General features: G+C 68.5%; 50 protein-coding genes and 3 tRNA genes (2 of these 53 running past the window's edge). 23 read left to right on the top strand and 30 right to left on the bottom strand.

Going from position 1 to position 57,309, the window contains the following annotated elements; translation table 11 throughout:
• The 3 genes from SS2_RS02040 to SS2_RS02030 all read left to right on the top strand — a co-directional run.
• Positions 1–12, top strand: partial view of an LLM class flavin-dependent oxidoreductase gene (locus SS2_RS02040; RefSeq protein ID WP_066460711.1) — the 3' end only. 1,083 nt of this gene lie to the left of the window's left edge; 12 of the gene's 1,095 nt are visible here — the last part of the coding sequence; its start codon lies off the left edge, out of view; it ends in the stop codon at positions 10–12.
• A 110-nt stretch (positions 13–122) separates the two neighbouring features.
• Positions 123–836, top strand: a complete 714-nt coding sequence (locus SS2_RS02035; RefSeq protein WP_066460710.1) for a LytR/AlgR family response regulator transcription factor — start codon at positions 123–125, stop codon at positions 834–836.
• Positions 833–2,212, top strand: coding sequence for a sensor histidine kinase (locus SS2_RS02030; protein WP_066460709.1), 1,380 nt, complete (start codon positions 833–835; stop codon positions 2,210–2,212). The genes SS2_RS02035 and SS2_RS02030 overlap by 4 nt, the downstream gene beginning before the upstream one ends.
• Here the strand turns inward: SS2_RS02030 and glf are convergent.
• From glf to SS2_RS18095, 10 genes are all read right to left on the bottom strand, one after another.
• Complete coding sequence (gene glf, locus SS2_RS02025; RefSeq protein WP_066460806.1) at positions 2,189–3,340, bottom strand: UDP-galactopyranose mutase; 1,152 nt, start codon at positions 3,338–3,340, stop codon at positions 2,189–2,191. The genes SS2_RS02030 and glf overlap by 24 nt on opposite strands.
• A 115-nt stretch (positions 3,341–3,455) precedes the next feature.
• Entirely contained in the window at positions 3,456–4,076 is a 621-nt protein-coding gene (locus tag SS2_RS02020; RefSeq protein WP_066460708.1) for a hypothetical protein, read from the bottom strand.
• Positions 4,077–4,286: 210 nt separating this feature from the next.
• Positions 4,287–5,528 carry an MFS transporter gene (locus SS2_RS02015; RefSeq protein ID WP_066460707.1) on the bottom strand — a complete coding sequence of 414 codons (1,242 nt, stop codon included), beginning with the start codon at positions 5,526–5,528 and terminating at the stop codon, positions 4,287–4,289.
• A gap of 118 nt (positions 5,529–5,646) precedes the next feature.
• On the bottom strand, positions 5,647–8,658 hold the full coding sequence (locus tag SS2_RS02010; protein WP_066460706.1) for a glycoside hydrolase family 3 protein: 3,012 nt from the start codon (positions 8,656–8,658) through the stop codon (positions 5,647–5,649).
• 72 nt (positions 8,659–8,730) lie between these two features.
• The gene (locus tag SS2_RS02005; RefSeq protein WP_066460705.1) at positions 8,731–9,153 is read right to left on the bottom strand and encodes a hypothetical protein; all 423 of its coding nucleotides are present in this window, start codon (positions 9,151–9,153) and stop codon (positions 8,731–8,733) included.
• Positions 9,154–9,296: 143 nt separating this feature from the next.
• The gene (locus SS2_RS02000) at positions 9,297–11,672 is read right to left on the bottom strand and encodes a glycoside hydrolase family 3 N-terminal domain-containing protein (RefSeq protein ID WP_066460704.1); all 2,376 of its coding nucleotides are present in this window, start codon (positions 11,670–11,672) and stop codon (positions 9,297–9,299) included.
• 355 nt (positions 11,673–12,027) lie between these two features.
• Positions 12,028–13,065, bottom strand: coding sequence for a glycosyltransferase family 2 protein (locus tag SS2_RS01995; protein WP_066460703.1), 1,038 nt, complete (start codon positions 13,063–13,065; stop codon positions 12,028–12,030).
• Between the two features lie 4 nt (positions 13,066–13,069).
• Positions 13,070–13,702, bottom strand: coding sequence for a GtrA domain-containing protein (locus SS2_RS01990; protein ID WP_066460702.1), 633 nt, complete (start codon positions 13,700–13,702; stop codon positions 13,070–13,072).
• 74 nt (positions 13,703–13,776) lie between these two features.
• Entirely contained in the window at positions 13,777–16,179 is a 2,403-nt protein-coding gene (locus SS2_RS01985; RefSeq protein WP_066460701.1) for a glycoside hydrolase family 3 C-terminal domain-containing protein, read from the bottom strand.
• Positions 16,180–16,210: 31 nt separating this feature from the next.
• On the bottom strand, positions 16,211–16,339 hold the full coding sequence (locus SS2_RS18095; protein ID WP_281178650.1) for a hypothetical protein: 129 nt from the start codon (positions 16,337–16,339) through the stop codon (positions 16,211–16,213).
• A gap of 324 nt (positions 16,340–16,663) precedes the next feature.
• On the opposite strand from SS2_RS18095, the gene SS2_RS01980 reads away from it, so the two are divergent.
• On the top strand, positions 16,664–17,812 hold the full coding sequence (locus SS2_RS01980) for a glycerol dehydrogenase (RefSeq protein WP_066460700.1): 1,149 nt from the start codon (positions 16,664–16,666) through the stop codon (positions 17,810–17,812).
• Positions 17,813–18,105: 293 nt separating this feature from the next.
• On the opposite strand, the gene SS2_RS01975 is transcribed toward SS2_RS01980, so the two are convergent.
• A tRNA-Leu gene (locus SS2_RS01975) sits at positions 18,106–18,188 on the bottom strand.
• Positions 18,189–18,370: 182 nt separating this feature from the next.
• Here SS2_RS01975 and SS2_RS01970 point away from each other — a divergent pair.
• The 7 genes from SS2_RS01970 to pknB are packed head-to-tail and all read left to right on the top strand — an operon-like array spanning position 18,371 to position 27,876.
• Positions 18,371–19,087, top strand: coding sequence for an FHA domain-containing protein (locus SS2_RS01970; RefSeq protein ID WP_066460699.1), 717 nt, complete (start codon positions 18,371–18,373; stop codon positions 19,085–19,087).
• A gap of 10 nt (positions 19,088–19,097) precedes the next feature.
• The gene (locus SS2_RS01965; RefSeq protein ID WP_066460698.1) at positions 19,098–19,616 is read left to right on the top strand and encodes an FHA domain-containing protein FhaB/FipA; all 519 of its coding nucleotides are present in this window, start codon (positions 19,098–19,100) and stop codon (positions 19,614–19,616) included.
• 2 nt (positions 19,617–19,618) lie between these two features.
• On the top strand, positions 19,619–21,028 hold the full coding sequence (locus SS2_RS01960; RefSeq protein ID WP_083941541.1) for a PP2C family protein-serine/threonine phosphatase: 1,410 nt from the start codon (positions 19,619–19,621) through the stop codon (positions 21,026–21,028).
• Positions 21,028–22,515: an FtsW/RodA/SpoVE family cell cycle protein gene (locus SS2_RS01955; RefSeq protein WP_083941539.1), complete on the top strand. Its 1,488-nt coding sequence runs from the start codon at positions 21,028–21,030 to the stop codon at positions 22,513–22,515. The genes SS2_RS01960 and SS2_RS01955 overlap by 1 nt, the downstream gene beginning before the upstream one ends.
• Positions 22,512–23,981 (top strand): peptidoglycan D,D-transpeptidase FtsI family protein, encoded by a 1,470-nt coding sequence (locus tag SS2_RS01950; protein ID WP_066460697.1) that lies wholly within the window; start codon positions 22,512–22,514, stop codon positions 23,979–23,981. Before SS2_RS01955 ends, SS2_RS01950 begins: the two co-directional genes overlap by 4 nt.
• The gene (locus SS2_RS17850) at positions 23,978–25,798 is read left to right on the top strand and encodes a serine/threonine-protein kinase (protein ID WP_083941537.1); all 1,821 of its coding nucleotides are present in this window, start codon (positions 23,978–23,980) and stop codon (positions 25,796–25,798) included. The genes SS2_RS01950 and SS2_RS17850 overlap by 4 nt, the downstream gene beginning before the upstream one ends.
• Positions 25,798–27,876, top strand: a complete 2,079-nt coding sequence (pknB, locus tag SS2_RS01940) for a Stk1 family PASTA domain-containing Ser/Thr kinase (protein WP_066460696.1) — start codon at positions 25,798–25,800, stop codon at positions 27,874–27,876. The genes SS2_RS17850 and pknB overlap by 1 nt, the downstream gene beginning before the upstream one ends.
• A 98-nt stretch (positions 27,877–27,974) precedes the next feature.
• On the opposite strand, the gene SS2_RS01935 is transcribed toward pknB, so the two are convergent.
• From SS2_RS01935 to SS2_RS01925, 4 genes are read right to left on the bottom strand one after another with little or no spacing between them, the layout of a single operon-like run.
• On the bottom strand, positions 27,975–28,610 hold the full coding sequence (locus SS2_RS01935) for an aminodeoxychorismate/anthranilate synthase component II (RefSeq protein WP_066460695.1): 636 nt from the start codon (positions 28,608–28,610) through the stop codon (positions 27,975–27,977).
• A gap of 5 nt (positions 28,611–28,615) precedes the next feature.
• Positions 28,616–28,771 (bottom strand): hypothetical protein, encoded by a 156-nt coding sequence (locus SS2_RS17565; protein WP_169796244.1) that lies wholly within the window; start codon positions 28,769–28,771, stop codon positions 28,616–28,618.
• The gene (locus tag SS2_RS01930) at positions 28,771–29,466 is read right to left on the bottom strand and encodes a class E sortase (RefSeq protein WP_245643284.1); all 696 of its coding nucleotides are present in this window, start codon (positions 29,464–29,466) and stop codon (positions 28,771–28,773) included. Before SS2_RS01930 ends, SS2_RS17565 begins: the two co-directional genes overlap by 1 nt.
• 53 nt (positions 29,467–29,519) lie before the next feature.
• A complete protein-coding gene (locus tag SS2_RS01925) occupies positions 29,520–30,272 on the bottom strand; it encodes a DUF881 domain-containing protein (protein WP_066460693.1) in 753 nt (250 codons plus the stop codon).
• A gap of 92 nt (positions 30,273–30,364) precedes the next feature.
• Here SS2_RS01925 and SS2_RS01920 point away from each other — a divergent pair, with 92 nt between their 5' ends.
• Positions 30,365–30,634 carry a cell division protein CrgA gene (locus SS2_RS01920; protein ID WP_066460692.1) on the top strand — a complete coding sequence of 90 codons (270 nt, stop codon included), beginning with the start codon at positions 30,365–30,367 and terminating at the stop codon, positions 30,632–30,634.
• A gap of 157 nt (positions 30,635–30,791) precedes the next feature.
• On the opposite strand, the gene SS2_RS01915 is transcribed toward SS2_RS01920, so the two are convergent.
• Together SS2_RS01915 and SS2_RS01910 are read right to left on the bottom strand one after the other, a co-directional pair.
• Complete coding sequence (locus tag SS2_RS01915) at positions 30,792–31,496, bottom strand: rhomboid family intramembrane serine protease (RefSeq protein WP_245643282.1); 705 nt, start codon at positions 31,494–31,496, stop codon at positions 30,792–30,794.
• 187 nt (positions 31,497–31,683) lie between these two features.
• Positions 31,684–32,223: a peptidylprolyl isomerase gene (locus SS2_RS01910; RefSeq protein WP_066460690.1), complete on the bottom strand. Its 540-nt coding sequence runs from the start codon at positions 32,221–32,223 to the stop codon at positions 31,684–31,686.
• Positions 32,224–32,376: 153 nt separating this feature from the next.
• Between SS2_RS01910 and SS2_RS01905 the strand changes: the two genes are divergently transcribed.
• Together SS2_RS01905 and SS2_RS01900 are read left to right on the top strand one after the other, a co-directional pair.
• Positions 32,377–33,384 carry a hypothetical protein gene (locus SS2_RS01905; protein WP_174523181.1) on the top strand — a complete coding sequence of 336 codons (1,008 nt, stop codon included), beginning with the start codon at positions 32,377–32,379 and terminating at the stop codon, positions 33,382–33,384.
• A gap of 203 nt (positions 33,385–33,587) precedes the next feature.
• Positions 33,588–34,571, top strand: coding sequence for a diaminopimelate dehydrogenase (locus SS2_RS01900; protein WP_157607153.1), 984 nt, complete (start codon positions 33,588–33,590; stop codon positions 34,569–34,571).
• A 1,137-nt stretch (positions 34,572–35,708) separates the two neighbouring features.
• On the opposite strand, the gene SS2_RS01895 is transcribed toward SS2_RS01900, so the two are convergent.
• The 11 genes from SS2_RS01895 to dnaA all read right to left on the bottom strand — a co-directional run bounded on the left by SS2_RS01895 (position 35,709) and on the right by dnaA (position 48,454).
• Positions 35,709–35,784, bottom strand: a tRNA-Ala gene (locus SS2_RS01895).
• A 37-nt stretch (positions 35,785–35,821) separates the two neighbouring features.
• Positions 35,822–35,941, bottom strand: a complete 120-nt coding sequence (locus SS2_RS17720; protein ID WP_217995556.1) for a DLW-39 family protein — start codon at positions 35,939–35,941, stop codon at positions 35,822–35,824.
• Positions 35,942–35,969: 28 nt separating this feature from the next.
• Positions 35,970–36,043 (bottom strand) — tRNA-Ile (locus SS2_RS01890).
• 126 nt (positions 36,044–36,169) lie between these two features.
• Positions 36,170–37,048 carry a DUF3566 domain-containing protein gene (locus SS2_RS17690; RefSeq protein ID WP_245643281.1) on the bottom strand — a complete coding sequence of 293 codons (879 nt, stop codon included), beginning with the start codon at positions 37,046–37,048 and terminating at the stop codon, positions 36,170–36,172.
• The gene (gyrA, locus tag SS2_RS01880) at positions 37,045–39,663 is read right to left on the bottom strand and encodes a DNA gyrase subunit A (RefSeq protein ID WP_066460804.1); all 2,619 of its coding nucleotides are present in this window, start codon (positions 39,661–39,663) and stop codon (positions 37,045–37,047) included. Before gyrA ends, SS2_RS17690 begins: the two co-directional genes overlap by 4 nt.
• Before the next feature lie 133 nt (positions 39,664–39,796).
• Entirely contained in the window at positions 39,797–41,854 is a 2,058-nt protein-coding gene (gene gyrB / locus SS2_RS01875) for a DNA topoisomerase (ATP-hydrolyzing) subunit B (RefSeq protein WP_066460687.1), read from the bottom strand.
• Positions 41,855–42,107: 253 nt separating this feature from the next.
• Positions 42,108–42,740 (bottom strand): DciA family protein, encoded by a 633-nt coding sequence (locus SS2_RS01870; protein WP_245643280.1) that lies wholly within the window; start codon positions 42,738–42,740, stop codon positions 42,108–42,110.
• Positions 42,741–42,849: 109 nt separating this feature from the next.
• A complete protein-coding gene (gene recF / locus SS2_RS01865; RefSeq protein ID WP_066460686.1) occupies positions 42,850–44,163 on the bottom strand; it encodes a DNA replication/repair protein RecF in 1,314 nt (437 codons plus the stop codon).
• A gap of 107 nt (positions 44,164–44,270) precedes the next feature.
• Entirely contained in the window at positions 44,271–45,179 is a 909-nt protein-coding gene (gene gnd, locus SS2_RS01860; RefSeq protein ID WP_066460685.1) for a phosphogluconate dehydrogenase (NAD(+)-dependent, decarboxylating), read from the bottom strand.
• Between the two features lie 55 nt (positions 45,180–45,234).
• A complete protein-coding gene (gene dnaN, locus SS2_RS01855) occupies positions 45,235–46,365 on the bottom strand; it encodes a DNA polymerase III subunit beta (protein ID WP_066460684.1) in 1,131 nt (376 codons plus the stop codon).
• Between the two features lie 622 nt (positions 46,366–46,987).
• Positions 46,988–48,454, bottom strand: a complete 1,467-nt coding sequence (gene dnaA, locus SS2_RS01850; RefSeq protein ID WP_066460683.1) for a chromosomal replication initiator protein DnaA — start codon at positions 48,452–48,454, stop codon at positions 46,988–46,990.
• Between the two features lie 477 nt (positions 48,455–48,931).
• Here dnaA and rpmH point away from each other — a divergent pair, with 477 nt between their 5' ends.
• The 6 genes from rpmH to rsmG all read left to right on the top strand — a co-directional run bounded on the left by rpmH (position 48,932) and on the right by rsmG (position 52,253).
• Positions 48,932–49,069 carry a 50S ribosomal protein L34 gene (gene rpmH, locus SS2_RS01845; protein WP_066460802.1) on the top strand — a complete coding sequence of 46 codons (138 nt, stop codon included), beginning with the start codon at positions 48,932–48,934 and terminating at the stop codon, positions 49,067–49,069.
• Positions 49,070–49,095: 26 nt separating this feature from the next.
• Complete coding sequence (rnpA, locus tag SS2_RS01840) at positions 49,096–49,434, top strand: ribonuclease P protein component (RefSeq protein WP_439646285.1); 339 nt, start codon at positions 49,096–49,098, stop codon at positions 49,432–49,434.
• A complete protein-coding gene (gene yidD / locus SS2_RS01835) occupies positions 49,431–49,718 on the top strand; it encodes a membrane protein insertion efficiency factor YidD (RefSeq protein WP_066460681.1) in 288 nt (95 codons plus the stop codon). Before rnpA ends, yidD begins: the two co-directional genes overlap by 4 nt.
• A 79-nt stretch (positions 49,719–49,797) precedes the next feature.
• Complete coding sequence (gene yidC / locus SS2_RS01830; protein ID WP_066460680.1) at positions 49,798–50,907, top strand: membrane protein insertase YidC; 1,110 nt, start codon at positions 49,798–49,800, stop codon at positions 50,905–50,907.
• Positions 50,908–50,947: 40 nt separating this feature from the next.
• A complete protein-coding gene (locus tag SS2_RS01825) occupies positions 50,948–51,493 on the top strand; it encodes a Jag family protein (protein WP_066460679.1) in 546 nt (181 codons plus the stop codon).
• A 130-nt stretch (positions 51,494–51,623) separates the two neighbouring features.
• The gene (gene rsmG, locus SS2_RS01820) at positions 51,624–52,253 is read left to right on the top strand and encodes a 16S rRNA (guanine(527)-N(7))-methyltransferase RsmG (protein ID WP_066460678.1); all 630 of its coding nucleotides are present in this window, start codon (positions 51,624–51,626) and stop codon (positions 52,251–52,253) included.
• Positions 52,254–52,337: 84 nt separating this feature from the next.
• Here rsmG and SS2_RS01815 read toward each other — a convergent pair whose 3' ends face one another.
• Positions 52,338–53,291 (bottom strand): GlxA family transcriptional regulator, encoded by a 954-nt coding sequence (locus SS2_RS01815; RefSeq protein ID WP_066460677.1) that lies wholly within the window; start codon positions 53,289–53,291, stop codon positions 52,338–52,340.
• 169 nt (positions 53,292–53,460) lie between these two features.
• On the opposite strand from SS2_RS01815, the gene SS2_RS01810 reads away from it, so the two are divergent.
• Positions 53,461–54,093 carry an isochorismatase family protein gene (locus SS2_RS01810; protein WP_066460676.1) on the top strand — a complete coding sequence of 211 codons (633 nt, stop codon included), beginning with the start codon at positions 53,461–53,463 and terminating at the stop codon, positions 54,091–54,093.
• A gap of 205 nt (positions 54,094–54,298) precedes the next feature.
• On the opposite strand, the gene SS2_RS01805 is transcribed toward SS2_RS01810, so the two are convergent.
• Complete coding sequence (locus tag SS2_RS01805) at positions 54,299–55,501, bottom strand: MFS transporter (protein ID WP_083941533.1); 1,203 nt, start codon at positions 55,499–55,501, stop codon at positions 54,299–54,301.
• A 408-nt stretch (positions 55,502–55,909) separates the two neighbouring features.
• Between SS2_RS01805 and SS2_RS01800 the strand changes: the two genes are divergently transcribed.
• Together SS2_RS01800 and SS2_RS01795 are read left to right on the top strand one after the other, a co-directional pair.
• A complete protein-coding gene (locus SS2_RS01800; RefSeq protein ID WP_083941531.1) occupies positions 55,910–56,929 on the top strand; it encodes a ParA family protein in 1,020 nt (339 codons plus the stop codon).
• Between the two features lie 110 nt (positions 56,930–57,039).
• Positions 57,040–57,309 carry the 5' portion of a ParB/RepB/Spo0J family partition protein gene (locus SS2_RS01795; protein ID WP_066460674.1) on the top strand. It continues 1,095 nt past the right edge of the window, so only the first 270 of its 1,365 coding nucleotides appear in the window; its start codon is at positions 57,040–57,042; its stop codon lies off the right edge, out of view.

Raw genomic sequence — 57,309 nt, 5'->3', positions numbered from 1 at the left:
CTGCTCGGCTGACCACCGGTCGCCCGGCCACGGGGGCGCCGCCTGCGTTATCTGGCGGCGCCCCCTTGGTATCCTGCAGTGCCGGTACGCGCCCGGTGACGATGAGGTGACAGGAGTGAGTGATGATCCGGATCGGCGTCGTCGACGACGAGAAGATCAGCCAGGACCTCATCACCGACTACCTCGGGCGCTACGAGGCTGAGCACGGTGTCACCTTCTCGGTCACCACCTTCAGCGACGGCAGCGAGATCACCGCGGACTACCGCCCCGAGTTCGACATCATCTTCCTCGACGTCCAGATGGCCGTCCTCGACGGGCTGGAGACGGCCCGCAAGATCCGCCTGCTCGACGCCGACGTCGTCCTCGTCTTCATCACGAACATGGCCCAGTACGCGATCCGCGGCTACGAGGTCGACGCCCTGAGCTACCTCGTCAAGCCGGTGCCGTACTTCGCCTTCGCCCAGGAGCTGCGGCGCAGCATCGCCCGCGTGCGCCGGGCGGACAACGACGCCGTGATGCTCCCGGTCTCCGGGGGGATGGCCCGGGTCAACCTCGCCAACATCGTCTACGTGGAGAGCATCAAGCACCGCATCGTGGTGCACGCCGTGGACCGCACCTACGCCCTCAACGGCACGCTCAAGGCCCTGGAGTCCGAGCTCGCCGGCAAGGACTTCTACCGCAGCAACAACTGCTACCTCGTCAACCTCAAGTACGTGACGGGCATCAGCCAGAACAGCTGCACCATGCTCGGTGGGGACGAGCTCCTGGTGAGCCGCCCCCGGCGTCGGGCCTTCCTGGACGCGTTGACCAACCACGTCGGTGGCCGCCTGCCATGACCCCCGAGCTGATCCCGGACATCCCCCGGGCCTACACGGCACTCGCCGAGTGGTCAGCGTGCCTCGTCTACATCCTGCTCATGCCCAAGCGGCTGAGCCGCCCGATGCTCGTGACCGTCCTCGGGATCGGCCTGGTCGCCCTCTTCGGGGTCCAGACCTTCGCCGGTGAGCTGCCGATCGAGCTGTGGACCTTCGGGATGCTGCTCGCGGTGGCGGTCATGTTCGCCCTGCTCTTCGTGTGCACCACCTCGACGCCGCGAGGCACCCTCTACGTCACGGCCCGCGCCTTCGTGCTCGCCGAGCTCATGGCCTCCTTGCACTGGCAGTTCGAGTTCTACTTCGGCGCCGCGCGCGACGCCGGCTCCCACCCGGTGCGCAAGGCTCTGCTCCTGGCGGTGGTCTACGGGCTCGCCTTCGGCCTCGCCTACCTGCTGGAACGCCGGCGCACCGCGAGCGAGCGGACCTGGGAGGCCGGGTCGCGCGACGCCGTCATCGCCCTGGCGATCGCTGCCGTGACCTTCTTCATGTCCAACATGAGCTTCGTGGACGCCAACACCCCGTTCAGCGGGCAGCAGGGCCTGGAGATCTTCTACATCCGCACCCTCGTGGACCTCTCCGGCTTCGTGGCGCTCTACGCCCAGCACGGGCAGCGCCTGGAGCTGCAGCGCGCGCGGGAGGTCGAGGCCATGTCCCGGCTGCTGGCCACCCAGCACTCCCAGTACCTGGCGTCCAAGCAGAACATCGACGTGGTCAACCGCAAGTATCACGACCTCAAGCACTACATCACCGCGATCCGCACCGAGCGCGACCCCGAGGCGAAGGCCGCCTACCTCGCCGAGCTCGAGGAGTCCATCACCGGGTACGGCCACCAGCTGGACACCGGGAACACCGTCCTGGACACGATCCTGACGACCAAGAGCGCCGAGTGCGCCTCCCGCGGCATCACGCTGACCTGCGTGGCCGACGGCACGAGCCTGGGTTTCATGGACCCGATGTCGCTGGCCGCGCTGGTCGGCAACGCCCTGGACAACGCCATCGAGAGCGTGCTGACCCTGCCCGACGACGAGCGGCGCCTCATCCAGGTCGCCGTGTACGCCAAGGACTCCTTCGCGGTCATGCGCTTCGAGAACTACTTCGAGGGCACCCTGGAGTTCACCGACCGCCTCCCCCGCACCACCAAGGGCGACACGCTGCACCACGGCTACGGGCTGGTGAGCATGCGGCAGGTGGCCCAGGAGCACGGCGGCTCCCTCACCGTCCAGGCCCAGGACAACTGGTTCGTCCTCAGCGTGCTCATCCCCGTCCCGGCTGGCCCGACGGGCTCCGGACCGGCTGCGGCTACGGCTGGTCGGTCAGAGGCTCAGCACGCGCGCTAGGTCGTTGTCGACCATGGACAGCGCCGAGCCGATGGCCATGTGCATGTCGAGGTACTGGTAGGTGCCCAGTCGGCCACCGAACAGCACGTCCTTCTCCCCCGCCGCGAGGTCGCGGTAGGCGCGCAAGCGCACGCGGTCCGCCGCGGTGTTGACCGGGTAGTACGGCTCGTCTGCGGCGCCTGCGGAGCGGGAGAACTCGCGCATGATGACGGTCTTGTCCGTGGGGTAGTCCCGCTCGGGGTGGAAGTGACGGAACTCGTGGATGCGGGTGTACGGCACGTCTGCGTCGGGGTAGTTCATCACCGGGGTGCCCTGGTAGTCGCCGACGCTCAGGACCTCCTGCTCGAAGTCCAGCGTGCGCCAGGACAGCTTGCCTTCCACGTGGTCGAAGTACCGGTCCACCGGGCCGGTGTAGACGACGGGGACGTTGCCCACCACATCGGCCTTGTTGACCGGCTGGCTGGTGTCGAAGAAGTCGGTGCCCAGGCGGACCTCGATGTTGGGGTGGTCGGCCATCCGCTCGATCCACCGGGTGTACCCGCCGGTGGGCAGACCCTCGTAGGTGTCGTTGAAGTAGCGGTTGTCGTAGGTGTAGCGCACCGGGAGCCGGGAGATGATGCTGGCCGGCAGGTCCGTGGGGTCGGTCTGCCACTGCTTGGCCGTGTAGTTGCGGACGAACGCCTCGTACAAGGGCCGGCCGATGAGGGAGATGCCCTGCTCGTCGAGGTTCTCCGGAGTCTTGCCACCCAGCTCGCCGGCCTGCTCGCGCAACAGGTCGCGGGCAGCCTGGGGCCCCAGCGCCGAGCGGAAGAACTGGTTGATCGTGCCGAGGTTGATCGGCATCGGGAAGACCTCACCGCGGTGGGTGGTGTACACCCGGTGCACGTAGCTCGTGAACGACGTGAAGTGGTTGACGTAGTCCCAGACCCGCTCGTTGGAGGTGTGGAACAGGTGGGCGCCGTAGCGGTGCACCTCGATGCCCGTCTCCGGCTCCTCCTCGGAGTAGGCGTTGCCGCCGATGTGGTTGCGCCGGTCGATGACCAGGACCTTGCGGCCACGCTGCGCCACCCGCTCCGCGACGGTCAGGCCGAAGAAGCCCGACCCGACGACCACGAGGTCGGTCTCCATCTCCACACCACTCTCCTTGACGTGCCCAGCATATTCGAGAGGGACCGGCGCCTCGGCGCCGGTCCCTCTCCTGCTCACCTGTGCGCAGGCCGGCTGACCGGACCTGCGGGGCGGCTCACTTCGCCGTGACCACCTCGGCGCCTGCGACCTCAGGCTCCCGCTTGAAGATGATCTTGAAGATCGGGAAGAAGACCCAGAAGGACAGGGCGCTGTTGATGATCATCGTGACGACGTCGGCGATGGTCTCCCCGGTGCCGCCCAGGCCCCAGGTGTCGATGAGGAGCTCGTAGATGGGCGCCTTGTAGAAGCCCTGCAACGCCGCTGCCACGAAGGTGATGATGATGTAGGCCAGCACGTACCAGGCAGCGGCCCGCCAGATGTTCGTGTTGGACTTGAAGGTCACGTTCCGCTGGGCGAAGAAGTTGATGATCTGCGCGATCGCCAGCGTGATCTGGACCGCGAGGAAGTACGCGAGCCCGCCGCCGCCGGCCGGCAGCGCACCTGCGGCGTAGTTGAAGATGTAGAACGGCGAGCCGTCGACGTTCGAGCCGATCTGCAGCACCTGGAAGGTCGTCTCGACGAGCGAGGTGTGGCTGAAGATCCACCGAAAGAACGGCATGAGGGCCAGCTGCAGCACGGTGATGCCGTTGCTCAGCATGAAGAACACGAGGAACTGGGCGGTCCCCGGTCGGCGTTCGGCGAAGCTCGCCCACGCATCGCGGATGCGACGGAACATCTGGATCTCCTTGTCAGCGCCGTCGGCACGAGGACCGTCGGCAGGGTGTGCGCTCGGTCGACCTGGCCGCGGGCGAAGGAGAGAGCATGGCTGCGCCGAGCCGGGCACCTCTCCGTCGAAGTCGGTGGTCGATGCCCTATTCGACCCGACCAGCCGCCGCCCGACGGCCCCGTGCGCACAACCTGCGCGCTGACGCGCACAACCTGTCTGTCAGCCGGCGGAGGGTGCACCTGCCGCCGTGCGCCGTGCCGCGAGCAGCGGCGCGAGGACGATCCCCAGCGCACCGGCTGCCACGCCCACCCCGAAGGCCAGGCGCAACCCTGCGCCGTCGGCGATGAGGCCGATGACGGGCGGACCGGCGAAGCAGCCGAACCGCATGAACCAGCTGACGAAGGCGACGCCGGTGCCCGGGGCGAGCCCGGGGATCTCGTCCGCCGTCGTCGTCGCCAGCGGGATCATCACGGCGGCCCCGAGGCCTGCAAGGGCGAAGCCCACGTAGGTCATCGTCAGGGTGGGCCAGGCCATCGTCGCACCGATCCCCACGACCACCAGGACCGATCCGGCGGCGACCACGGAGCGGGGGCCGAACCGGTCGACCGCCCGGTCGGCGACGAAGCGGCCGACCAGCAGCGCGCTCATCATCGCCAGGAACGCGCTGCCGGCCAGGGCCGTGGGCGCACCGAGCTCGTCGACGAGGTAGACCGCACCCCACGAGTTGCCCAGATCCTCGACCATGGCGCCGATCGTCGCGATCGCACCGAGCCCGACGAGGCGCCCGAGGACCCGTGGGCGTCGCCGCGGGCCGGGCGCACCACCGGTGAGCGCGGCGCCGACCAGCTCCGGGGCCTCGGTCTCGCTGCGGTCCAGTCCGGGGAGCATGAGGGGAGCCACGAGCACGACGGTGACCAGCACCCCCGCGGCGACCAGCGGCAGATGGACGGTCAGCGGCAGGGCCACCGCGGCCGCGAGGGACCCCGTGAGCCCACCGGCCACCGCACCCACGCACCACACCCCGTGCAGGGCGTTGATGATGGAGCGGCCATAGATCCGCTGGACCCGCAGCCCGTGGGCGTTGTCCCCCACGTCCACGAGGGCGTCGAAGATCCCGGTGCCGACCATGAGCGCGACGAGGACGGCCCACGAGCCGGCGAAGCCCACGCCGGCGAAGACCAGCGCCATGGCGACCGCCCCGGTGAGCGCGACCCGGCGTGATCCCCACCGGGCGACCGCCTGCCCGGCGACGAGCCCGCCCACCAGCGCGCCGAGCGGAGCACCGGCGATCGCGGTGCCCAGGCCGGCCTTGGTCAGCCCCAGGCTCGCCATGAGCTCGGGATAGCGAGGCAGCAGGTTGGCGTAGACGAAGCCGTTGAGCGCGAAGAGGACGGAGACGGCCAGCCGTGCCCGTCGGGCCTGCCGCGTCGGGGCGCGGTCGAGGACTGGACCTGGGAGCATGCCCCCACTCTAGATGCGATTCCATCGTTGTAAGGAGCGGAGCGGGGGAATGCAGAACTCCCCGCCGGGCAGGTGGTGGGGACCACCTCCTGCCCGACGGGGAGCTAGACGCTGCTGGTCAGGACTCGTCGCCCGGGCGACCAGCCCCGGCCCCGGCCCCGGCCAGAGCCGGTGCGGAGACGTCGGCCTCGTCCTTGCGGTGACGCAGCACGCGACGCGTCACCATGAGCCCGCCTGCCAGCACGAGCAGGCCGATCACCACGGTGGCGCCGATCTGGATGTACACCCAGGTGGGCGGCGTGTACGAGACCGTGGCCCCCGGCGCGATCCCGTTCATCGCGTTGGAGTTCGCGACCGTGAACAGGATGTTGTGGGTCGCGTTGCGGATGTCCGTCACGGCCTTGGCCGACGACGTGTCCCCGAAGGACTTCGACGGCTGGAAGGTCAGCGTGAGGTCCGTACCAGCGCTGATGCTCTGGTTCGGGTTCATGTACGGGTAGAGGTTGAAGTCCGAGATGGCGAAGCCCTCGAAGCCCCACTCATCACGGAGCACGGTCGTCATGAGCGCCTCGGAGCCGCCGGCCCAGACCGCACCGATCCGGTTGAAGGAGCTCATGATGCCGCCGGCGCCGATCGTCGTCTCCGAGATCGTGCCGTCCTCGTCAGAGATGTACCGGACGTCCATCGAGGTGTCCTTGACGACCATCTCGAAGGGCTTGAGGTAGACCTCACGGATCGTCTGCTCGGTGGCCCAGGTGGCGATGCCGTTGTTGACGCGGTTCGTCTCCTGCTCGTTGAGCGCGAAGTGCTTGAGCATCGTGTAGACACCCTTGTCCGCCGCACCGTTGGACACCGCGGTGGCCATGGCGCCGGAGAGGAAGGGGTCCTCGGAGTAGTACTCGAAGTTCCGGCCGCCGAAGGGCGAGCGGTGCAGGTTGACCGCGGGGGCGTACCAGCCGTTGAGGTCCTTCTGCAGCACCTCGTTGCCGATCATCGTGCCCATGGCGGTGCCCAGGTCCACGTCCCAGGTCTGGGCGATGAGGACCTGCGAGGGGTAGGCCACACCGTTGATCGAGGAGTTGATGAACGAGGACAGGCCAGCCGGTCCGTCAGGCTCGACGGTCTGCGGCTTGGCGATCGAACCGATCGCGGCCGTCTGGTAGGCGCCGTTGAGGAGCATGCCGGTCATGTCGTCGACCGAGATGGAGTCGAGCAGGTCCTCCCACTGGGGGTCGTCCTTGGGCAGTCCGCGCAGGTCGATCAGCGCGAGCTCGGAGCGCTCGCCCGTCGCCGGCTTCTCGCCCTCGAAGGCCTCGGCCTGTGCGTCGTAGTCCCAGGCGGCGAAGCCCTCGATGACAGCCTCGTCCGCGACGAACAGGTCCGGGGTCGGGGCCGTCGGGAAGGTGCCGGCGAAGTCCGCGCGGGACATCGACAGGACCTTGCCCTCGGTGGGCTCGGTGCTGAACTGCGCCGAGACGTCGTCGAACTGGTTGGTGACCTCGGTGAGGTCGGAGGAGCGGTGGTCGTCACCGGAGAACACGACGTCGGAGTCGACGGTGTAGGTGATCGGCTCGGTGCCCGGGGCGACCGTGTGGGAGTCGGTGCGCACGGAGATGGTGTAGTCACCGGCCTCCAGGACGTACGCCTCGGCGTCCAGGTGGTCGTAGGAGGCCATGTCCTCGACCGCGAGGTCGATCACGACGCTCTCGCTGGCACCGGGCTCGATGAGGTCCGTCTTGGCGAAGCCGCCCAGGACGACCTCGGACTTCTCGATGCCACCGGCGGTGTAGGGCGCGGTGTAGTAGAGCTCCACGACGTCCTTGCCCGCGGTGTCACCGGTGTTGGTGACGTTCACGGTCACCGAGACGGTGCCGTCCACGTCACCGGCCTCGGTGCTCGCGACCTCCCAGGTGAAGTCCGTGTAGCTGAGCCCGTAGCCGAAGGGGTAGACCACCGCGGCGTCGTAGTCGATGAAGCCCTCGGCCGCTGCGGTCTCGTAGTAGCGGTAGCCGAAGTAGATGCCCTCGGCGTAGTTGACGAACGGTGCCTCGGAGGTGACCGTCGCGTTGGAGGTCGCCGTCTCGATGGCGGAGACCGGGAAGGACGCCTCGACGTTGTCGTAGACGTAGCCGCCGAAGTTGACGAAGGTCGGGTCCGCTGTGAAGTCAGCCGCCCACAGGTCCGCGGTGCGGCCGGAGGGGTTGACCTCACCGGTCAGCACGCGACCGAGCGCGTTGAGACCGGTCGCGCCCGGCGACCCTGCCAGCAGGATCGCGTCGATCTCGGGGTCCGCCTGGAGGTCACCCATCTCGATCGTCGTCGAGGCGTTGACCACGACGACGACCGTCTCGAAGCTGGACTTCGCCAGCTCGATCAGGTCCCGCTCGTCCTTGTTCAGCTCGAGCTGGTGCTGACCGGCCTCGGCGTTGTCGTCCCAGTCGGTCATGTCCTGCGTGAGGTCGCCGCCCTCACCGCCCGGACGGCCGACGTAGACGACGGCGGCGTCGGAGTACTGCTCGAAGGAGGCTGACGTCGCCTGGTAGTCGGCGACCGGCATCTCACCGATGTAGTAGGTGGAGGCGCCGGGGTTGTCCATCTCGATGTAGCCGCGCGGGTTCTCTGCAGCGAACGCCTCGATCGTGGTGAAGACCTCGTCGTTCACCACGAGGCCCGCGTTCTCCAGGCCACCACGGGCGGTGACCGCGGAGTTGGTGTCCACGGAACCGGAACCGGACCCGCCGAACACCGGGTCCGCGGCCGCGCGGCCCAGCATCGTCACGCTCGAGCTGGGGGCCAGCGGCAGCGCACCGGCCTCGTTCTTGGCCAGGACGATGCCTGCGCCGGAGATCTCCTCGACGAGCGCCTTGGCGGCCTCGTCGACCGCGTCGATGTCGTCGAAGTCGGACGAGTAGTACTCGGTGTCCCAGGCGGCGGACTCCTCCGCGTTCGTGAACTCGTACGTACCGGATCCGAACTGGGATGCGACCCAGCCTCCGGCGACGTTGAGGCCCACGTTCGCCACGACGGTGATCACAGTCACCGTCGCGAGAGCGGGTGCCCAGATCCACAGGTACTTCTTGTTCGACATCGGCTTCTTCTCGCGATCGGCGTTCTTTGCCTTGGCGTTCACTGCAGTTCTCCTCGAGTGCGATCAGTGATCAGATCATGGGGGTGACCCATGACCGGACGGTGTTCCGAGCTGTTACTTCGACGCTTCGGTGATCGTGCCGTCCTGGTCGATCTGCCACGTCTGGCCGGAGGCGGCCGAGTCGGCTTCGATCGTGTACGCGCCGTCGGTGATCGTGACGGTGCCCTGCACGCGCGAGGCGGCGTCGGAGGGGGTGTAGGGCACGACGAGCATGCCGTACTTCACGGTGGGCGCCTTGACGTCGCTGGCCAGCATGATCTGACCCCACGAGTCGTCCTCGGCGAGCGCGTCGGCGATGGCCGTCCGGGCGTTCTCCAGGTCGTCTGCGACGTCGACGTCGACCGAGGCGCTCTCGGAGGAGGAGCCGGACGGGGTCTCCGCACCGCTCTCGTCGCTGCCGCACGCGGCGAGCCCGAGCACACCGGTCACGGTGATCAGCAGGCCGAGGCCGGTGGTCAGCATCTTCTTGCGCTTCATGTCTGCTCCTTCATGAGATCTGACCACGGGCCCACCCCGCAGTCGGTCGTGCGTGCCGGTGTCGGTGGGAGTGGTGCTGCCCGCCGATCCGGAGACTGGGTGGCCGGCAGCTGGTGCCGCCGGCCACCCAGTGGTCGCGTCGATCAGTTCGAGATCGGTCCCGCGTAGTTCAGGCCGAAGCCGTAGTCGTAGACGTTGCCGACGGAGTCGGTGAACGGCGTGACGTCCTTCGCGACGTCTTCGAACTGCGCCTCGACGGTGTTCATGTCGGCGGGGAACTGGATCGGCAGGCGTCCCTTGGGCTCGTGCAGGCCGAGGGCGACCTCGATGAGAGCCTTGTCGTTCGTGCCGAACCCGACGACGATCGCGTCGGAGCGGGACTCGAACTCGGTCGGGATGACCGGGTTGGCCGCCTTGAGGACGGTGATCACCGGGATGTCCTTGCCGGTGGCCTCGATGGCCGTGATCGCACGCTCGAAGGCGTCGAGGTCAGCCTCGTTGAGGATGTGCGAGGTCTTGCCGAAGTACGACCGGTTCTGCTGCGTCCCGTCGGGGAGGATGTCGCCCGAGATCGAGACCTGGCGCACGTTCTCGCCGTCAGCGGTGTACGGACGGTACTGCAGCGACAGCGGGTAGAAGTCGCCCGTCTCGGCGTCCCGGCCGGCGTTGGTGAAGGTGCCACCGTTGTCCGGGCTGTCCATCCCGACGAGGACGAGGTCCACGTCGGACAGGTCGGGGGCCGTCTGGGAGACGACGTTGCCGTCCGCGTCGAGCTCGACGGTGTCGGTCAGGACGGTGCCGAAGATCTCCTCGGCGGCCTCGATCGCCAGGCTCGGGTACTCGGTGAGCGTGGCGGGGCCGAAGGCGCCGGCCAGGCCGAGGTTGAAGGTGTGCGGGATGTAGACCGTCTTGTCGGACCAGTCAGCGGTCTCGCTCGCGGTGATGGTCTCACCGTCGTTCTTGAGCATGACCACCGAGTCGAGCTGGGCCTCGTAGCCCGCGGCGACCTTGTCGTCGCTGGCGAGGATCGCCTTCGACTCCTCGATGTCGAGGAAGGCGCTCTCGTACAGACCGGGGTTGAAGAACATCGTCAGGATGCGCGCGCCGGACTCCTGGAAGCGCGCCTCGGCGTCCTCGTCCAGCTCGCCAGCCTCGAACTTCTCCTGCCACAGCTCAGCAGCCTCGAGCAGGTAGGTCGCGTCGTTGACGCCACCGAACATGTCGTGCCCGGTCTTGAGCACCTGCAGGTAGCGCTCGGCCGGGGTGAGCTCCTCGGCGCCCCAGGCCATCGCGATGAAGGCGTCGGCGTCGTCGGCGCCGGTCATGACGCCCCAGTCGGTGACCACGACGCCGTCGTAGCCGTGCTCCTCGCGCAGCAGCGCCATGCGGCCCTCGTCGTACGCGGTGCCGGTACGGTCACCCAGGAGCGGCTGTCCGTCGGCGTCGAGCGCGATCGAGTAGGCGGTCATGATGGCGGCAGCGTCCGGGGACCCCAGGAAGGCCTGGGTGTGCTCGTCGAAGTTGCCGCCCGGGTACACCCCGTACTTGCCGGCTTCGGTGTGGGACTCGCGTCCCCCTTCGCCGGGACCGTCGCCAGCCCAGTGCTTGATCATGGCGTTGACGGACTGGACGCCCCATCCGTCCTCGCCGGCAGAGCCCTGGAAGCCGTCGACGTAGGCGGCCGCGAGCTCGGTGTTCTGCTCCGCGTCCTCGCCGAAGGTGTCGCCGACACGCAGCCAGCGCGGCTCGGTCGCGAGGTCGATCTGCGGGCTCAGCGCCGTGGTGATGCCCAGGGCGCGGTACTCCGCGGAGGCCATCTCGGCGAAGGTCTGGGTGTGCTCGGCGTCGAAGGTCGCGGCCAGGCCCAGGCTGGAGGGCCAGCGCGAGATGTCCACGCCGCTGGAGTTGTAGCCGGCTGAGCCTGCGGAGGACCGAGGGTCAGAGCTGAAGTTCACCGGGATGTACGGGGTGTCCTCGGTGGCCAGCGTCTCCACGTAGGCCTGCATGGCGTTGACCCACGGCACGGTCGCCTCGACGTCGCTGGCTGCAGCGTTGAGGACGTTGCGCAGGTGAGACTCCGACAGGTACGTCTTCTGCGCGTCGGTCAGGCCGTCAGCAGGAGAGCGCTCGTGGGAGCTGAACAGCATGAGCCCGGCGACCTGCTCGACCGACATGGTCGCCGCGAGGTCCGCCGCACGGTCCTGGGCGCTCTCGCGCCAGTCTTCCCACACGTCGAGCGTGCCGTTGGCGTTCATGTCCTTGAACGCGAGCGTCTGTCCGTCGACCTCTTCGGTGAGCAGCTCGATCCCGCTGTCTGCACCGTAGGACAGGACCGGTCCGTCGCCCGGGTTGGTGACGACCACGAAGTCGGTCGTGCCGTCCGTGACCTCCCGCGTGGTGAAGGCGTTGCCGCCGGCGGGGGCGTCTCCCTCGTCGGAGGCTGAGCTGGAGCAACCAGCCAGAGCGAGCATGGCGATCCCTGTGACGAGCGCCGCTCCCTTGATGCCCTTCGCCTTCATGTGATGGCGTGTTGACGTAGTCGTCATCGACCTTCCCTTTCGTCGCACAAGCGTGTGTCCACGCGTGTCTCCTTTGACTGCCCTGCGGACCTGGTCGACGTCACAGTCGCCACATCCGGTCGGGCCTGCGCTACCTGTGGCACACGTGGTGTCCCTCACCGGAGCTCAGCGACCTCATCACAACCCGATTCCCACCTGCCGCCGCCTCGATCTGCACAACCTGTCGGGTTGTGCGCACAGACTGTCGAGCGAGCCCGCGAACACCTCCGGAAAGGGGGTCTCGCGCGGCTGCGATCGCGCACGACGCCGCGGCCGGACGTCCGTCATGACACCGTTCACAGTCGGGTCGAAGGTCCTAGTTGAAGCCGACGGCTCGCTGGGCCACGAGGTAGGCCAGGACCGACAGACCCCGCCCGGGCCGCCCGGGGAGGTTGGCGACCTGCCCCATGACCGAGCGCGAGCGCAGCCGGGAGTACAGCCACGGGTCCGTCTCGCGGACCTCGCGCCAGAAGCGGTCCCGCTCCTCCAGGGCAGCAGGGGTCCCCGCCCGCGCGAGCAGCACCGAGGACACCGCGGAGACGATCTTGGCGTAGTGCACGAGGTAGCGGACGAGCCCCTTGGACACGTCGTCGCGGCTGCGCACCTCCTGCAGGTGCGTCAGCATCATCCGGTTGACCCGCAGCTGCTGGTCCAGCCGCGAGATCATGACGCTCTCGTTGACGGACTGGTCGGCCCGGCCGATGTAGTACCGGTACAGATCGACGTCGTGGTAGTACATCGTCCGCACGTCCGCGAGCGGGACGTAGGCGTAGAGGTTGTCCACGTAGAAGGTGTGCTCGGGCAGCACCAGGCCGCACTCGACGAGCAGAGCCGTGCGGTAGACCAGGGAGTGCATGAGGATGTACTGCGACACCCCGAAGGCCTCGACGTCGTCCCAGTCGAAGACCTCCCCCACCGGCAGCACGTCGCGGTAGCGCACCGCGCGCTTGGTGCGTCGGCCGTCCTTCTCGTAGACGAAGTTGCTCACGACGACGTCGAGGTCGTCCTCGCCGCGCTCCGCCCGCTCCCGCAGCATGTCCAGCAACGACGCGTAGGCCCCGCGGTCCACCCAGTCGTCGGAGTCGACGACCTTGATGTAGCGCCCCTGGGCGACGGCCAGCCCGGCGTTGATCGCCGAGCCGTGACCGCCGTTGGGCTTGGAGACCACCCGCACGATGCCGGGGAACCGCTCGGCGTAGCCACGGGCGATCTGAGCGGTCGCGTCGCGGGAGCCGTCGTCCACGACGACGACCTCGGTGTCCGCCGGGCCTGGGACGAGGGAGTCCAGGCAGCGGTGCAGGTAGTCTGCCGAGTTGTAGCTCGGCACCACGACGGTGAGCAGCTTCGCGGTCATGGTGTCAGACCGCCGTTCGGGAGGTGGCCGGCGCGGGCTCGAGATGCAGCTCGGGCTCACGCTTGAAGATGACCTTGAAGATGGGGAAGAAGACCCAGAAGGACAGTGCGCTGTTGATGATCATCGTCACGACGTCGGCGACGGTGCCGCCCAACTCTCCCCAACCCCAGGTCGTCATCAGCAGGTCGTAGATCGGGGCCTTGTACAGGCCCTGCAACGCTGCTGCGGCAAAGGTGATGATGATATAGGCGAGCAGGTACCAGGCAGCGGCCCGCCAGATGCTCGAGTTGGACCGGAAGGTCACCCTGCGCTGGAGGAAGAAGTTGATGACCTGCGCGATGAGCAGCGTGATCTGCACCGCGAGGAAGTACGCCAGACCCCCTCCACCCTGGGGCAATGCCCCAGCGGCGTAGTCGAAGACGAAGAACTGCGACCCGTCGACGTTCGCCCCGATCGGCAAGACCTGGAAGGCGGTGCTCACCAGGGCGGTGTGACCGAAGGCACTCTTGAACACCGGCATGAGCGCCAGCTGCAGCGCGGTCACGCCGTTGCTCAGCACGAAGAACATGAGGAACTGCGCAGTTCCCGGGCGTCTCTGCTCAAGGCCCTTCCAGGCCTCGCCGATCCGTCGCAGCATGTCAGGTCTCTTTCTCGGTGGTCAGGGTCGGCGAGGGCTGTCGCAGGTCAGTGGCAGATCAGTGGCAGATCAGGTCAGCGCGGGTCGTGGCCGGCCGTGAGCGCCCGGCGCATGGTGCGCGTCGACCGGATGTTCTTCGCCGTGGCCCCCATGAGCGCGCCGATCCCGCGCAGGTGCTTGCCGTTGACGATCGTGAGGATCGCCTCGACCATCGGTGTGCTGACCGACCCGTTCGTCATCTTGGCGATGGCGCGCAGCGGCATGTTCTGCAGGAAGAACAGGTTGAGGTCAGGGTTCCCGCGACGCTCAGCGCGCTTCTCCAAGGACCGCAGCACCCAGGCGGCGAAGCGGGCCAGCGGGCTGCGGGCCCCGCGCATGGCGAGCAGCGGGTCGTTCAGGCCGAGCAGCGCGGCCTGCGCCGGAGCGGTGAGCGGCTTGCCGAGCAGTGCCTCGAACTCCGCGTCGGAGACGTCGGTGACGTCAGCTGCGGCGTAGTGCGGCAGCCGGGCCGCGTCGGAGACCGGCTCGACGCCGTCGACCTCGAGCGTCGCCTGCAGCGCGGTCTCGGCGACGTTGGAGCCCACGTGGACGGAGTAGGTGCCACGCTCGACGGCCCAGCCGCCGAGCTCGGTGCTGTAGTGGGCGAAGGCTCGCTCGTCGAGCGGCACGGTGACCGTGCGCGAGGCCCCCGGTGCCAGCTCGACCCGGGCGAATCCCTTGAGCTCGCGCGCCGGGCGGTGCACACCCTCGCTGTCACGGGCGACGTACACCTGGGCCACCTCGGCCCCGGTACGGGAACCGGTGTTGCGCACGGTGAACGTCGCGCCGCCTTCGGTGACGGAGAGGTCGGAGTACTCGAAGGTCGTGTAGCTGAGCCCGAATCCGAAGGGGAACAGCACCGGCACCCCGGCGGTGGAGTAGTACCGGTAGCCCACGAACAGCCCCTCGCGGTACTCCAGGACGTCGTCCGCCCCGTACCAGCGGTGGGCGGGGGTGTCCTCGAGCCGGACGGGGTACGTCTCGGCGAGGCGGCCTGACGGGTTGACCTGCCCGGTGAGCACGTCGACCGTGGCCTCCGCGCCGGCCTGCCCGCCGAGGAATCCGTGCAGCAGCGCCTGGGTGCAGCCCAGCCACGGCATCTCGACCGGAGACCCGGCAGCCAGGACGACGACGACCGTCGCACCGGCGGCGTCGAGGGCCTGCAGGAGCGCCACCTGGTTGTCCGGCAGGCGCAGGTGCGTGCGGTCGCGTCCCTCGGACTCCGAGACCTCGTCCAGCCCCAGGAACAGCAGCACGACGTCGGAGCCCTGCGCTGCGCGCACGGCCTCCTCGCGCAGCGCGTCGTCTGGCGCGCCGGAGCGCTGGAAGCCCTGCGCGGTGGCCACGACCTCGAGGCCGGAGGTGGCGAGCACCTCGGAGGGGACGGACAGACGCGTGGGGTTGACCAGGGAGGACCCGGCGCCCTGGTAGCGAGGGGTCGTCGCGAAGTCGCCGATCACGGCGACGCGGGTGCCCGGGGAGAGCGGGAGGACCTGGTCCTCGTTGCGGAGCAGGACGTGACCGGCCGCGGCGGCACGACGCGCCAGGGCGTGGTGGGCGTCGAGGTCCACCGGGCGTGCATCGCGGCGGTCTGCCCACTCACCCAGCGCCAGCATCTCCGCCACGCGGGGGTCCAGGTCGCTCTCGGTGATCCGTCCGTCCTCGATCGCGGCCAGCAGCTGGCGGACCGAGTCGAAGCCGGGTGACGGCATCTCCAGCGTGCCGCCGGCGAGCGCTGCGGCGACGGGGTCGTTGCCGCCGCCCCAGTCGGTCACGACTGCGCCGTCGAATCCCCACTCGTCGCGCAGGATGTCCTGGAGCAGGTGACGGCTCTCGCTCGCGTAGACGCCGTCCACGAGGTTGTAGCTGGACATGATTGTCCGCGGGGCGGCCTCACGGACGACCTTCTCGAAGCCGGTGAGGTAGATCTCCCGCAGCGTCCGCTCGTCGACCACGGAGTCCGACGTCATGCGCCGGTGCTCCTGGCTGTTGACGGCGAAGTGCTTGGGGCAGGCAGCCACGCCCTGGGACTGGATGCCCCGGACATAGCCGGTGGCGAGGGCGCCGGAGAGGAACGGGTCCTCGGAGAAGTACTCGAAGTTGCGTCCGCACAACGGGCTGCGCTTGATGTTCAGGCCCGGGCCGAGCAGCACGTCGACGCCGAGGTTCGCCGCCTCGGCTCCGAGGGCCTCGCCGACCTCCTGCGCCAGGGCCGGGTTCCACGTGCTGGCGATGGTCACCGCTGTGGGGAAGCAGGTGGCCGGGCTGGAGGCGTTGATCCCCAGGTGGTCGGAGGAACCCACCTGGCGACGGACACCGTGCGGGCCGTCAGCCAGGATGAGCGACCGGATCCCGGCGCGCGGGACCGCTCGGCTCTCCCAGACGGAGGCCCCGCTGAGCAGCGATGCCTTCTCGAATGCGGTGAGTTCTACAGACATGGGTGAGTCTCCTCGGGACGGGGTGGTCAGGTCAGGCACGGTTCGGACGGCGCAGGTCGAGGCCGAGAGGGACGACGGCGGTGCTCGCGCGGGTGCCCGCGCCCGGCCGGCGCTCGAGCCACCTGGGGCTCAGAGGCGGCTTCGCCACTGTCGTGGTCACGAAGGATGCTCCTTTGCATGTGCCGTCCGGCGTCTGCGGTCCGGTCGGCGTTACTGACGTGTCGGTGCATGGCGTGCGACCTGGTGCGTCGAGCGACGTCGTTCGACGGGTGCGGCGCACGCGGGTCTTGCCAGTAGACCAGCACCGCAGGGGCACTCTCGGGCCGCTCCGCACAACCTGTCGAACCCGCGACACAACCTGTCGCAGCGGGGCTGTCACAGGCGGTGACGCGCCCGGGATCAGCGCTCTCTCGGCGCTCCCTCAGCGCGCTGGAGCCACCGGACCTACTGTGGAAGGACCGCCCGTCAACCCCGAGGAGACCTCATGTCTACGCCCGTCCCCGTCCGTACCGTCATCAGCCCCGGACGCTATGTCCAGGGCAAGGACGCGATCACGCGCCTGGGAGAATTCACCACCGAGATCGGCTCGGCCCCGCTCGTCGTGGCCGACGACATCGTCTGGGAGCTGGTCAAGGACAAGGTGACCGCGTCCTTCGCATCAGCGGGGCTGGAGGTGCGGCGCGAGACGTCCCGCGGGCTCGCCACGAAGGTCGAGGTCGACCGCCTGGTCGAGGCGATCAAGGAGGCCAAGGCCGACGTCGTCATCGGCATCGGCGGCGGCAGCGCGATCGACGCGGTCAAGTCAGCGGGCTACCTCGCCGGCATCCGCTGGGTGTCGACGCCGACCGTCGCCTCGACGGACGCACCGACGTCCGCCCTGTCGGTCATCTACACCGAGGACGGCGCCTTCGAGGAGTACCGCTTCTTCCCCCGCAACCCCGACCTCGTCCTCGTGGACACCCAGCTCGTGGCGAACGCTCCGGTCCGCTTCCTGGTCGCCGGGGTCGGTGACGCCCTGGCCACCTGGCTCGAGGCCCGTGCCACCCAGCGCGCCCACGCCACGACCATGGCCGGGGGTCAGCAGACCGAGACCGCAGCGGCCCTCGCCCGCCTGTCCTGGGACCTCATCTGGGAGAACGCCCTGCCGGCCATCTCCGCTGTGCGCGACCACCTGGTGACACCTGCTGTGGAGAAGCTCGTGGAGGCCAACACGCTGCTCTCCGGTCTCGGCTTCGAGTCCGGCGGCCTGGCCGCCGCGCACGCGATCCACAACGGGCTCACCGCGGCCCCCCAGACCCACGGCCTCACCCACGGGCAGAAGGTCAACATCGGGTCGATCACCCAGCTCGTCCTGGAGGGTGCGCCCACCCAGGAGATCCGGGACTTCATCATCTTCACCACGCGCGTCGGCCTGCCCAACACCCTGACCGAGATCGGCCTGAAGGTCTCTGACGTCGCTGATCTGCAGCGGGTGGCCGAGGCCGCCACCGCTGAGGGCGAGACGATGTCGAACATGCCCTTCCCGGTGACGGCGGCGGACGTCGTCGACGCGCTGCGCTCGATCGAGGGCCTCTCCCGCCAGGTTCGTGCGGACGCCGGGCTCCCGGAGCCGGAGTTCTACACGGCCCACTGAGCCCTGCGGGCCGGTCTGGTCGCCGTCTGCGGCGTCCACACAAGATCCCGCGGGTGTTCACATCCGCCCCGGCTGCCGCAGCAGTCACAGAGCCCGCACAGAACCTACCCATCCGGTCCGCTCCCCCCGCCGGGAGCGGACCGGACGGGCGTCGGGACTGGCCGGGCACTGGCCGGGCGCCAGCCGCTGGCCCGCCCAGAAACCCTGATGATCAGCGGAAAACACGACAGGCCCCGACCGAGAAACTCGGTCGGGGCCTGTCGTCACACAACAACCCGCTCAGCGGGCTCTTGTGCGTGAGGGGGGACTTGAACCCCCACGCCCTTGCGGGCACTGGCACCTGAAGCCAGCGCGTCTGCCATTCCGCCACTCACGCGCAGCCTCGAACACTACCACGTCTGCACCGGACCTCTGTCATCTGCGCCACCGCACCCAAGAGGTCGATACGATGAAGCCAGAGATACCGCGAGTCGTAGCCCGTACTGCGAGGCGACAGCAGTAATCATAGGTCCGGTACGCGAATGCACAAACCACGCTGGTCAGACGGGAGGAGGTGCCATGGGAGTCCTTGATCGTTTCGAGAAGAGCGTCGAGCGCGCGGTGAACAACACCTTCGCCCGGGTGTTCCGCAGCGAGCTCAAGCCCGTCGAGATGGCCAGCGCGCTGCGCCGCGAGGTCGACGAGCGCGCAGCCGCCGTCGACCGCGACCGCACGGTCGCGCCCAACGAGTTCACCATCTCCCTGTCCGTCGACGACTTCGCCCAGGTCGAGGGATGGGGCGCGGAGACCCTCGCCGACGAGCTCGCGGCCAACGTCACGCAGCACGCGGCGACCCAGCACTACGCCTTCGTCGGCCCGGTCACGGTGACCTTCGAAGAGGTCGACGGCCTCGAGGTCGGGCGCTTCGAGGTCCACTCCTCGACCGTGCGCGGCGCGGTCGCCCCGGCCACCTCGGCCGCCCCCAGCTCACGCCACCCGCTCGTCGACATCGACGGCCAGCGCTACCTGCTCACCGGTCCGGTCACGGTCATCGGACGCGGCGCGGAGGCGGACATCGTCGTCGACGACCCCGGCGTCTCCCGCCGTCACCTCGAGATCCGGGTCACCCCCGACGGCGTCGTGGCGACCGACCTCGGCTCCACCAACGGCCTCTTCGTCGAAGGCCACCAGGTTCCCGCCGCGACCCTGCTGGACGGCAACTCCCTCACCATCGGACGGACCAGGATCATGTTCTGGACCGGCGTCGCAGACGACTCTGCGAACGGGGACTGGTGACTTCCCCGGCATGAGCGAGCTGACGATGACCCTGCTGCGGCTGGGCTACCTGGTGATGCTGTGGGTCTTCGTCTACTCCGTCGTGCGCGTGCTGCGCCGCGACCTGTACGGGACCCGCATCACCTCACGCAAGGGCACCGTGCGTGAGAAGCCCGCCGTAGCAGCCGCCGCGCCCCCGGCCAGCCCCGCCAGGGGCGGCGCGCCCACGGCGGCAGCCCCGCCGGCACCAGCCCGCTCCCGCGCGAGCCGGCTGGTCGTCTCGGAGGGACCGCTGCGCGGCACCACCCTCCCGTTGTCGAGCTCGGCCATCCTCATCGGCCGTGCGCCCAGCTGCACCCTCGTGCTCGACGACGACTACTCCTCCTCCCGCCATGCCAGGATCTTCCCGTCCGGCGACCAGTGGATCCTCGAGGATCTCGGGTCGACCAACGGCACGTTCATCGGAGCGCAACGAGTGACCACGCCCACCCCGCTCACTCCCGGAGTCCAGGTCCGCATCGGGCAGAGCGTCGTCGAGCTGCAGCGATAGACATGACCATCGCACTGCGCTACGCCGCCCGTTCCGACGTCGGGCTCGTCCGGGCCAACAACCAGGACTCCGCCTACGCCGGCCCGCACCTGCTGCTGGTGGCGGACGGGATGGGCGGCCACGCCGGCGGGGACATCGCCTCCTCGCTCGCGGTCGCCTCCCTGGCCCCCCTGGACGGCGAGGCCTTCGGGTCGGGTGAGATCCTGCAGCGCCTGGAGACGGCGATCGAGACCGCGCGCCTGGAGCTCGTGCGCCGGGCGCGCGAGGACGCCGACCTCAGCGGCATGGGCACCACCGTCACCGCCGTGCTGCGCTCGGGCAACAAGCTCGCCATGGCACACATGGGCGACTCACGCGCCTACGTGCTGCGCGGGGGCGTCCTGACGCAGGTGACCAAGGACCACACCTTCGTCCAGCACCTCGTAGACACGGGCAAGATCACCGCTGAGGAGGCCGAGCACCACCCGCAGCGGTCTGTTGTCATGCGCGTCCTGGGTGACTTCGACCTCGACCTCTACCCCGACCTCTCCGTCCGCGAGGCGCGCCCGGGCGACCGGTGGCTGCTCTGCTCCGACGGCCTGAGCGGCTTCGTCAGCCTGCCCACCCTCGAGCGCACCCTCTCCGAGGTCAGCGACGTGGACGCGTGCGCCGAGCGCCTGGTGCAGCTGGCCCTGCGCGCCGGCGGCTCGGACAACATCACGTGCATCGTGGCCGACATCCTCGACCTCGACGACATCCCCGACGGCGACGGCCCCTATTCCGGTGTGCAGGTCGTCGGGTCGGTCGCGATGAGCCGCGACGACCCCACGGTCGCCGCTGACGGCCCCGCCGCGCGCGCGGCCGCCCTGCTGGCGGAGGCCCGCGCCACCGTCGACGCCCTCGCCGACCCCACCTCTCGCACCACCCCGGTCCTCACCGAGGCCCCCGAACCGGTCGACGAACCCGCCGACGCCGACGCCGAGACGCCCACCCTCTCCCCGAGGCAGCGTCGTCGGGCAGACAAGGCTGAGCGCAAGCGCGAGCGTGCCGCGACCAAGGCTGCTGCGAAGGCGACGACGGACCCGAGCGGCGACGCCACCGACGACGCGCCCCGCCGTCGGCGGGTGTGGCCTCTGGTGGCCGTGCTTCTCCTGGTGAGCCTGATCGCCACCGCCGGGTACTTCGCCTACCGGTGGACCCAGACCCAGTACTACGTGGGCCTGGAGAACGGGCAGGTCGCCATCTTCCGCGGGATCGCCCAGAGCGTGGGTCCCGTCGAGCTGTCCTCGGTGGTCACCGTCACCGACCTGAGCGCCTCCGACCTGGACACCTTCGTGACCGGACAGCTCAACCGGACGATCCGTGCGACGTCCTTGGACGACGCCCAGACCAGGGTCGCGAACCTCGTCGCAGATGCTGGTGGCACCTCCTGATGGCGACGGTTGAGCCCGGCCGGGTTCGCAGCGGGCGAGCCAGTGAGCTCGGCCTCCTCGTCCTGGCCCTGGTCCTTGGCGTGGGCGCCTACGCCCTGGTCGGCCTGGCCACGGAGGGCCGTGTCCCGGGGAACTTCTACGTCCTGACCTTCGGCATGGCAGCCCTGGGGATCGGCCTGCACTTCGTCGTGCGCTGGCGCGCCCCGTACGCCGACCCGGTGATCGTGCCGATCGCCGTCGCCCTCAACGGCCTGGGGCTGGCCATGATCTACCGCCTGGACCTGGCGGAGGACCTCACCGGCAGCAGCGCCCTGTCCACCCGCCAGCTCGGGTGGACGGCCCTGGGCATGGTCGCGGCCGCGGTGGTGGTGTGGATCCTGCGCGACCACCGCACCTTGCGCCGGTACACCTACACCGCCATGGTCGTCGGTCTCGTCCTCGTCGTCCTCCCGCTCGTGCCGCCCCTGGGCAAGCAGATCAACGGTGCCCGGATCTGGGTGGGTCTCGGCCCGTTCTCGCTCCAGCCGGCCGAGTTCGCCAAGATCGCCTTCGCGGTGTTCTTCGCCGGGTACCTCGTGACCAACCGGGACACCCTCACCCTCGCCGGGCGCAAGGTCCTGGGACTGCAGCTGCCCCGGGTGCGTGACCTCGGGCCGATCATCGTCGTCTGGCTCGCCTCGATCGCCGTGCTCGTCCTCGAACGCGACCTGGGGACCTCGCTGCTGTTCTTCGGTCTGTTCGTGGCGATGCTCTACATCGCGACCGAGCGGATCAGCTGGGTCATCATCGGTCTGTCGCTCTTCGCCGCCGGCGCCGCCCTCGCCGCGACCTCCTTCACCCACGTCCAGGGCCGGTTCGACGCCTGGCTCAACGCCTTCGACTCCGAGGTGTTCAACGCCGCCTACGGCGGCTCCGGCCAGCTGGTGCGCGGCATGTTCGGCATGGCCAACGGCGGGCTCATGGGCACCGGCTGGGGCGGGGGACGACCGGACCTCGTGCCGTACGCCTCCTCCGACTTCATCGTCGCCTCCCTGGGCGAGGAGCTCGGCCTGACCGGGATCATCGCGATCCTCATCATGTACCTCGTCCTCGTCGAGCGCGGCATGCGGATCGCGATCGGCACCCGTGACGGATTCGGCAAGCTGCTCGCCGGTGGCCTGGCCTTCGTCGTGGCCTGGCAGTGCTTCGTCGTCGTGGGCGGGGTCACCCGGGTCATCCCGGTGACCGGTCTGACGATGCCGTTCCTCGCCTACGGCGGGTCTTCGCTGCTGGCCAACTGGATCATCGTCGCGCTGCTCCTGCGGATCAGCGACAACGCCCGCCGCCCCACGCCGCTGCCGCTGCGGGGCACGCCCGCCGCAGCCCCACGCGCTCACGCCGCCGCCCCGAGCGAGCCCGTCGAACCCGACGCCGCCCCTCACGCCGCCCGCGACGACGGCCCCTCCCCCGATCAGCAGACCGAAGTCATCAAGGTGGTGGACCAGTGAACGTCCCCATCCGGCGCGTCGCGATGGTCACCCTCGCGATGTTCCTCGTCCTCATGATCTCGAGCACCTGGATCCAGTTCGTCAAGGCACCCGACCTCAACGCCGACCCGCGCAACGTGCGAACCCTCTACCGGGAGTACGGCACCAACCGCGGGCCGATCCTGGTGGCCGGTGAACCCGTCGCCGAGTCTGTCCCCGTCGACGACGCCTACGGCTACCAGCGGGTCTACCCCCAGGGTGAGATGTACGCGGCCGTGACGGGCTTCTACTCGGTGACCTACGGCCGGACCGGGATCGAGCAGTACGCCAACGAGTACCTCAACGGCAGCTCGAACTCGCTGTGGTGGAACCGCCTGCAGAACCTCATCTCGGGCGAGGACCCGCAGGGCTCGGCCGTCGAGCTGACCATCGACCCCGCCGCCCAGCAGGCCGCCTGGGACGCCCTGGGCGACCAGCGCGGCGCCGTCGTCGCGCTCAACCCCAAGACCGGGGAGATCCTGGCGATGGTCTCGACCCCGAGCTACGACCCCAACGCCCTGGCCTCCCACGACCTCGCCCAGGTGCGCACCACCTACCAGGAGCTCAACGCGGCCGCCGGTGACCCCTTGGTCAACAAGACCATCGCCGGGCGCCTCTACCCGCCGGGGTCGACCTTCAAGCTGGTCACCGCCGCGGCGGGGCTGGAGACCGGGACGGTCACCACCGAGTCCCAGATCCCGGCACCTGACCAGCTGCCGCTGCCCTCGTCCAGCGCCGTGCTGAACAACTTCGGCGGTGCCTCCTGCTCCCCGACCGGGACGATGACCCTGGCCGAGGCGCTGCGCATCTCCTGCAACACGGCCTTCGGCCAGCTCGGCATCGACGTGGGTGCGCCTGCGCTGGGCGAGCAGGCCGACGCCTTCGGCTTCGGGGAGAAGCTGTCCATCCCGATGCCCGTCACCCCGAGCTCCTTCCCCATCGAGATCGACGGCAAGCCCCTCGACGGCGCGCAGACGGCTCTCTCGGCGATCGGCCAGCTGGAGGTCCGCGTCACACCGCTGCAGGTGGCGCTGGTCTCGGCGGCCATCGCCAACGACGGTGAGCTCATGACGCCGTACCTCATCAAGCAGGTGCGCACCCCGGACCTGTCGGTGGCCTTCTCGGCGGAGCCGTCCACCCTGTCCACGCCGATCGACGCCCAGACCGCGCACGAGCTGCGGGACATGATGGTCGGCGTCGTGCAGTCCGGCACCGGGACCGCCGCGCAGATCTCCGGGGTGCAGGTGGCTGGGAAGTCCGGGACCGCCGAGACCACCAAGGACGCCGCGCCGCACGCCTGGTTCACGTCCTTCGCCCCGGCGAACGACCCTGAGGTGGTCGTCGCAGTCATTCTTGAGAACGGCGGGAACGCCGGCAGCGAAGCTACCGGTGGTCGGGTCGCAGCGCCCATCGCCCGCGCAGTCATGGAAGCGGTGATGAACAAGTGAAGCCCGCAGCAGGGATCGCCCTGGGCGGTCGGTACCGCCTGGTCCGGCTGATCGCCGTCGGCGGCATGGGCGAGGTCTGGGTCGCTCACGACGAGTCCCTGGCCCGCGACGTGGCCGTGAAGGTCCTCAAGGAGGAGTTCGCCGGCAACGAGGACTTCCTCGACCGGTTGCGGACCGAGGCTCGCAACAGCGCTGCCCTGTCCCACTCCAACATCGCTCAGCTCTACGACTACGGCGAGCAGCAAGGGTCGGGCTACCTCGTCATGGAGCTCGTGCAGGGCGAACCTATGTCTGACCTGCTCGAACGCGAACCGGTGCTGCCGGTGCTGCGTCTGCTGTCGATCCTGTCCCAGACTGCTCGAGCCCTGCACGCCGCCCATGTGGCCGGCGTGGTGCACCGCGACGTCAAGCCCGGCAACATCCTGCTCGAGCGCGGCGGCGAGGTGAAGATCACCGACTTCGGTGTCTCCCTGGCAGCGAACCAGGTGCCGATGACGGCTGCCGGCATGGTCATGGGCACCGCCCAGTACCTCTCCCCCGAACAGGCCATCGGCAAGGCTGCCACCGGTGCCTCCGACATCTACGCCCTCGGCATCGTGGCCTACGAGTCGATCCTGGGGAACCGGCCGTTCACCGGGGCCACCCCGGTGGACATCGCCATCGCGCAGGTGAACGAGACCGTCCCGCCGCTGCCAGCCACCGTCCACGCCGGGTTCGCTGACCTCATCATGCGGATGCTGGAGAAGGACCCGCTGGACCGACCCCGCAGCGGGGCGATCCTGGCCCGCAACTTCGACCTGCTGGCCCAGGAGATCGCCGCCGACCCGTGGGGCAGCGGCCTGCGCCGACGCAGCGACGACACGCGGACCCCGCGCCACGGCAACCGCGCCGCGCTGACCGGCGAGGCCCCGCAGGCTGACCCGGCTCCGCGCCGGGCTCGGACCACCCCGCAGACCCCCGTCGAAGGGGCGGCCGGAGCTGCGCTGCCCTCCGCCCACGAACCGGCACCGACCACCCGCGCCAGCGCACGGATCGCCGCTGAGCAGGTGTCAGCCGCCGGCCTGGGCGGGCGTGCTGCCTCCGGTGAGTCCTCCTCCCCCGCTCCATCCACCCCGCACCCCGTGCCACCGCCCCCGGCAAGCCGCCCGGCGACCGCGAGCCCCGGCGTCGGGCAGTCCGGATGGCCGCGCCAGATGCCGACGGCGACCGGCCCGGGCCTGCGCGACGAGGCGAGCATCGCCACGCCGCCGGCGGCGCTGCGCGCCATCCCACCGCGCGCCCCCGGGGCCGTCGCTCCAGGAGCGGGCTCCGTCAGGGCTGCGGGCCGTGCTTCTGCAGGCGGTGCTTCTGCAGGCGGTGCGGGTTCGGGTGCGGCCAGCCAGCGGGAGAACCGGACCCGGTCCACCCTGCACAGCGAGCAGCGCCCCTCGGCGACCCGGACCGCTGTGCAGCGTCCCCGACAGGGCGCGCCGAGCCGCTCCCGTGACGGCGCCAGAGCACCGCGGAGCGCGACGACGCGGACCCAGGCGCCGCCGCGGCGCACCTCCACGACCACCGGGCTGCGCATCGGCCGCCTCGGTTGGCCGACTCTCGCACTCGCCCTGCTGGTCCTCATCGTCGTGATCGCCACGATCGTCAAGGGCTTCAGCGGCGGCAGCGAGGACGGAGCCGCCGGGCCGGCGCAGACGGCTTCTGCCCCGGGGGTCACGGTTTCAGTACAATTCACCAGCGTGGCTGCCGCGGATGCAATGATCTTCCAAGTCACGGGCTCGAATCCTTCGGACCCAGCACCACCTACAACACTTAAGGACACGTAGTGGTTGACGAGACACCCCGCATTCTTGCGGGCCGTTACGAGGTCGGTGAGCTCATCGGCCGCGGTGGCATGGCCGAGGTTCACATTGGTCATGACAACCGTCTCGGTCGCACCGTGGCCATCAAGATCTTGCGCTCGGACCTGGCTCGGGACCCGTCCTTCCAGGCGCGCTTCCGCCGTGAGGCGCAGTCCGCTGCCGCGTTGAACCACCCGGCCATCGTCGCGGTCTACGACACCGGCGAGGACACCTTCACCGAGCCGAGCGGCGCCACCTCCCACGTCCCCTTCATCGTCATGGAGTACGTCGAGGGGCACACGGTCCGAGACATCCTCCGGGACGGCAACGCCGTCCCGATCGAGGAGGCCGTCGAGATCACCTCCGGCGTGCTGTCCGCGCTCGAGTACTCCCACCACGCGGGGATCGTGCACCGCGACATCAAGCCGGCCAACGTCATGCTCACGCCCACCGGCGCGATCAAGGTCATGGACTTCGGGATCGCCCGTGCCCTGGCTGACTCCGCCGCCACGATGACCCAGACCCAGGCCGTCATCGGGACCGCGCAGTACCTCTCCCCCGAGCAGGCCCGCGGGGAGAGCGTCGACGCCCGCAGCGACCTGTACTCGACCGGCTGCCTGCTCTTCGAGCTGCTCACCGGACGCCCGCCCTTCACCGGCGACTCCCCCGTCTCGGTCGCCTACCAGCACGTGCGTGAGGCGCCGGTCAGCCCGAGCAGCATCGCCTCTGACATCCCCGAGACCCTGGACCGGGTGACGCTCAAGGCCCTCGCCAAGGAGCGCACCGCCCGGTACGGCAGCGCCGCGGAGTTCCGCGCCGACCTCGAGGCCGCTGTGCGCGGCGGCGCCCTCGCCGCCGCGTCGCTCAGCGCCGTCACCGCCGCTGCCGCGGCCCCGCTGGCTGACGAGGACGCGACCCAGGTCTTCAACGCTGCCACCGACGGTCCCGCCACCCAGGTGGCCCCGGCATGGGCTCCGGTGGGCGCCGCGGGGCAGCAGTCCCCGCTGGCCACCATGGACGACGTGGACGAGGAGGACAAGCCCCGCCACCGCGCCCTGCTGTGGACCCTCATCACCATCGCTGTGGTGGCCGTCGCGGCCATCGCGACCATGCTGCTCCTCGGCAACGGCGACGACAAGGACAGCGACGTCACGACGCTCACCGTCCCGTCGCTGACCGGTCTGACCATCGACGAGGCCAAGGCCAAGCTCGTCGACGAAGGCTTCGACGAGAGCCTCATCAAGGTGAGCAACGAACCGAGCACCGACATCCCCGTGGGTCTGTTCGTGCGCAGCACACCGGAGGAAGGCGAGGCGATCGAGTCGGACAAGACGCTGTCGCTGTGGTTCTCCAGCGGCCCGGACTCGGGCACCATCCCGGACGTCAGCGGGCTGACGCAGGAGCAGGCGATCGCCACGCTGGAGGGCGCCGGCTTCAAGGTCGCCGGTGGGGTCACCACCGAAGACAGCCCCAACGTGCCGGCGATGTCCGTCGTGCGGACCGAGCCGGCCGCGGGAGAGACCGCTGACGCCGGGAGCCCGGTCAAGCTGTTCATCTCCTCCGGCTTCGTCATCCTCCCTGACCTCGTCGGTCTCAACTCCGCGGACGCTCAGCAGCAGCTCAGCGACCTCGGTCTCAACGCCCGTGTCCTGGAGGAGGAGAGCGAAGCGCCCGAAGGCACTGTGTCCAGCCAGGACCCCGCCCCCGGCCGCGTCGACCAGAAGTCCACGGTGACCATCTACATCGCCGTGCCGATCGTCCCGGAGACGGTGCCGGTCCCGTCGAACCTCATCAACATGACCCAGGCAGACGCCGAGGCGGCGCTGCGCGCCTCCGGTCTGGTCCCGGTCATCCGTGACGGTGAGGGTGCCAACACCGCACCGGACGGGATCGTAGAAGACATCAGCCCGCAGGCCTTGACCCCGGTCAACGTCGGCAGCGAGGTCCGGCTGTATGTCTCCAACGGGTCGAACGACCCCGCGAACCGGCCCACGCCGTCGCCGTCACCCTCGGCGTCGCCGTCGGCGCCCACGCCCGGCGGCAGTCCGAGCATCACCTCCTGACGGGACGCCAGGCTGAGCACGACGCCAGGCTGAGCAGACGAAGGGCCCCACCGGATTCCGGTGGGGCCCTTCGTCGTCCTGCCGCGGTCTCCGGGCGGCTACCGCCGCACGAGCGGGGCGAGCCCTTCCGCGCGCTCGACGGCGTCGTCGGACCCGCAGATCTCCAGCCAGTTGGCGAAGAGGCGGTGGCCGCCCTCGGTGAGCACCGACTCAGGGTGGAACTGCACGCCGTGCAGGGGCAGCTCGCGGTGCTGCAGACCCATGATGATGCGGCCCTGGCTGGTCGCGACCTCCGCGGTGACCTCCAGCTCCTCGGGGACCGTCGCGGTCACCACTGCCAGGGAGTGGTAGCGGGTCGCGGTGAAAGGGTCTGCCAGCCCGGCGAAGACGCCCTGGCCGGTGTGCTCGACCAGGCTCGTCTTCCCGTGCATGAGCTCGGGGGCGTGCGTCACCGTGGCGCCGTAGGCCTCTCCGAGCGCCTGGTGGCCCAGGCAGACCCCGAGCATCGGCGTGGCGGTCTCGGCGCAGTCACGGATCACCTGGAGGCTCGCGCCAGCCTCAGCGGGCGTCCCAGGGCCTGGGGAGACGAGGACGCCGTCGAAGTCCGTGCGGTCAGCGAGCGGCGGGACCGCGTCGTTGCGGACGACGACGGTCTGGGCGCCGAGCTGGTTGAGATAACCCACAATCGTGTAGACGAAGGAGTCGTAGTTGTCCACGACAAGGATGGTCGTCACGTCATTCACCCCACGGTCTGTTCGTTGAACGGCATGTAGTCCGCGATCGCCGGGAACACCCACTCGAAGCACACGAGGACGACCGCGGCGGCGAGCAGGACGAGGAGGATCACGCGCACCCACGCCGGGCCGGGCAGAGCACGCCACAGCAGTGCGTACATTATTGACCACCTTCCGACGCGGTCAGCTCCGCAGGGCTCCCGGCGGAGACCGGCATCCAGTACTTGAACACCCCGTGGGTGATGAACCGTTCCCTCGCCGAGAACATCGGGTGGCAGCTCGTCAGCGTGATGTACCGCTCGGTGAGCTCAGGGATCTCCTCACCAGGCATGAGCCCCGGCACCGGCGCGATCACCTCGACCTGGCTGGGCATCACCACGAGCGACTCCGTGGCCTCGTAGACGTACCAGGTGTCCGCCGTCCGCACGATGATCGGGTCCCCGGGCTGCAGGTCGGCGATCTGGTTGAACGGCTTGGAGTACGTCGTGCGGTGCGCGGCCAGAGCAAAGTTGCCCAGGCCCCCTGGCATCGCCGTCTCGGGGTAGTGACCGATGTTCCCGGTGTCCAGGATCGTCCGCTTGTCCACGCCGTTGACGATCGGCACCTCGTAGTCGCCGCCGAACCGCGGGACCAGGAGCGTGGCGAAGACCTCTCCCACGGGTACCTCGGCCATGACGGGCGGGTCGCCGGTAGGCAGCCCGTCGACGGCAGGGACGGTCTCGGCCGGCTCCTCCCAGCCGAGGTCGGCGAGGGTCTGCGCCTGGATCCGTCCTGCGGTCACGTCGGTCCACCACAGCTGCCAGACGACGAACAGCCCGAGCAGCACTCCTGCGGTGATCATCAGCTCACCGATCACCCCGGTGATCCTCAGGGCCAGGCTCGGGCGAGGTGCCGATCGGCGGGCGCCGGTCACGAATAGACGTCCGTTCCCTCGGGCAGGCGTGCGTGCTCAAGGGTGAGCACGCCGTCGTAGGCGGGCAGCGTCACCTCGTCGAGCGCGCGCACCTCGTAGCCCAGCCCGACGGCGTCGACGTACTCGCGGTAGATCTCCACGGTCGGGGACTGGTCGAGGGCCTTCCCCAGCGCCGCCGGGTCACCGATGACCTCGACGGTGTACGGCGGGGAGTAGACCCGTCCGTGCAGCGACAGCACGTTGCCCACGCAGCGGAAGGCGGTCAGGCTGGTCACCCGCTGGCCCTGGAGCGTCATCGCCTCTGCCCCGCCCGCCCACAGGGCGTTGATCACGCCCTCCAGGTCCTGCTGGTGCACCACGAGGTCGTCAGCGACGATCCCTTCGGGCTGGGGGCGGTTCGCCGGGGCGTCCTGGAGGGTGACCCGCAGGCCCGTCCCCGTCACCGCGGTGAGACCGGTCGCGATCCCCGAGTTCGCGGCGATCTCAGGGTCCAGCTCGCGGCCGCTCGTGTCCTGGGCGACGGTCAGGTCTGCGACCGTCTCGCGGAGTCCCTCGACCTCGGTCTGGAGGGCGTCACCGTGCTCGCTCTCCTGGCGCACGAGCTCGCCGAAGTTCTCCGGGTGGCGATTCTCCTCGCCCCCGGACAAGCGGGCGTTGGCTGTGAAGAGCAGGCCGGCCAGGATGAGCACGAAGGTCACCGAGAGAGTGGCCCGCAACGGCTGCCGCGCAGTGCGTGACTGTTGTGCCATGTATCCAACCGTGTGGTGTGTCTTGGGCGAAGTGGTCCTGCCACTACGCTAGTCCAGAATACGTCGTCATCCCATCGACAGGAGCTGGCTCCGTGCCTGAATCGAAGTCTCCCAAGAAGCCTGAGAAGGCCACTCCCGCCAAGGTTGCCACGCCCAAGGTGGCGAAGCAGACCACGGGCAACCCGCCGTGGCTCGTGCCGACCATGATCACCTTGTTCATCGTGGGCATCCTGTGGGTCGTGACGTTCTATCTCACCTCGAGCGGGCTGCGCCTGCCCATCCCGGCGATCGGCCAGTGGAACATTGCTGTGGGCTTCGCCATCCTGCTCGCCGGCTTCGGTCTGTCCACACGCTGGAAGTAGTCCCACGACGCTCAAAGGCCCCGGTAGACCGCCGATCTTCACACAGATCAGCGGCCCCGGGGCCTTTGTCGTTCACATGTCCACAAGCCTTGTGCACAACCTTGTCCACAGGTGTGGATAACTACAGTGGTGTAACTCCATCTCGGAGGCGGGCGGCTCAGACCAGCGCGTAGCGCGCCAGGATGAGACCCACCAGGAGGACGGCCATCCCCGCCGTGGCCACGACCCCGACGGTGCGCCGGTGAGCCGGTGGTGCAAAGACGTAGGCGGCCCCCAGGACGGTCCCAGTGATGAGTCCGCCGAGGTGGCCCTCCCACGAGATGTTCGGCACCACGAAGCCGATGACGAAGTTCAGACCGATGATGACGAGCATGCCGCGGGCCTCCTGGCCCATGCGGCGCAGCACCAGCAGCACCGCGCCGAACATGCCGAAGACAGCACCGGAGGCGCCGACCGTCGCCGTCACCCAGGACAACGACATGGGGTCGGCGAGCAGCAGGATCGCCACATGCCCACCGATCGCCGAGAGCAGGAAGAGGGCGATGTACCGCCACCGTCCCAGCATCCGCTCCAGGTAGGGACCCACGATCCACAGGGCGTAGAGGTTGAAGGCGATGTGCAGCACCGTCGAGTGCTGGAACGCCCCTGTGACGAAGCGCCACGGCTCCGCCTCCCCGACGACGGGGGCGAAGGCCCATCGGCTGGTCCAGTCACCCCATCCCAGCACCTGCTGGAGGAGGAAGCTCAGTGCGCACAGGGCGATGATCGTCAGTGTGACGACCGGTCGCCCTGCGCGCACCGGCGCACCCAGCGCCGTCCGGACGACCGGCGCGGCATCGGCTGCCTCGCGGACGCAGTCCACGCACTGCACCCCCACCGCTGCCGGAACTGCGCACTCGGGGCAGGTCGGGCGGCCGCATCGCTGGCACCGCACATAACTGACCCGGCCGGGGTGGCGGGGACAGGTCGGCGGTCCGTCCTGCGGGATCTCGGGGACAGAGCCTGGAGAGGTCATCGGGCCGGGCAGGCGTCGCTGGGTGTCAGGGTGATCAGTCTTCGACCGTGACCGAGGTGATCGTGATGTCCTGGACGGGACGGTCACCGGGGCGGGTCGGAGCGGAGGCGATCGCGTCGATCACGGCACGGCTCGCCTCGTCGGCGACCTCACCGAAGATCGTGTGCTTGCCGTTGAGCCACTCCGTGGGAGCCACCGAGATGAAGAACTGTGAGCCGTTGGTGCCCTCGACCTCGCCGGTGATGGCGTTGCGACGGCTGCCGGCGTTCGCCATGGCCAGCAGGTACGGCTTGTTGAACTGCAGCTCGGGGTGGATCTCGTCGTTGAACTTGTAGCCGGGGTCTCCGGTGCCGGTTCCCAGGGGGCAGCCACCCTGGATCATGAAGCCGGGGATCACGCGGTGGAAGATCAGGCCGTCGTAGAACGGGTCGTTGCGCTCGGCGCCCGTCTTGGGGTCCGTCCAGGTCTTCGTCCCGGTCGCCAGACCGGTGAAGTTCTCCACCGTCTTGGGCGCGTGGTTGGGGAACAGCTCGATGCGGATGTCACCAGCAGTGGTGTGGAGGGTTGCAAACATGGACCCAGTGTTTCATGCGGAGCCTGAGGACGGGTATCCGCAGATCACGCGTCGGGAGAAGACTTGAGGTCCGGGCGGAGCGTTCCGGTGCGATTGCGCCGCTCAGGTGGCACAGTAGGGGGAGTGCACCCCCTCTACACGCTGGGAGTTCGAATGTTGGACGGAATGAAGAAGTCCGCTCGCGCCGCAGGCAGCAAGCTCGACGCGATCGACGCTGAGAAGCTCAAGGACCAGGCATCAGACGTGGCTGCTGCGCTCTCGGACGGTGCCCAGCACGCTGGTGAGACGGCAACGGTCTTCGCCGTCCAGGCGCGCGATGCGGCGCTGCAGGCCAAGGACTGGGGAACCCCCAAGGTCGAGGCCTTCGTCGAGTGGGCCAGCCCTCGCCTGGAGCAGGCATGGGTCGACGCCCTCAAGGCAGCGGCTCCGCGGGTGGAGAAGGCAGCAGAGAAGGCTTCCCCGGTCATCGGCACCGCGCACGACAAGCTCGTGGACGAGATCCTGCCGCGCCTGGTGACAGCGATCAACGAGGCAGCGCAGAGCGCCGCGGACGCCGCAGTCAAGGGCGCCACGATCGCCACCGAGAAGGCGCAGTCCGGCGCGACGCACCTGGCTGACTCGATCACGGCCGCCTCCGAGCACGCCCCGATCAAGCTGGCCGAGGCCGCAAAGGCTGGAGAGAAGCACTCCAAGAAGTCCGGCAAGGTCTGGTGGATCGCCGCGGGCGCCGTGGCCGCTGGTGGTGCCTACGTGCTGTGGCGCCGCTCGCAGCCCACGACCGACCCGTGGGCTGAGCCGTGGGAGAAGGTCGACGGGTCCGTCTTCGACGTCGAGGACGCCGTGGGCGACGCCGCCGAGGCCGTCGGCGAGGCTGCTGGGGCTGCCGTGGCCAAGAGCCGCGAGGTCTCAGGCAAGGTGGCCGGTTCGGTCGAGGAGCTCTCCGAGAAGGTGACCGACAAGATCTCCGAGGCCAAGGCCACCGCGAAGAAGGCCACGTCGCGGACCCGCAACACCGTCAAGGACGCGGGAGAATCCGTCGAGGACAGCGCTGAGGAAGCAGCCGACGCGGCCGAGACCGCAGCTGCCGGCGCCGGCGAGGCTGTCGCCGATGCAGTGACTCCCGACGACGACGCCCCCAAGGGCGACGCACAGTCGAAGTAGCACCAGACACACCCGACGAGGGCCGTCCCCGATCACGGGGGCGGCCCTCGTGGCGTCTCCCCGTTACTCGTCTCTACCGCCTGCGGGCCTGTCGGGCGCACCTGGCCGGCCGCCGGCGACCGTCGTGACGAGGCTGCCCGCGGTACCGTTGACGCCGGGACGAGACCACATCAGGTGGCCGTCCTCGACGAAGGATGGAGCTCATGTCTAAGGCAGTTCGGATCGGGATCGTCGGCTACGGAAACCTCGGGCGCGGCGTCGAAGCCGCCTTGACGAAGAACCCCGACCTTGAGCTGGCGGCAGTCTTCACCCGACGCCCAGCGACGCTGGCGGTCCGGGACGCGAGCACCCCGGTGCTCGCGATGAGCGAGCTGGACTCCCCGCGGGACGACATCGACGTCCTCATCCTCTGCGGCGGCTCCAAGGAAGACCTCCCGCAGCAGACCCCGGACCTGTCCGCCCGGTTCTGCACGGTCGACAGCTTCGACACCCACGCCCGCATCCCAGAGCACTTCGCGGCCGTCGACACCGCCGCCCAGGCCGGCGGGACCACCGCTATCATCTCCTGCGGCTGGGACCCGGGGATGTTCTCGATCAACCGCGCCTTCGGCGAGGCCCTCCTGCCCGACGGCGAGACGTACACCTTCTGGGGCCGCGGGCTCAGCCAGGGCCACTCCGACGCCATCCGACGGGTTCCTGGGGTCGCAGCAGGCGTCCAGTACACGATCCCCGCCCAGGACGCGATCGACAGCGTGCGCAAGGGGGAACGTCCGGTCCTGTCCACCCGGCAGAAGCACACCCGGGAGTGCTTCGTCGTGCTCGAGGAGGGCGCAGACCTGCAGGCGGTGACCGAGGCGATCGTGACGATGCCCAACTACTTCGCCGACTACGACACCCAGGTGCGCGCCATCAGCGCCGAGGAGCTGGCTCGCGACCACTCAGCGATGCCGCACGGCGGCTTCGTGATCCGCAGCGGCACCACGAGCCAGGGGACCTCCCAGGTGGTCGAGTACTCGCTCGCCCTGGACTCCAACCCCGAGTTCACCGCGAGCGTGCTGGTGGCCTACGCCCGCGCCGCGCACCGGCTGAACCAGCAGGGTCAGTACGGCGCCAAGACCGTGCTCGACGTCGCTCCGGGCCTGCTCTCGCCCAAGTCACCTGAAGCCCTGCGCGCCGAGCTTCTCTGACCCGCCCGTCCGCCGGCGCGCCTGGGGTGTGCCTGGGCGCCCGGGGGACGGGGTTACGGGGCGCTCGTGGGAGTCGGTGCGTTCGTGGTCGAAGCGAGCCCGTAAAGTCCTGAACATGTCTACGCTCTCTAGAGCTGCCAAGGTGACGCTGATCGTCGTTGGGGTCACGATCGTCGTGCTTGCAGGTGTCTTGGTGGCGGTCCGCAGCGCGTTACCTGATGTGGGGCATCTCCAACGCACGGCGGAGGCCTTCCCGGCGCCAGCGAGTTGGGCAGAACCGGTGGTGGCCACAGAGCCAGCCAGGCTTGTGTGCTTGGGAGACAATCCGTGTCCGAGCACGCAGGTGGGCTGGACTGTCCCGGCGTCCACCACCTTGGAAGACTTCACAACTGTCCTTCGCGCCACTGGGTGGGGCCTGCAGATGTCAGCCTCCTGCTCGCTGCCCCCACCTCCCCCAACTGGTAACGCCCGCCTGTGCACAGCAACCGGCGAGGTAGACGGCGTCGAGATCCGCGCCAGTTACCGCTCGACGCGCCCAGAGGGTGAAGGTTCTGGGACTGTCTCACTCTCTGCTCGCTACCCGTGACAGGTTCGGACGCCCGGGCGTAGGGCTGTCTGGTCGGCGAGCGCAACGCCAGCCATGATGGGCTGCGTTGCGCTGGTTGGCCTCCTAAGTGCTCAGCGACCACCCGCTCGATACCGGACGTGGCAGCTAGGCCATCTAAGTAGTCGAGGAACCTTCGCAAGACCGTCTCGGCGCCGCTGGACTGCAGTGCGTCCTCGACGCGTCAGTGCCCTCAGACACGAACCGCGCACCATGCGCGCAACCGTCGCCCCGTGGATCCGAGACTTCGCGAACGTTGAGACCGCGAGCGGTCAGCTTAGTCACGGTCACACGGCCGTGACCGAGGCGTACTACCTCGCGCGCGCCATCGACGCTCCGGACGCCTCTGCGGTCCTTAACCGACTCGGCCGATCCACGGCCTCCACGGACGCCAAGACATCGCCAACTCGCGCGTTCATGGTCGTGGATGACCCCGTGGACGAATATCCGTGGGTTAACTGTGGGGTTTCTGAACCACAAACGCCCCCGTCCAGTTCAGGGCGAGGGCGTTTGTGCTGGTCGAACAAGAATCGTGGTGGAGCCAAGGGGACTCGAACCCCTAACCCCCTGCTTGCAAAGCAGGTGCGCTACCAATTGCGCCATGGCCCCGCACACGCCTGAGCGTGCTTCGTGCCGGAACCTTGACCTACTCGAAGGTGTCCGTGACCTCAGACCACAGGTCGCGTTCCGCGTTGTCCTCGGAGAGCTTGCGCCATACCGCGTATCCGGCGCCGACAACCACCAGTACAAACAACAGCTTCTTCATACGTTCCCCCTTGAGTGGGATCCGGCAGTGGGCCTTGGAGGACTTGAACCTCCGACCTCTTCGTTATCAGCGAAGCGCTCTAACCGCCTGAGCTAAAGGCCCATGCACCTGCCCTGCGTCCGAGGACTTCAGGCTGGTGCAGCGCTTGACCTTACCCCACGAAACGACCCCCGCTCAAACTGAGAGCTTCAGCAGTTCCGCAGACCGTGGTCTGGCGCTTGTGTGATCTTACTCGTCAGTGAGCGTGAGATGAACTCCGCCGACCAGCGCAGCGACCACGTTGTAGAGGAATGCTGCGATTGTGGACAGCGCTGTGAGAAGAACCACATCCACGATGGCGATCATCGTCGATAGCGAGACGACCCGCTTGAGCTCGACGAACTGCAAGATGCTTACCTCGGTCTCCTCACCGAGGATCGCCACGATCATGTCGTTGACCTCGGTGAAGACGTGCAGACCGTCCAGAACCATCCAGAACACCACCGACGCGACGACGATCATGATGCCGATCGCGATGGACAGCAGGAACGACAGCTTCATGACCGACCACGGGTCGAGCCGGGAGACGGCCAGACGCACCCGGCGCGGGCCGGTCGTCGTCTTCTGTGACAGCGAGGGCGCAGAGGCCTTCTCCTGGGTCGTGCGGGCCTTGGGCTCACGGACGGAGGAGACAGGGTCTCCGGCGCCCGACCGCGACCCAGCCGAGGCCGACGCCGCCGAGGCAGCTGCCTCGGGAGTGGTCGGCGCCGACGCTGGCGAGGCCGCCTTCGTCGACTGGACCTTGGTCTGCGTCTGAGTCGAGGAGCCCTGAGCGGCCGGTACCTTCGCAGAACCAGCCGCCGGGGTCGCAGTCCCAGAAGACTTCCCCGGAGCGGGCTTCCCGGCCGCCACCTTCGCGGTGCCAGCAGCCGCTGCCCCGGAGCCGGTTCCAGCGCCGGCAGAGGCCTTCCCGGACGTCGCCGGGGAGGCAGCCTTGGCTGCTGGCGCTGCGGCGTCCGTGGACGGCGCGTCGGGCCCGGGCACCGGAGGCATCGCCCCGGTGCCAGACGCCGACGACTTCCCGGGACCGGATGCGGTCACCGGCTGTCCGGCGGTGTCACGGCTCATTGGTTCTCCTCGGAGTCTGCTGGGGTCTCGGTGATGGTCTCAGCGACGTCCGTGAGCTCGTGGTCCTCACCGCGAGCGGGTGCGTCGATCGCTTCTGTCTCGGCCTCGCCGACGTCCTCGGAGTCGATGTCGTCACCGAGGTTGCGTTCCACGTTACGCGCCACAGCGATGATCCGGTCGTTCTTGTCCGGCTTCGCGAAGGTCACGCCCTGGGTGTTGCGTCCGGTGAGGTGGACCTCCTTGACGGCGGAGCGCACGATCTTGCCGCGCTCCATGATCACGAGCACCTCGTCGTCCTCGTCGGTGACGAGCGCACCGACGAGGTCTCCGCGGGCCTCGACGAGGTTCGCCACCTTGATGCCGAGCCCGCCGCGACCCTGGACGCGGTACTCCTCGACGCTGGTCCGCTTGGCGAACCCGCCCTCGGTGACCACGAACAGGGCAGCGCCCTCGCGCACCACGTCCATCGCCAGCAGCTCGTCGTCGTCACGGAACTTCATGCCCGTCACGCCCGACGTCGCACGCCCCAGCGGGCGCATCGCCTCGTCGCTCGCGGTGAAGCGGATCGACTGCCCCTTGCGGGAGACGAGGATGAGGTCATCGGTGGAGTCCACCAGGCGCGCCGCGACGAGCTCGTCGGAGACGCCCTCGTCGTCCTCGCGCAGGTTGATGGCGATGACGCCGCCGCTGCGGTTGGAGTCGTACTCGCTCAGGCGGGTCTTCTTCACCAGGCCGCGACGGGTGGCGAGCACGAGGTACTCGGCCGCGTCGTAGTCGCGCAGGTCGAGGACCTGGGCGATCTTCTCGCCCGGCTGGAAGGCCAGCAGGTTTGCCACGTGCTGACCCTTGGCGTCCCGGCCACCCTCGGGGAGCTCATAGGCCTTGGCCCGGTAGACCCGGCCCAGGTTGGTGAAGAAGAGCAGCCAGTGGTGGGTGGTGGTGACGAAGAAGTGGTCGACGATGTCGTCCTCGCGCAGCTGAGCGCCACGCACCCCCTTGCCGCCGCGCTTCTGCGCCCGGTAGTTGTCGCTGCGGGTGCGCTTGACGTAGCCACCGCGGGTGATCGTGACGACGACCTCCTCCTCGGCGATGAGGTCCTCCATGGAGACCTCGCCGGCGAAGGGCAGGATGGTCGTGCGACGCTCGTCGCCGTACTTGGCCACGAGCTCGGCGAGCTCGGTCGAGACGATGTCCCGCTGACGCTGGGGCTTGGCCAGGATGTCCTCGTACTCGGAGATCTCCCGCGCGAGCTTGTCGTGCTGGTCGATGATCTCCTGGCGCTGCATCGCGGCGAGGCGGCGCAGCTGCATGTTGAGGATCGCGTTGGCCTGCAGCTCGTCGATCTCGAGCATCTCCATCAGCCCGGTCCGGGCACCGTCGGCGTCGGGGGAGCGGCGGATGAGGGCGATGACCTCGTCGAGAGCGTCGAGGGCCTTGAGGTAGCCGCGGTAGATGTGGATGCTCGCCTCGGCCTCGCGCAGCAGGTAGGCCGTGCGACGCACGATGACCTCGAGCTGGTGCGTGGTCCAGTGCCGGACGAAGGCGTCGATGCTCAGCGTGCGGGGCACACCATCGACGAGGGCGAGCATGTTCGCCCCGAAGTTGTCCTGCAGCTGGGTGTGCTTGTAGAGGTTGTTGAGCACCACCTTGGCGACGGCGTCGCGCTTGAGCACGATGACCAGGCGCTGGCCGGTGCGCCCGGAGGTCTCGTCGCGGATGTCGGCGATCCCCTGGATGCGCCCGTCCTTGACGAGCTCGGCGATCTTCAGCGCCAGGGTGTCCGGGTTGACCTGGTAGGGCAGCTCGGTGACGACGAGGCAGATCCGGCCCTGGATCTCCTCGACGTTGACGATCGCGCGCATCGTGATCGAGCCGCGGCCCGTGCGGTAGGCGTCTTCGATGCCACGGTGACCCAGGATGGTCGCCCCGGTCGGGAAGTCCGGGCCCTTGATCTTCAGCAGGAGTGCCTCGAGCAGCTCCTCCCGCGTGGCCTCGGGGTTGTCCAGGTACCACTGCACACCCTCAGCAACCTCACGCAGGTTGTGCGGGGGGATGTTCGTGGCCATGCCCACGGCGATCCCGGAGGAGCCGTTGACCAGCAGGTTCGGGAACCGGGAGGGCAGCACGGACGGTTCCTGCGTGCGACCGTCGTAGTTGTCCTGGAAGTTGACGGTGTCCTTGTCGATGTCCCGGACCATCTCCATGGCGATCGGGGCCATGCGGCACTCGGTGTATCGCGGGGCGGCCGCGGGGTCGTTGCCGGGGGAGCCGAAGTTCCCCTGGCCGGCGACCAACGGGTAGCGCAGCGACCAGTCCTGGACCAGACGCACCATGGCGTCGTAGATCGCGGTGTCACCGTGCGGGTGGAACTTTCCCATGACGTCGCCGACGACGCGGCTGCACTTGGAGAAGGCCCGGTCGGGGCGGTAGCCGCCGTCGTACATGGCGTAGAGCACGCGGCGGTGCACGGGCTTGAGCCCGTCGCGGACGTCGGGCAGCGCGCGCCCGACGATGACGGACATCGCGTAGTCGAGGTAGGAGCGCTGCATCTCGAGCTGCAGGTCGACCCGCTCGATCCTGCCGTGCTCGATGATGTCGCCGCCGCCGGAGAGCACGGGGCCCCGGGCGAGCTCGGTCGCGTCGTTTGCTTCAGGGATCTGGTCGTCAGTCACGGTAAACCTCGTTCTTCTCCGGCGCGTCCGCCGTCATGGTCCTGGGTCGTCGGTAGCGGGTCGGGCCCGCCGTCCCTTAGATGTCCAGGAACCTCACGTCCTTGGCGTTGCGCTGGATGAAGTTGCGCCGAGACTCCACGTCCTCACCCATGAGCACCGAGAAGATCTCGTCGGCTGCGGCCGCGTCGTCCAGCGTGACCTGCAGCAGCGTGCGGTGGTCGGGGTCCATGGTGGTGTCCCACAGCTCGGAGTAGTCCATCTCGCCCAGACCCTTGTAGCGCTGGATCCCGTTGTCCTTGGGCAGACGCTTGCCGGCTGCGAGGCCGGCTGCGATGTACTCGTCCCGCTCGCGGTCGGAGTACACGTAGTCGTGCTCGGAGTTGGACCACTTGATGCGGTACAGCGGCGGCTGGGCCAGGTACACCATGCCGTGCTCGATGAGCGGGCGCATGTACCGGAACAGCAGCGTCAGCAGCAGGGTGCAGATGTGCTGGCCGTCGACGTCGGCGTCGGCCATGAGGACGATCTTGTGATAGCGGAGCTTGGCGATGTCGAAGTCTTCGCCGATCCCGGTGCCGAAGGCCGTGATGAGGGCCTGGACCTCCTGGTTGCCCAGCGCCTTGTCCAGGCGGGCACGCTCGACGTTGAGGATCTTGCCTCGGATGGGCAGGATCGCCTGGGTGCGCGGGTTACGACCACGCACAGCGGACCCACCTGCGGAGTCACCCTCGACGATGTAGACCTCGCACTCCTCGGGCCGGTTCGACTGGCAGTCGCGCAGCTTGCCGGGCATGGAGTTCGACTCGAGAAGACCCTTGCGGCGCGTCGCCTCACGGGCCTTGCGCGCCGCCATCCGGGCCTGGGAGGCCTGGATCGCCTTGCGGATGATGTCCTTGGCCTCGTTCGGGTGCGACCCGAGCCAGTCCCCGAACTGGTCGTTGACCACGGACTGGACGAAGGTCTTGGCCTCGGTGTTGCCGAGCTTGGTCTTCGTCTGGCCCTCGAACTGCGGCTCGCCGAGCTTGATCGAGATGACGGCGGTCAGGCCCTCGCGGATGTCGTCTCCGGTGAGGTTGTCCTCCTTCTCCTTGATCAGGCCCTTGGTCCGTGCGTAGCGGTTGACCAGGGAGGTCATCGCCGCGCGGAAGCCCTCTTCGTGGGTGCCACCCTCGGTCGTGGAGATCGTGTTGGCGTAGGTGTGCACCGACTCGGAGTACGCGTTGGTCCACTGCATGGCCACCTCGAGCGAGATCCGCTTCTCGGTGTCCTCGGCCTCGAAGGCGATGACCTCGGGGTGGACGACCTCGACGCGCTTGGCGGAGTTGAGGTGGTGGACGTAGTCGAGCAGGCCGTTGTCGTACTTGTAGACGACCACGCGCGGCTTGGCGGCGGCGTTCTCGTCGCTCGAACCGTCCTCGCCGGTCACCTCGTCGTCGGTGCCCGACTGCTCGGGCCGCTCGTCGGTGAGGGTGATCTGCAGGCCCTTGTTGAGGAAGGCCATCTGCTGGAACCGGGCGCGCAGCGTCTCGAAGTCGTAGTGCGTGGTCTCGAAGATCGTCGGGTCGGCCCAGAAGGTCTGGGTGGTCCCGGTCTCCGTGGTCGGCTCACCCTGACGCAGGGTCCCGACCGGCTTGCCGCCGTTGGCGAAGGACTGGAACCACGTGTAGCCCTGGCGCTTGACCTGAGTCTCGACCCGGGACGACAGGGCGTTGACCACTGAGATGCCGACGCCGTGCAGACCACCGGAGACGGCGTAGCCGCCACCGCCGAACTTTCCACCGGCGTGCAGGATGGTCATGACCACCTCGACGGTGGGGCGTCCCTCGGTCGGGTGGATGTCGACGGGGATCCCTCGGCCGTTGTCGACGACGCGCACTCCGCCGTCGGCGAGGAGGGTCACCTCGATGTGGTCGCAGTGCCCGGCGAGAGCTTCGTCCACAGAGTTGTCCACAACTTCGTAGACAAGGTGGTGCAGACCCCGTTCGCCGGTGGACCCGATGTACATGCCGGGGCGCTTACGAACGGCTTCCAGACCTTCGAGGACGGTGATGTCGCTGGCGTCGTAACTTCCGTCGCTCGACCCGAGAGATGGTGCCTTCGGCTCGGAATCGGCGGCGTTGTTGAGTTCTGCCACGGCTGGTGGTGCTCCTAGTCCTCCTGCAGCGTTGAACCGCCAGCGCAGGGGGATGGTACGAAGTTCCCGGCGGAGGCTGGACGCTGCTCATTTTCCGACTGCGGTCAGCGATCGGAATGACTAGGTGAGTCTACCGGAAACTACCGAAAACACGGGGATTCCCGCGAGATTTCCACAGGGTGACCCCAAGCACCGCGCACTGTGCGCCGCCAACATTTTTCTCGGACGCCCCGATGGCTCCCCGCAGGACCGATCACCCGTAGGTGTCGCGCGCTCCACGACCCTTGACAGACCGGAAACCACGCCCGAAACCCGGGCCCGCAGGACCCAGCACGGTGATCTCCTGGACCACGTCCGGACCCACCTCCCGCTCCATGATCTCCAGGAGCTGGGGGATGAGGAGACGGACCTGCGTGGCCCACGCCGTGGACGAGGCACGCACCACGAGAGCGTTGTTCGCGAAGGTCTCCGGCTCGCAGTGGTCGGCGATGTCGTCGCCGACCACCTCGCGCCAGCGACCGATCACGCCGCCGACGGAGACCTCCTGGACCCACCCGCGCTGCTGCAGCAGCGCCGCGAGCGTCTCGGCGAAGAGCTTGGGGTCGCGCCCGTCCTTGCCGGGTCCGCTGCGCGGCTGCTCCGCCAGGATCCGACGCCGCTGCTTGCCGGGGTAGAGCCCCTTCGCCTTCGCAGCCGCCCGCGCACGGTTGAGGGCTTCCCGGGCGACGTCCCCCGGAGGCTTGAGCTCGATGATCTCGCTCACCGGGGTGCCGTCCTCGATGCGGCGACGGTTGTCGATCGCCGTCTGCGCGGCGTCCTGCGTCGTCGTCGCGTCCTGCGTCTGTGCGGCGTCCTCGCCCGGCTGTACGGCGCTCTCCGCGCTCACCGGAGCGTCTCGACGGCCCGTGCGGGCGGGGGAGCGGCGTTCCTCGGCCGAGCGGGGCTCACCGCGAGACCCGGCTCCAGGAACGTCAGGGGACCTGTCACGGCCCGCGTCACGAGGCACGGGTCACCGTCCCTCCGGCGACGTCGAGACGGGTCCCCACGAGCTGGTCGGGGATGTCGTCCAGGACGGCGGCGGTGATGATGACCTGTCCGGCGCCGGCGACCAGCTCGGCGAGCCGGGTGCGGCGTCGGGCATCGAGCTCGGCGAAGACGTCGTCGAGGATGAGCACCGGCTCGGTGTCCGGGCCCGACTCCGCGAACCAGAACGACTCCGCGCCAGGTATGTGCTCGGGTCCGTCGGTCAGCAGCCGGTAGGAGGCCAGGCGCAGTGCGAGGGCGAAGGACCACGACTCGCCGTGGCTCGCGTACCCCTTCGCCGGCAGCCCGCCGAGGGTGAGCACGACGTCGTCGCGGTGCGGTCCCACCAGGCACACCCCGCGCTCGATCTCCTTGCTGCGCACCGCTGCCATGGCCTCCAGCAGCTGCAGCTCGATCTGGGCCGCTGAGGGGCGTGGGGCCTCTCCTGGGGCGCCCGCCCCGGTCCCGACCTCGCCGCCCGCGAGGTCGGTGCCGCCGGCGCCGCCAGCGCTGAGCGGACCGACCGCCGCGGCACCCGAGCGGGCAGGCACGCGGGCCACGTCAGCGCCGGCGAGCACCGTGGCGAGGGAGGACTTGTACTCGATCTCAGCGTGCCCTTGCCCCGAGCTGACCTGCTCATAGGCGGTGGCGACGTGCGGGGCGAGCGCTGCGACGAGCTCGGTGCGCAGCGCGATGATCTGGGCGCCGATCTCGGCGAGCTTGGCGTCCCAGACGTCCAAGGTCCGCAGGTCGGCCGAGGCCGCCGAGCGCCGGGCCGCTCCGGCGGTCTTGAGCAGCGCGCCGCGCTGGCGCAGCACGCGGTCGTAGTCGGAGTAGACCCCGGCCATCCTCGGGACGAGCAGGACGGAGAGCTCGTCGAGGTAGCGGCGTCGGGCATCGGGGTCGCCCTTGACCAGGACGAGGTCCTCGGGGGCGAAGAGGACTGTCCGGGCGATGCCGAGGATGTCGCGGGGACGGGTGACGGGGGACCGGTTGAGGCGCGCGCGGTTCGCCTTGCCCTGGGTGATCTCGAGCTCGATCACGCTGGCCCGGTCGCCGCGCACGATCCGGGACCGCACGACGGCGCGAGCGGCACCGGCGCGGATGAGCGCGGCGTCGGTGGCCACCCGGTGGCTGCCGAGGGTCGCCACATAGCCGATGGCCTCGACGAGGTTGGTCTTGCCCTGGCCGTTCGGGCCCACGAGGGTGTTGATCCCCGGTTCGAGCTCGACGTCGACCTGGGCGTAGGAGCGGAAGTCCAGCAAGGACAGGTGGGAGACATACATCAGAGCATCAGTCTCTCAGGAGTATCGAGGTGCGCGTCCCGACAGGGTCGGGAGTTTCACGTGGAACGGTGCTGACGTCGCGCGGGCTGCTGTCGTGACGGCTGCGGTCACGGCACCTGCGGTCCGGCCGGCCCGGCCTCGCGGACGCCGTGCCCACCGAACTGGTGACGCAGAGCGGCCACGGCCTTCATCGCCGGGGACGCACCCTGGCGTGAGGCGAAGCGGGCGAACAGGGCTGCGGAGATCACCGGCAGCGGGACCTCGGCGTCGATGGCCGCGTCCACGGTCCACCGCCCCTCACCGGAGTCCTCGACCCAGTCGCTGATCCGCGCGAGCTCGGGGTCGTCCTCGAGCGCTTTGACGAGCAGCTCCAGCAGCCAGGACCGCACGACGGTGCCGCGAGTCCAGGCCTTCATGGTGCCCGGGACATCGGTGACGATGTCCTGGGCCCCGAGCAGCTCGAAGCCCTCGGCGTAGGCCTGCATCAGCCCGTACTCGATGCCGTTGTGGACCATCTTCGCGTAGTGCCCCGCGCCGACGTCGCCCGCGTGGACGAAACCTTCCTCGCGCGGACCCTCCGGCCGCAGAGCATCGAAGACGGGCATCACGCGGGCGACGAGGTCCGCGTCGCCGCCGACCATCAGCCCGTAGCCGTTCTCCAGGCCCCACACCCCACCGGAGACCCCCACGTCGAGGTACCCGATGCCGGCTTCCGCCAGGGCGTCTGCACGCGGGGCGTCGTCGACGTAGTGGGAGTTGCCGCCGTCGATCACCGCGTCGCCTGCGGTCATCAGGGCGCCGAGATCGGTGACGACGGCGTCGGTGATGCCCCCGGCTGGGACCATGACCCACACGATCCGTTCACCCGCCGGCAGCGCGGCGACAAGCTCAGCGAGGCTGAGCACGTCCGAGACCGCGGGGTCCCGGTCGTAGCCGACCACGTCGATGCCGTGAGAGCGCAGGCGGGTGGCCATGTTGGCACCCATCTTGCCCAGTCCGACGAGACCTATGCGCATGACGTGCCTCCTGGTTCGTGGCCTGAGCCGGCTCACCGAGCCGGCTGGTCGGCCCTCAGCTGGCGAAGCGGATGGGGACGAGGAGGTACCGGTAGCTGCGGTCGTCCTCGCCGTCCAGAGATCCCTGGCCGGTGAACTCCACCGGCTTGTTCGGGTGCGTGAAGCTCATCCGGACGAAGTCTGTGCCGAGCGCGCCCAGGCCGTCGAGGAGGAACTGGGGGTTGAAGGCCACCGAGATGTCCTCGCCCACCAGAACGGCCTCGAGGGCCTCAGACGCCTGAGCGTCGTCGCCCTGGCCCGCGTCGAGGACAACCTGACCGTCGGAGAAGCTCATCCGGATCGGGGTGTTGCGCTCGGCCACGAGGGAGACACGCTTGGACGCGTCGATGAGGGCCTGGGTGGGGACCACGGCGTGGATCGGCGTCTCGTCGGGGAAGAGCCGGCGCACGTGGGGGTAGTCGCCGTCGATGAGCAGGGAGGTCGTGTGACGGCCTCCGGCCTCGAAGCCGATGATGTCGACGCCGGTGCCCGTGGCCAGGGCGACGTTGACCTCACCAGAACCGCCGAGGGACTTGGCGACGTCGGAGAGGGTGCGGGCACGCACGAGCGCCACGGTCGAGATCTCCGGGGAGTTCGGCTTCCACGTCATCTCGCGCAGCGCCAGGCGGTACCGGTCGGTGGCGAGCATGGTGATGCGCTCGCCCTCGATCTCCACCCGGACACCGGTGAGGAGCGGGAGGGTGTCGTCGCGGCTCGCGGCGACGGTCACCTGTGCGACGGCGTGTGTCAGCTCGTCACCATGCACCGTGCCGGTGATCTCAGGCATGACCGGCAGCGCCGGGTAGTCCTCGACAGGCATGGTGAGCAGCGTGAAGCGGCTCGCGCCGCACACGACGGTGACCTTGGAACCGTCGACACTGACGTCGACGGGCTTGGCCGGCAGGGACCGGGAGATCTCCGCGAGCAACCGCCCGGAGACAAGGATGGTGCCCGGTTCACTGACCTCGGCGGGGATCTCCGATCGCGCGGAGACCTCGTAGTCAAAGCTCGACAGGCCGACAGTCCCGTCGGCGCTCGCCTCGATGCGAACGCCAGCCAGGACCGGTGCGGGGGGCCTGGTCGGGAGGGTACGGGCCGTCCAAGTCACAGCGTCGGCAAGTACGTCACGCTCAACCCGGAACTTCATCCCACACCCTTCTTGATGCACGGAAGTCGCACATCTGTTGTCCGTCCGAGCGGTACCCGGACGTCCGTCACGTTCTGAATAAACACTGTTCATCTGCGCCGCTGAGGCACCGCTGTCACTGACGTGACGGCCATCTGGGCCTGGGCGCGTGGTTGAACACTACGCGAGTGCTCCGACAGATGGCGACCTTCTTGGGCGAGTTGACCACCCTCTGCCTCCTCGGCTCTCGTCTGGGACGTCCATGGCCGTGGGCGCGCAGCGTCCTGGAAGGACTTTCTCGGAATTTTCGCCCATCTCGCCACAGGTGATGAAGGTGTGTGGATTTCCTTGAGAGAGAGGAGTCGTAGTCGTAGTAGCCGTTGTGAATTCTGGGGACGTCGTGTGTTTACGCAGGTCACGACCTATTTTTGGGTGTGCGCGCATGGATGCACAACCTGTGGATGAACTAGGGCGTCTGTGGATAACAACTTTTTCCCTGACCGTCGTCCACAGTGAACGTCGTTCACGTCCACACGTTTCCTGGGTGTCGTCCACCGCTGTCCACAGCCCTATGCACAGCTGTGAACAGTCGTCCCATGTCGTCGTCCGGGGCACCCTCCGGGCGCCCCGGACGACGACGGCATCAGCCTCGGTGCTGCTGCTTGATCCGGCTCGTGAGCTCGGTGACCTGGTTGAAGGTGGAACGCCGTTCCGCCATCTGCTCGGTGATCTTGCGGTTGGCGTGCATGACCGTGGTGTGGTCACGACCACCGAACTGCTGGCCGATCTTGGGCAGCGACAGGTCGGTCAGCTCACGGCAGAGGTACATGGCAATCTGCCGCGCCGTCACCAGCACCCGTGACCGCGAGCTACCGCACAGGTCGTCGATGGTCAGGCCGAAGTACGCCGCCGTCTGCGCGATGACGCTGCCGGCGGTGATCTGGGACGCGTCGTCGTCGGTGATGAGGTCCTTGAGCACGATCTCGGCCAGGGCCAGGTCGACCTGCTGCCGGTTGAGGTTGGCGAAGGCGGTCACCCGGATGAGTGCACCCTCGAGCTCGCGGATGTTGGAGGAGATCTTCGACGCGATGTACTCCAGCACGTCGTCGGGGGCCGCCAGGCGCTCCCCGCTGGCCTTCTTGCGCAAGATCGCGATACGCGTCTCGAGGTCAGGGGGCTGCACGTCGGTGATGAGGCCCCACTCGAAGCGGGAGCGCAGGCGATCCTCGAAGCCGTTGAGCTGCTTGGGCGGCAGGTCGGAGGTGATGACCACCTGCTTGTTCGCGTTGTGCAGGGTGTTGAAGGTGTGGAAGAACTCTTCCATCGTCTGTTCCTTGCCCTGCAGGAACTGGATGTCGTCGATGAGGAGGAAGTCGACGTCCCGGTGGCGGCGCTGGAAGGCTCCGGCCTTCTCGTCGCGGATGGAGTTGATGAAGTCGTTGGTGAACTCCTCGGAGTTCACGTACTTCACGCGCACCCCGGGGTAGAGGTTGTAGGCGTAGTGCCCGATCGCGTGGAGCAGGTGGGTCTTGCCCAGCCCGGAGTCCCCATAGATGAACAAGGGGTTGTACGCCTTGGCCGGCGCCTCGGCCACGGCGACTGCGGCTGCGTGGGCGAACCGGTTGGACGAGCCGATGACGAAGGTCTCGAAGAGGTAGCGCGGGTTGAGACGAGCGGGCTCGGGCGCGGGGGTGGACGACCCGCTGGACCGGTTCCCGCTCATTGCGGCCCTGCGGCGGGCGATCTCGGGGATGTCCACGGGCTCGGAGTAGGAGGGGTACTCCGCCGGCTCGGGGGACTGCTGGGCGACGACGGGGGAGGCGGCGGCTTCTTCGTCGAAGCCGAGCTCGGGGTCCACCGTGATCGCGAACCGGGCGTCGCGGCCGAGGGCGTTGGACAGGGCCTGCACCACCTCGGCGCGCACGCGGGTCTCGAGGTAGTCGCGGGTGTGGTCGTTGGCGACGGCGATGATGACGGTGCCGTCGAAGAGGCCCAGCGGCTTGGCGAGCTTGACGAAGGCCAGCTGGCGGGGGGTGATGTCGGGGCTGGCTTCAAGCTCGGCGATGGCTTGCTTCCATATGGTCCCGATGTTGTCGTCTGTGGTGGCCACGGGTTCTTCCTGGTCGGTGTAACGCTGCCCAGAGGATGAGATGGATCCAGTGGTGACTTCGGTCTCGCACGCGCGCAGAAGCAGTGGAGAACCGAAATGACAGTCTGCCACGCGAGGCCGTCATCCACATAGTTTTCCACAGCCTGTGGGCGGCGCTCAGGGCCCCGGATATCGCTGAGATTCACTCATGCCATGGGCTGAGGAAGGATCCGGGAAACGTCCTGGAGCAGAGAGTGTGCAGCAATCGTCCACAACCCGCCGAGAGATTCCACAGCTGTGCACAACTGTGTGGGGGTCGTGCGCGCGCAGGCGGACCCGGGCCGAGGCTGATGGCGCCGGCTTGACCTGAGGTCCCTCGGCAACGTACCTTTTTACAGCCAGTCCTGTCGCTTCCGCATGCCTTCAGTGCCCCGACCATGGAGTGGCGAACCGTGCGTCCATCGTGGACGCGCTTCCCCAACGTTTATGGAGTACCTCGTGACCAAGCGGACCTTCCAGCCGAACAACCGGCGTCGTGCGAAGACCCACGGCTTCCGTCTGCGGATGCGCACCCGTGCCGGTCGCGCCATCCTCGCAGCGCGTCGCCAAAAGGGCCGCACCGAGCTCTCTGCCTGAGTTCAGTGCTTCCCGCGGCGCATCGTATGCGCCGTTCCGGCGACTTCAGCCGGGCGGTGCGCGGCGGTGTGCGCACAGGAAAATCGACCCTGGTCGTCCATCTCGCTGCCTCGAGCAGCGAGATGGACGCACCATCGGTCGGTTTTGTTGTATCTAAGGCCGTGGGGAACGCCGTGGTTCGCAACCGGGTCAAGCGCAGGTTGCGCGCGATCGTCGCCGACCGCATGCCCGACCTCCCCGCCGGAGTGCTGATCGTGGTGCGGGCGCTGCCGGAGGCCGCGGCCGCCGACTACGCGCGGCTGGACGCCGACCTGGGGTCGTGCCTGCGACGGGCACTGGCGCGGCGTCCTCAGGTGTCGCCGTGAGCGCTCCTGGAGACCACCACTCTGCCCACGCCGAGCCAGCCGTCCGGCGGCGCGGTCCGGTGGCACGGTTCCTGCTCGCGGGGGTGCGCTGGTACCAGCGCTACATCTCCCCGCTGTCAGGCCCCCGGTGCAGGTACTACCCGTCCTGCTCGAGCTACGCCGTGACGGCGATCGAGAAGCACGGAGCCCTGCGGGGCACACGGTTGGCGGTCTGGCGGTTGCTACGGTGCAACCCCTGGACCGACGGTGGCATCGACGACGTGCCGGAACCGGCACAGAAGTAGACGTCGCGTTGACTACTCTTACCTTCGGGCTTCGTCCGACGGACCATGCAAGACGCTTGTGCGCTAGGGAGCAGCAGTAATGGACCTGTTTAAGATCCTCTACCCCATCGAGTGGGTCGTGGCATGGATCATGTACCTGTGCCACAAGGTCTTTGTGTTCCTCGGGCTCCCCGATGGTGCTGGCGTGGCGTGGATCCTGTCGATCGTCGGCCTCGTGATCATCATCCGTACCGTGATGATCCCGCTCTTCTTCAAGCAGATCCGTGCCTCGCGCGGGATGCAGATGATCCAGCCTGAGCTCCAGGCGATCCAGAAGAAGTACAAGAACAAGAAGGACCCCGCCTCCCGCGAGGCGATGAGCCGCGAGACGATGGCTCTGTACAAGAAGCACGGGACCAACCCGTTCTCCTCCTGCATGCCCGTGCTGCTCCAGGCGCCGATCTTCTTCGCCCTCTTCCGGGTGCTCAACTCCCTGTCGAAGATCGCCAACGGCGACATGGACCCGATCGGCCCGATCAACCAGGTCGTCGCCCAGGCGGCAGAGAGCTCCACCCTCTTCGGCGCACCGCTGTCCTACACCTTCCTGCACCAGCCGACGGACCTCAACACCAAGGTCGTCGCCGGTGTGCTCATCGTGGCGATGGCCGCGACGCAGTTCTTCACCCAGCGTCAGCTGACGATGAAGAACATGCCGAAGGCGGCCCTCGAGGGCCCGATGATGCAGACGCAGAAGATCATGCTCTACATGCTTCCCGTCATCATGGGAATCTCGGGCGTGAACTTCCCGATCGGTGTTCTCATCTACTGGACCACCACCAACCTGTGGTCCATGGGTCAGCAGTTCTACACCATCCGCAAGATGCCGGCCCCCGGGTCCGAGGCAGAGAAGATCCTCAACGAGCGCAAGGCCCGCAAGGCCGCCAAGAAGGGGATCGTCATCGTCGAGGACAAGCCGGCGGTCATCGAGCAGCCCCGCGGGCAGCGTCAGCAGCCCAAGCGCAAGGACCGGCAGCGTCCCCGCCCGGCAGGCGCGCCCGGTGCGGCGGGTAGCCCCGCCAAGGGCGCCTCGGCGTCGCCCACCCCTGAAGCCGCAGCGAGTGCTGGTGCTGCTGACGGTGCGGGGGAGACCCCGGGAATGGTGAACTTGAACAAGCCGTCGACGCCGAAGAAGAAGCGCAACAAGCGCTAGCGACCATCCCCCGCATGCGGGACTGTGCTTCACATCGCGAATGGAGAGAGCTGTGACTGCAGATACACCGGCCGTGGAGCCTGAGGTCCGGAGCAAGACTTCACTTCTCGAAGAAGAGGGTGAGGTCGCAGCCGACTACCTGGAGGAGTTGCTGGACATCGCAGATCTCGACGGAGACATCGACATCGACGTCGACCACGGTCGGGCTGCTGTCGAGATCGTCGCGGACGAGCCGGGGTCGCTGCGGCACCTGGTAGGCGCTCACGGCGAGGTCCTGGACGCCCTGCAGGAGCTGACGCGACTGGCTGTGCAGACTCGCACGGGTGAGCGCAGCCGGTTGATGCTCGACGTCGCGGGGTACCGTGCCGGTCGCCGGGTCGAGCTCACGGCGCTGGCCGAGGAGACCATCGCGAAGGTGCGTGCGACCGGGGAGAAGATCGCGCTGTCACCGATGAACGCCTTCGAGCGCAAGGTGGTCCACGACGCGGTCACCGCGTCGGGTCTGGTCAGCGAGTCCCACGGCGTGGAGCCTCAGCGCTACATCGAGGTGGGCCCGGCGGCCGACGACGAGCCCACCGAGGACTGATCCGCAGCAATCGCCCAGTTTCGGGTGATCTGAACCATATGCCGGAACTCCGCTGTCGCTGGGGTGCCGGATTGTCACGAGTCGAGGTGCGAGGTCCTACGGGCCTTGCGTCTCCCATGGAGGAATCGTCGTGGACGACGCACAAGATCATGATGCACTGCGCGCGTACTTCGGCGACGCCTACCCGCAGGTAGCCCGGTTCGCCGCCGAGCTCGCCGCCCAGGGGGAGGTCCGTGGTCTCATCGGGCCACGCGAGCTCGACAAGATCTGGGACCGGCACATCCTCAACTCGGCCGCGCTCGTCCCGTTCCTCCCCACGGTGGGGACGATCGTCGACATCGGCTCAGGGGCAGGGCTGCCCGGAATCGTCATCGCCGCGATGCGACCGTCGGCGTCTGTCATCCTCATCGAGCCGATGGAGCGTCGCTGCCTGTGGCTCTCGGAGATGGTGGACGTTCTGGAGCTCACCAACGTCGAGGTCAAGCGGGGGAGGGCCGAGGAGTTCCACGGCGCCTTCGAGGCCGACGTGGTCACCTCCCGCGCCGTGGCGGCGTTGGACAAGCTCGCCCGGTGGTCCTTGCCGCTGCTCGCCCCTGGCGGTGAGCTGGTCATCCTCAAGGGCCGCAGTGTCGCCACCGAGATTGAACCTGCCCGCAAGGTGCTGCGCAAGTTCCACATGAGCGAACCGGAGATCCTGGACGCTACGACGCTCCCCGGCGTCGAGCCGACGACGGTGCTGCGCTCGCGCCGCAGGTCCTGAGACGACCGGGGGCAGCCGTTCCCAGGGCGCTGTTTCACGTGAAACAGCGCTCGAGTGTTTCACGTGGAACACGTCCCTGAGCGATCAGGCTCCCGCTCGAGCGTCGAACCGGCGGCGGTAGCTCGTCGGGGTGCTGGCGAACGAGGCTGCGAAGTTCTGCCGGAGCGTCACCGCGCTGCCGAAGCCGCAGAGCGTGGCGATCCGATCGATGGCCAGGTCGGTCGCCTCCAGGAGCCGGCGTGCCTCGTCGAGACGCCGTGAGCGGACCCAGGTGGCTGGCGCCGAGCCGGTCGAGGCTCGGAAGTTCCTCACGAACGAGCGTCGGCTCATGTGCGCCACGGAGGACAGCCGCTCGACGCTGAGATCCTCGTCGAGGTGTTCGAGCGCCCACTGGCAGGCCGTCGCGATCGGGTCCGCCGCAGCATGCGGCGCGATCGGCCGCTCGATGTACTGAGACTGTCCGCCCTCGCGATGAGGTGCCACCACGAGCGATCGGGCGACCGTGTTGGCAGCCTCGGCGCCGAGGCGGGTGCGGACGAGATGGAGGCAGGCGTCCAGCCCCGATGCGGTGCCGGCGGAGGTGAGGACGTCCCCGTGGTCGATGTAGAGCGCTGACCCGTCGACCTCGACTCGGGGGTTCCGGGCCGCCAGCTCGTCCACGGCGTGCCAGTGGGTGACCGCCTGGCGCCCGTCGAGCAGCCCGGCGGCGGCGACGACGAGGGCACCCAGGCACAGGCCGACGATGGTGGCGCCCCTCGCGTGGGCCTGCGAGAGCAGCCGTTGGAGGGCGTGGCTGGGCTCGCGGCCTTCTGGCACCCAGGAGGGGACGACGATGACATCTGCGGTCAGAGCGGCTTGGGGCCCGTCGATGCCGGCGATCGTGTAGCCCTCCGCTGTGCGGACCCGTCCGGCTCGCTCCGAGAAGAGCACGGTGGTCCACTCGGCGAGGCCGTGCCGCGTGACCTCGTCGAAGACGAGCTGGGGGACGGAGAGATGAAACATCGAGATGTCGTCGAAGGCGTAGACGGCGATGCGCACGGATCCTCCTCGTTGGCCTGATCCCATCGTAAGGCAGCATCTGTGCCAATGGTTCGCGCGCTCGGCGCGGGAGAGGATCGCAGTGTGGACGCAGTCCTCACGTCAGTCCTGCGCCACACATGCCACGTCACACACGCCCCATCGCCCACCTCGCCACACAGGAGACCTCATGAGCAACCCTCGCCGCGCACTTGTCCTCGTCGACGTCCAACAGGAGTACTTCAACGGGCCTCTGGAGATCCAGTACCCCCCGCGCACTGACTCCCTGGCCAAGATCATCGAGGCCATCGACGTCGCAACCGCTGCCGGGATTCCCGTCGTCGTCGTCCAGCACGTCACTGCTGAGGGCGCACCCGTCTTCGACCCCACCACCACCCAGTTCGAGCTCCACCCCGAGATCGAGCAGCGCCGCACGTCGTCCTGGACATCCATCACCAAGCAGTTCGGCACGGTGTTCGCCGGCACGAGCCTGCTGGAGTGGACGAAGGACAACGGCATCGACACGATGACGTACGTCGGCTACATGACCAACAACTGCATCCTCGCCTCCGTCGCCGGGGCCGAGACCCACGGCCTCGCCGCCGAGGTGCTCTCGGATGCGACCGGGGCGATCAACATCGCGAACGCCGCGGGATCGGTCTCCGCGGAGACGGTGCACACCACGCTCATGGCGATCTTCCACTCCAACCTTGCTGCAGTGGCGACCACCGAGGCCTGGACCACAGCAGTCACGGCGTCGGCGTCGCTGGGCAAGGACAACCTGGTGGAGTCCGCGGTGCGTGGAGCGCAGCTCGTCGTCTGATCTGCCGACCGGCGGGGGAGGGGAGTCGCCGGACGTTCCCGGGCCGGAGGCTACCCTCCCGTCCGCGTGAGGGGCGGCAGGCATCGAGCCTGCCGCCCCTTCGCATGCCCGGGCTCGCGCGCCACCATCGACCCGGGCTGACGGCCCGTCCGGTGCCGAGACGGGGTGTGCGTCCCGGGTCTTTGCCGACTGGCGAGTCCTCCCGCTACGTGGAGATCGAGGAGACGGCTCGTTCTCGCACAGCAGAGGTGATGAAGACCGAGGCCGCGACGAGGATCAGCGGGAGGACGAGGGCCGCACGCAGTCCGTGGTGCTCGCCGACAAAGCCGATGACCGGCGGTCCGACGAGGAAGGCGACATAGCCGACCGTTGCTGCGAGGGAGACGCGACGGGCAGAGTCGACCCCCGACTCTCCGGCCGCCGACAGGGCCACGGGGAAGCCCAGCGAGGCGCCAAGGCCCCAGAGCACCACCGCCGCGGCGGCGACCCACTGGCTGTCGATGACGATCACCAGTGCCATCCCCACGGCCCCGGCGATGATGCTGACCCGAAGCACCGGGGCGCGACCGAAGCGAGAGATGAAGCTGCCTCCAGCGAAACGGCCGATGGTCATGGACGCTGCGAAGACCGCGTACACGGCTGAGCCGGCCGCCGGGCCGAAGCCGTGACCGTCCACCATCACGAGGGGAAGCCAGTCCCCGGCGGTGCCCTCGGCCAAGGCCATCGCCAACACGATCGCGGCGATGAGCAGGAGCCGAGAGTCCTTCCAGAGCGCGCCACCCGCCGTTGAGTGCTGCCGGACGACGGCCTGCTGGTCCACCTGCCCCGTCCCCGCAGGAATCCACCTCGCCGCCATGATCAGTACGACCAGGGTGATCACACCGATGGCGTTGAGATGCCAGACCACAGGCACCTCGATCGTCGTGAACACGATCCCGAGAGAGGCGCCGATGACGGTGCCCAGGCTGAAGAACCCGTGGAGGGCGGTAAGAACCGGGCGCTCGATCGCCGTCTCGACGTCGGCGCCCTCGACGTTCATCGCGATCTCTCCACCTCCCATGCCGAGGCCGAAGAGGAACAGCCCGATGGTGGTCAGTGCAGCGGACCCGGAACCGGCGCCGGCACCGATCGTGGGCATGCTGGCGATCACCCCGAGGGTTCCGACGACCATGACAGGTTTGGCGCCGAAGCGGCCGACGGCCGGTCCGGAGGCCAGGATGCCGATCATGGAGCCGACCGACAGGCCGAGCAGAACGAGACCCATCTCCGAGGGCGACGCTCCGAGAAGGTCGCGGATCGTGGGAGTGCGGGTGACCCAGGAGGAGATGGCGAAGCCCGGGACCAGGAAGAGGGAGAAGAGCGCGAGACGACGTCGCGCCTGGGTGGCTGAGATGGTGAGTCCTTGCATGTTGCTCCGCGCGTCCGTGACCCGGCAGGGTGGAGCGAACAGGGGAGGGGAGAGGGGAGGCCCCTCGAGTATCGCTGGCTGCGGCACGCGAACGTGAGTGGCTCGAAGGCGTCTGTGCGATGGTTATGGGCCAGTGAACTGTGCCCCTCTCCAGTGCGGGCGCGGCATGCCTGAATGCCGCATGTTTCACGTGGAACCGATGTCCGGGGCAGCGAACCGTGGCTTGTGCCACCGAGCTCTGTGCGTGTTTCACGTGAATCGGGACTTCCTCATCCCCAGGTGCGATTCGCGGGCGGAGAGAGGGCTGCGACGCAGTAATGTTCATGGTGGCATGCGTGCCCTCGGCCCAGGTGGCGGTGGGACCGGCCCATCCGATCCTGAGAGAGAGTGGAGGACGATCGCGTGTCCATGACACCCGACACACACCCTCGGACTCCTGCTGCTGCGCCGCTCGGCGCTCCGGCAGGTGCAGCAGTTGATTCACGTGAAACATCGACGAGGGACCACCACGTGCGAGACATCCTTGACAGCCTCCCCGATGAGGACGACTCGACGCCGCTCGCTGCGCAGCTCGTGCTGGACACGCGGCGACGGGTCTCCCTGGACGGCCAGCAGTTCCGCAAGCCAGCGAAGACCCGGATCATTACCGTCGCCAACCAGAAGGGCGGCGTAGGCAAGACCACCACGACCGTCAACCTGGCAGCGGCGCTCGCACAGGCTGGCCTCAACGTGCTGGTCATCGACAACGATCCGCAGGGGAACGCCTCGACCGCCTTGGGGATCGACCACCGGTCCGGTGTCCCGTCGGTCTACGAGGTGCTGGTCGAGGGCATGCCCTTGGCAGACACGATCCAGCGGTGCCCGGAGTTCCCGAACCTCCTGTGCGTGCCGGCGACGATCGACCTCTCCGGCGCCGAGATCGAGCTCGTCTCCTTGGTTTCACGTGAAACGCGACTGCGCCGCGCCTTGGATGTCTACCTCGACGACCGTACGAGCCAGGGTTTGCCGCAGATCGACTACGTGCTGGTCGACTGCCCCCCGAGCCTGGGCCTGCTCACCCTCAACGCCTTCGTCACCGGGCGGGAGGTGCTCATCCCTATCCAGTGCGAGTACTACGCACTGGAAGGCCTGAGCCAGCTGCTCAAGACCATCCAGCTCATCCAGGCACACCTCAACCCGGACCTGCATGTCTCGACCATCCTGCTGACGATGTACGACGCACGGACCAACCTGGCCCAGCAGGTCGCCTCGGAGGTACGAGAGCACTTCGGCAAAGAGACGCTCAAGACGTCGGTGCCGCGCTCCGTGCGCGTCTCCGAGGCGCCGAGCCATGGGCAGACCGTGATCTCCTATGAGCCGAACTCGACTGGTGCTCTCGCCTACCGCGAGGCAGCGAGAGAGATTACCGAACGCGCCGCCGCGCTTTAGCTTCACGACGTGGCCGTCGGTGCCACAATGACTGTGCTGTGACAGGGTTGATCTGGATGTCAGGTCACCACCGAACCTAGTCGCGATGATAGGTACCGAGAGGACAAGCTGTGACCGAAAAGCGCCGTGGGCTCGGCAGGGGACTAGGAGCACTCATTCCGACATCCCCTGAAGGGGGACGTCCGGTCGACGTGTTCTTCCCTGACCGCACAGCGACATCCGTCGTGAGCGGCGCCGCCATCCAGGAATCGGCCCGGCGGCCACGTCCGGCCACGGGCGGCCCGGCGGACCCCGAGACGGACGGCGCAGGAGACGCAGCAGCCAGCACCGCTGACGACTCGGCGACGGACAGCACCGCAAGCGGCGCGACGAAGGGCCGG

This window comes from Sanguibacter suarezii NBRC 16159 (assembly GCF_001552735.1).
GTDB classification, from domain to species: Bacteria; Actinomycetota; Actinomycetes; order Actinomycetales; family Cellulomonadaceae; genus Sanguibacter; species Sanguibacter suarezii.
Note: the sequence above shows the minus strand (reverse complement) of the source record. Positions and strands in the feature narration are given on the sequence as shown.

Excerpts from the sequence above, each read along its gene's own strand:
- SS2_RS02020 (WP_066460708.1), bottom strand. The coding sequence starts at position 4,076 with ATGTTCCGTCGCATCCGCGATGCGTGGGCGAGCTTCGCCGAACGCCGA.
- recF (WP_066460686.1), bottom strand. The coding sequence starts at position 44,163 with ATGTATGTCTCCCACCTGTCCTTGCTGGACTTCCGCTCCTACGCCCAG.
- SS2_RS01965 (WP_066460698.1), top strand. The coding sequence starts at position 19,098 with ATGAGCGAGCTGACGATGACCCTGCTGCGGCTGGGCTACCTGGTGATG.
- SS2_RS02005 (WP_066460705.1), bottom strand. The coding sequence starts at position 9,153 with ATGAAGCGCAAGAAGATGCTGACCACCGGCCTCGGCCTGCTGATCACC.
- SS2_RS02035 (WP_066460710.1), top strand. The coding sequence starts at position 123 with ATGATCCGGATCGGCGTCGTCGACGACGAGAAGATCAGCCAGGACCTC.
- SS2_RS17565 (WP_169796244.1), bottom strand. The coding sequence starts at position 28,771 with ATGTACGCACTGCTGTGGCGTGCTCTGCCCGGCCCGGCGTGGGTGCGC.
- yidC (WP_066460680.1), top strand. The coding sequence starts at position 49,798 with ATGGACCTGTTTAAGATCCTCTACCCCATCGAGTGGGTCGTGGCATGG.
- SS2_RS17720 (WP_217995556.1), bottom strand. The coding sequence starts at position 35,941 with ATGAAGAAGCTGTTGTTTGTACTGGTGGTTGTCGGCGCCGGATACGCG.
- SS2_RS01960 (WP_083941541.1), top strand. The coding sequence starts at position 19,619 with ATGACCATCGCACTGCGCTACGCCGCCCGTTCCGACGTCGGGCTCGTC.
- gnd (WP_066460685.1), bottom strand. The coding sequence starts at position 45,179 with ATGCGCATAGGTCTCGTCGGACTGGGCAAGATGGGTGCCAACATGGCC.
- rnpA (WP_439646285.1), top strand. The coding sequence starts at position 49,096 with ATGCGCCGTTCCGGCGACTTCAGCCGGGCGGTGCGCGGCGGTGTGCGC.
- SS2_RS01825 (WP_066460679.1), top strand. The coding sequence starts at position 50,948 with ATGGAGAGAGCTGTGACTGCAGATACACCGGCCGTGGAGCCTGAGGTC.
- dnaN (WP_066460684.1), bottom strand. The coding sequence starts at position 46,365 with ATGAAGTTCCGGGTTGAGCGTGACGTACTTGCCGACGCTGTGACTTGG.
- SS2_RS01900 (WP_157607153.1), top strand. The coding sequence starts at position 33,588 with ATGTCTAAGGCAGTTCGGATCGGGATCGTCGGCTACGGAAACCTCGGG.
- SS2_RS01995 (WP_066460703.1), bottom strand. The coding sequence starts at position 13,065 with ATGACCGCGAAGCTGCTCACCGTCGTGGTGCCGAGCTACAACTCGGCA.
- SS2_RS01910 (WP_066460690.1), bottom strand. The coding sequence starts at position 32,223 with ATGTTTGCAACCCTCCACACCACTGCTGGTGACATCCGCATCGAGCTG.
- SS2_RS02030 (WP_066460709.1), top strand. The coding sequence starts at position 833 with ATGACCCCCGAGCTGATCCCGGACATCCCCCGGGCCTACACGGCACTC.
- SS2_RS01985 (WP_066460701.1), bottom strand. The coding sequence starts at position 16,179 with ATGTCTGTAGAACTCACCGCATTCGAGAAGGCATCGCTGCTCAGCGGG.
- glf (WP_066460806.1), bottom strand. The coding sequence starts at position 3,340 with ATGGAGACCGACCTCGTGGTCGTCGGGTCGGGCTTCTTCGGCCTGACC.
- SS2_RS01925 (WP_066460693.1), bottom strand. The coding sequence starts at position 30,272 with ATGGCACAACAGTCACGCACTGCGCGGCAGCCGTTGCGGGCCACTCTC.
- SS2_RS01905 (WP_174523181.1), top strand. The coding sequence starts at position 32,377 with ATGTTGGACGGAATGAAGAAGTCCGCTCGCGCCGCAGGCAGCAAGCTC.
- SS2_RS01990 (WP_066460702.1), bottom strand. The coding sequence starts at position 13,702 with ATGCTGCGACGGATCGGCGAGGCCTGGAAGGGCCTTGAGCAGAGACGC.
- SS2_RS17690 (WP_245643281.1), bottom strand. The coding sequence starts at position 37,048 with ATGAGCCGTGACACCGCCGGACAGCCGGTGACCGCATCCGGTCCCGGG.
- SS2_RS02000 (WP_066460704.1), bottom strand. The coding sequence starts at position 11,672 with ATGAAGGCGAAGGGCATCAAGGGAGCGGCGCTCGTCACAGGGATCGCC.
- SS2_RS01955 (WP_083941539.1), top strand. The coding sequence starts at position 21,028 with ATGGCGACGGTTGAGCCCGGCCGGGTTCGCAGCGGGCGAGCCAGTGAG.
- SS2_RS01800 (WP_083941531.1), top strand. The coding sequence starts at position 55,910 with ATGACACCCGACACACACCCTCGGACTCCTGCTGCTGCGCCGCTCGGC.
- SS2_RS01805 (WP_083941533.1), bottom strand. The coding sequence starts at position 55,501 with ATGCAAGGACTCACCATCTCAGCCACCCAGGCGCGACGTCGTCTCGCG.
- SS2_RS01980 (WP_066460700.1), top strand. The coding sequence starts at position 16,664 with ATGTCTACGCCCGTCCCCGTCCGTACCGTCATCAGCCCCGGACGCTAT.
- SS2_RS01810 (WP_066460676.1), top strand. The coding sequence starts at position 53,461 with ATGAGCAACCCTCGCCGCGCACTTGTCCTCGTCGACGTCCAACAGGAG.
- SS2_RS01970 (WP_066460699.1), top strand. The coding sequence starts at position 18,371 with ATGGGAGTCCTTGATCGTTTCGAGAAGAGCGTCGAGCGCGCGGTGAAC.
- SS2_RS02015 (WP_066460707.1), bottom strand. The coding sequence starts at position 5,528 with ATGCTCCCAGGTCCAGTCCTCGACCGCGCCCCGACGCGGCAGGCCCGA.